Consider the following 55274-nt stretch of genomic DNA (forward strand, 5'->3'; position numbering starts at 1 on the left):
GTCGGGTCCGTGGCGCTCGTCGGGGCCGCCCTCGCCCTCGAGTGGTGCTGCCGGACGCCGGACGACCCGGAGACCCGGGCGTCCGACCCGCCGCGCTGACCTGGCCCGACGACCCGTCCGGGTCGGACCGCACCGTGGCCGCACGGTCGCGGTCGGTAGGCTCTCCGGCATGGCAGCCCCCGGGCCGGACCGGCGACGCGGGTCCCGTCCGTCCCCGGCCCCCGGCGGAGGACGCGCCGGGGACCCCGTGGTCCGCGTGCTGCTCACCGCCACCGCGGTGTTCGCGGGCGTCGCCGCCGTGACGGTCGTGTTCGCCGAGGACCCGCGGATGCTCCGGCTCGGGGTGGTCGCCGGGCTGTGGGCGGCGCTGCTCGCGGTCGCCGCGCTCGCCCGGCGCAGCGGTCAGGGAGGCGACGTGTCCGACCGCGAGATCGAGTCGATGCGCCGCACGTACGAGCTCGAGCTGAACGCCGAGATCGACGCCCGCCGCGAGCACGAACTGACCGTGGAGCAGACGGTGCGCCGCGAGGTCGCCGCCGAGGCCGGGCAGGAGATGGCCGGGCTGCGCGCCGAGATCGAACGGCTGCGCTCGCACCTGGAGAACGCCGAGACCCGGGCGGTCGCCCAACCGCCGCCCCTGCAGGTCGTCGCCTCCGAGGGCCACACCCGTCGCCCGACTCCACCGTCGCGGCCCGACGCCCCGGACCCGTCCCGACTGCCGCGCCAGCACGTCAACGAGGTCTCGCACCCGTCGGCGCCGGGGCGCGGGAACGGCGGCCGCACCGTGGCCGAGCTGCTCGCCGCGCACGCCGAGGACCGCAGGCGCCGGCCGCCGCGCTGATCCGTCCCGCCCTCGCGCCTGCCAGCCACTACCCTGCGGCAGGGTGATCGCCTCCCCCGTCCGGCTCGCTCCCCAACAGCGCCGCACGCTCGTCTGGCCCGTCGTCGGGCTGATCGTGCTCGGGGTGTGTGCGCTCGCGGCGGTGGGGCTCGCGAGCACCGAGATCGGGCCCGGCGGCGTCATCGTCGGCGCGATCTGCGCGATGCTGCCGGTGGGTCCGGTGCTGCTCGCCTTCGCCTGGATCGACCGCTGGGAGCCCGAACCGCCCCGGCTCCTGCTGACGGCGTTCCTCTGGGGCGCCGGGTTCGCCGCCCTCGTCGCGCTGATCATCAACTCCAGCGCGGTCCTGGCCGCGGAGCTCCTGCTCGGGCAGGGGCAGGGCGACGTCGTCGGTGCCGTGATCTCGGCGCCGTTGGTCGAGGAGTTCGTCAAGGGCGCGTTCGTCGTCGGGCTGCTGCTGTTCCGGCGCCGCGAGTTCGACGGCATCGTCGACGGGATCGTCTACGCGGGTTTCGTCGGCGCCGGCTTCGCGTTCACCGAGAACATCATCTACTTCGGGCGCGCCTTCACCGACGACGGTTCGGCGCCGGTCGCCGGGGTCATCGCGACCTTCATCCTGCGCGGCCTGCTCTCCCCGTTCGCGCACCCGCTGTTCACCGCGATGACCGGGATCGGCGTCGGCATCGCCGCGAGCGTGCGGTCGCGGGCGCTGGGGGCCGGGGCGATCCTGCTCGGCTACGTGCTCGCCGTCGTGCTGCACGCCCTGTGGAACTCCGCGACGCAGCTCGGCCCGGGCTTCTTCGGCATCTACATCCTGATCATGGTGCCGCTGTTCCTGGCGCTCATCGCCCTGGTGGTGTGGCAGCGGCGCCGGGAGAAGGAGGTCCTCGCCCGCCAGATGCCGGGCTTCGCCGCCGCCGGCTGGATCGCGGAGAGCGAGGTCCCGCTGCTGGGCAGCATGTCCGGCCGCCGTCGCTGGCTCACTGCCGTGCGGCGCACCGCCGGGAAACCCGCGGCCGCCGCCGTCGTGCACTACCAGCACGCGGTCTCCGAGCTCGCCTTCCTGCGAGCCCGCGCCGAGCGGGGCGCCATCCCGCCGGACCCGCGCTGGCACGCCGAGCTGCTCGACAACGTCGTCCGGACCCGGATGGCGGCGGTGAACGCCCCCGGCGTCCCGCAGCAGCCCCCGCCCGGTCCGCCGCGTCCCCCGACCGGCCCCTTCCCGACGGCCGGTCCTCCCGGACCGCCGCGGCCCCCGCAGCAGCAGCCGTACCCGCCGTCGGGACCCTGGCAGCAGCAGCCCCCGTCGGCACCGAACCCGGCGCAGTACCCGCCGTCCGGACCCTGGCAGCAGCCGCCGCCGCACTACTGAGCGGCCGACGCCGAGGTGGGCCGCATCGAGAAGCACCCCGAGGCACCTCCGACGGCTCGCCTGACGATGCGTCGACGCCGACACGGTCGTGTGGTGAGCTGCTGACGTTCCAGGTGCCGCTGCAGCGTGGATCGACCGGCTTGTCGCGGCTTCCCGGCGCCCGGGCTCCACCTTGTCGTTGCGATTCCCAACGACAAGGTGGGCGGTGAGCGGATGGAGACCGCGACAAGCCGACGCGGCGGGCCCTGTCGCTGGGATTCCCCGCGACAAGCTGACCTCCGGCGGCGAGCGTGGCGGATCCCTGACGTCGGGCGTCAGCCGTGTGCCACCGCTGACACGGCCCCACCCGGGTGTCGCGTCGATCACCGGCCCGCCACTCCCACGACCGCGCGCGTCTACCCTCGCGGGCGCATCGTCCGGTACCCGCGCACCCGCGGGACGGGAACGACGACCGTGGTGAAGGGGTGTCCTCGTGAACGCCTCCGGCAGAGACGCCGGCTCCCGCCAGGGGGACGCCGGGCCCAGGCCCGCGCGCCTCGACGTCGGCGTGGTCTCCGCCGGGCGGGTCGGCTCCGTGATGGGAGCGGCGCTCGCGGCCGCCGGCCACACGGTCGTCGCCGCCTCCGCGGTGTCCCGCGCCTCCCGCGCCCGCGCCGAGGCGCTGCTGCCGGGTGCCGAGATCCTGCCGCCCGACGAGGTGGTGCGGCGGGCCGACCTGGCGCTGCTCGCGGTCCCCGACGACGTGCTGCCAGGACTGGTCCGCGGGCTCGCGGCCTCGGGGTGCCTGCGTCCCGGGCAGATCCTCGTGCACACCTGCGGTTCGCACGGCGTGGGCGTGCTCGGCCCCGCCGCCGAGCACGACGTCCTGCCGATCGCCCTGCACCCCGCCATGACGATCACCGGGCGGGCGGAGGACGTCACCCGGCTCTCCGGCGCCTGCGTCGGGGTCACGGCGAACAGCGGCCCCAGCGAGGACGCGGAGGCCGCGTGGCTCGTGGGGGAGGCGCTCGTCGTGGAGATCGGCGCCGAGCCGGTGCGGATCCCCGAGGAGATGCGCCCGCTCTACCACGCGGCGCTCGCCCACGGCGCGAATCACCTCATCACACTCGTCCGCGAGGCCACCGACCTGCTGCGCGACGCCGGGATCGAGCCGGCCGAGCGGGTGCTCGCCCCGCTGCTGTCCGCGGCCCTCGACAACGCCCTGCGCCTCGGGGACCGCGCCCTGACCGGGCCGGTCGTCCGCGGGGACGCGGGCACCGTCGCCACCCATCTCCGCCACCTGGACGCCCGCGCCCCGGAGTCCGCCGAGCTCTACCGCGCCCTCGCCCGCCGCACCGCCGAGCGGGCCCACGCGGGCGGGCTGATCGGCGACGACGAGTTCACCGCGGTCGCCGACACCGTCGAGAGGCCCACGCCGTGACCCGCCCCTCCAGCCTGCGCACCCACGACCTGCTCGGGCGCCCGAAGCCGCGGTTCGCGAAGGACGGGCTCACCGTCCACGCCGACCCGAACACCCTGCGCCGCGTGACGAAGGCGCTGCGCGGCGGCGGCCGGCGGGTCACCCTCGTGCCGACCATGGGCGCCCTGCACGACGGGCACCGCGAGCTGATGCGCCGCGCCCGCTCGATCCCCGGCTCCACCACCGTGGTGTCGATCTTCGTCAACCCGCGCCAGTTCGGGCCGACCGAGGACTTCGACCGCTACCCCCGCGCCTTCGAGGCCGACCTCGAGATGTGCCGGGAGGAGGGGGTCGAGCTGGTGTTCGCGCCCGAGGTCGACACGATGTATCCGCCCGGGTTCGCCACGTCGATCGACCCCGGCCCGCTCGGGGACCAGCTCGAGGGCGCCGCCCGCCCCGGGCACTTCGACGGGATGCTGACGGTGGTCAACAAGCTGTTCGCCGTCTGCGTCCCCGACGTCGCGTTCTTCGGCGAGAAGGACTGGCAGCAGCTGGCGCTAATCCGCCGCATGGTGCGGGACCTGGACATCGACGTGCACGTCGTCGGCGTGCCCACCGTGCGCGAGACCGACGGGCTCGCCCGGTCGAGCCGCAACGCCTACCTCGACGCGACGCAGCGGCAGCAGGCGGTGACGATCTCCGCCGCGCTCTCGGCCGGGCAGTATGCCGGCGAGCAGGGCGCCGCCGCCGTCGTCGCGGCCGCGCGGGAGGTCCTCGCGAGCGAGCCCGCGCTCGAGGTCGACTACGTCGAGCTGCGCGACCCCGACCTCGGGCCGACCCCGGAGATCGGGGATGCCCGCCTGCTGATCGCCGCCCGCCTGGGCGGCACCCGCCTGATCGACAACGCCCACGTCTCGGTGACGGAGAGAGTCTGATGCTGCGCACGATGCTCAAGTCCAAGATCCACCGGGCGACGGTCACCGACGCGGACCTGCACTACGTCGGCTCGGTCACCGTCGACACCGACCTGATGGCGGCGGCGGACCTGCTCGAGGGGGAGCAGGTGGCGATCGTCGACGTCACCAACGGGGCCCGCCTGGAGACCTACGTGATCCCGGGCGAGGCCGGCTCCGGCGTCATCGGGATCAACGGCGCCGCGGCGCACCTGGTGCACCCCGGCGACCTCGTCATCCTCATCGCCTACGGGCAGATGGACGACGCCGAGGCGCGCACCTACGCCCCGCGCGTCGTGTTCGTCGACGACCGCAACCGCGTCCTCGACCAGGGGTCGGACCCGACGTTCGTGCCGGCCGACGCCCCGGAGGCGTCGCTGCTGGTGCCGGGCACGCGGGCCGCCGCGCTGAACTGACGGGGCGAGCGGAGCGACCGGGGGGAGCGGGCGTGCTGCTCTGCATCGACGTCGGCAACACGCAGACGGCCCTGGCGCTCTACCCGACGTCGGACGACGACGACCCGGCCGTCGCCCGCTGGGACGCGCGGATCCGCACCGAGCGCCGGGCCACCGCCGACGAGCTCGCGCTGACCGTGCGCGGGATGCTCGGTCCGCTGCTGGCCGAGGTCGACGGCGTGGCCGCGCTGTCGACCGTGCCCGCGCTGCTCCGCGAGCTGCGCGGCATGCTCGGCAAGCATTTCGCGGGCGTGCCGCACGTGCTGGTCGAGCCGGGCGTGCGCACCGGGGTGCCGCTGCTCGTGGACAACCCCAAGGAGGTCGGGGCGGACCGCGTCGTCCAGGCCCTGGCCGCCCACCAGCTCCTGGGCGGACCGTGCGTGGTCGTGACGTTCGGGACCTCGACGACCGTCGACGCCGTCTCGGCCGGCGGGGAGTTCCTCGGCGGGGCGATCGCGGCCGGCGTGGCGGTGTCTGCGGACGCGCTGGCCGCCCGGGCCGCGGGACTGCGCCCGGTGGAGCTGGTCGCGCCGCGTTCGGTGCTGGGCCGGTCGACGGTGGAGAGCATGCAGGTCGGGCTCGTGCTCGGGGCGGCCGCGATGGTCGACGGGCTCGTGCGCCGGCTCGGCGAGGAGGTCGTGGCCAAGGACGCGGCGGGCCGCGGCCCGGTGGCCGTGGTCGCGTGCGGCGGGCTGGCACCGGTCGTCGCCCCGGAGTGCACGACGGTGACCCACCACGTGCCGGACCTGACGCTCCAGGGCCTGCGTCTGGTCTTCGGGCGCGTGCAGGAGGCGGCCCGGGCCCGCGAGGAACGCCGTGCCCGGCGACCTCAGGACGCCCGCGGCGACGCCCGGTAGGTGCGGCGGTAGGCGACGGGCGAGAGCCCCACGTCGGCCGCGAGGTGGGCGCGCAGGGACGAGGTCGTGCCCAGACCCGCGTCGGCCGCGACCCGGTCGATCGGGAGGTCGGTGGACTCGAGCAGGTGCCGGGCGCGGGCGACCCGCTGAGCGAGGACCCAGGCGTGCGGGGAGGTGCCGGTCTCGGCGCGGAACCGGCGGGCGAACGTCCGCGTGCTCATGCGGGCGTGCCGGGCGAGGGCGGCGACGTCGAGCGGGTCGGCGAGGTGCTCCCGGGCCCAGACGCGGGTGGGCGCGGTCGACCCGCCGTCGTCGGCGGGCAGCGGGCGCTCGATGAACTGCGCCTGCCCGCCGCTGCGCCACGGGGCCACCACGAGGTGCCGGGCGACCTCGGTGGCCACCGCCGCGCCGTGGTCGCGCCGCAGCACGTGCAGGCACAGGTCGATGCCCGCCGCGAGACCGGCGGAGGTGGCGAGGTCGCCGTCGTCGACGAACAGCACGTCCTCGTCGACCTCGACGTCACGGTGCAGCCGCCGCAGCTCGTCGGCCCGCGCCCAGTGCGTGGCGGCCCGCCGCCCGTCGAGACGTCCTGCCGCGGCCAGCACGAACGCGCCGGTGCAGATCGACATCCAGCGGGCTCCGGGCCGCACGGTGGCGAGCGCGGAGTGCACCTCGGGCGGCAGCACGCCGTCGCGGCGGGCCGGGACGTAGTGGGTGCCCGGCACGATCACGGTGTCCGCCGCCGCGAGCGCCTCGCGCCCGTGGTCCAGGTGCAGCGCGTAGCCCGCCGTCGTCGCGACCGGTCCGGGCTCGAGGCCGCAGACCCGGACGTCGTAGAGCGGGCGCCCGTCGCGCTCGGCGGTGCCGAAGACCTGCGGCGGGATCGCCAGGTCGAACCCGACCACCGGTGGGAGGGCGAGCACCGCCACGACATGCGCCATGGCCGGATTCTGACACGCTCTGGCGTTCCTGCCACTGGTCGGCAGGGCGGGCGGCCGGGCATCGTGGTCGCTCGTGACCGAGATCGAGGCCGCGCCGAGAGGCCCGCGGACCCGCACCACCTGGTGGCCCTGGGCCGTCGCCGCGACCGCGTTCGTCGCCCTCATGGGCGCCGCGGGGTTCCGCTCCGCGCCCGGGGTGCTGATCGCCCCGCTGCACGACGAGTTCGGCTGGTCCACCGCCACGATCTCCACCGCCGTGTCGATCAACCTGGTGCTCTACGGCGTCATCTCGCCCTTCGCGGCCGCGCTCATGGAGCGCTTCGGGATGCGGCGGGTGGTCTCGTGGGCCCTGCTGCTCGTCGCGGCGGGCAGCGGGCTGACGGTGTTCATGGCGCAGGTCTGGCAGCTGATGCTGCTCTGGGGCGTGCTGGTCGGGGTCGGCACCGGGTCGATGGCGCTCGCGTTCGTGGCAACGGTGACCGGGCGCTGGTTCGTCGCGCGACGGGGCCTGGTCAGCGGGGTGCTGACGGCGGCGCAGGCCGCAGGCGGGCTGGTGTTCCTGCCGCTCATGGCGTCGCTGTCGGAGAGCGTGGGCTGGCGGGCCGCGTCGCTGGTGGTCGCGGCCGGCGCGCTCGTCGTCGTCCCGGTGGTGGTGCTGTTCCTCCGTGACCGGCCGCGCGACGTGGGCGCGGTGGCGCACGGCGCCGAGGGCCCGGACGAGGACGCACCCGTCACCGGTGGCGCCGCCCGGCGAGCCGTGACGGTCCTCGGGGAGGCGGCCCGGACCCGGACGTTCTGGCTGCTGGCGGGGGGCTTCGCGATCTGCGGGGCGACGACGGTCGGGCTGCTCGGCACGCACTTCGTCCCCGCCGCGCACGACCACGGCATGCCCGCGACGACGGCGGCCGGGCTGCTCGCGGTGGTCGGGGTCTTCGACGTCGTCGGGACCGTGCTGTCCGGCTGGCTCACCGACCGGTGGGACCCGCGACGGCTGCTCGCGGTCTACTACGTGCTGCGCGGCGCGTCGCTGCTGGTGCTCCCGCTGCTCCTCGCGCCGACGACGGTGCCGCCGATGTGGGCATTCATCGTCTTCTACGGCCTGGACTGGGTCGCGACGGTGCCGCCGACCGTGGCCCTGTGCCGGGAGCGGTTCGGGGCCCGCGGGCCGATCGTGTTCGGCTGGGTCTTCGCCTCGCACCAGATCGGCTCGGCGCTCGCGGCGTTCGGCGCCGGCGTCGTCCGGGACACCACCGGCAGCTACGACGGCGCCTGGTGGGGCGCGGGGGCGCTGTGCGCGGTCGCGGCGGTGCTGTCGCTCGCGATCACCCGTCGGACGAGTCCAGCTCCGCGCGCCGTGGATCACTGACCGGGAGGACGTGCAGCAGACGGTGCACGAGCTCCGCGTCCTCCCGCCCGGCCGGGGTGCGGGCGAGCGCCCACAGGGCGGCGGTGTCGCCGCCGCGCAGCACCGCGCGCCGGACGCCGACGTCGAGCTCGTCGCGCAGGGCCCGGACGCCGGGCGCGTCGGAGGTCGGGAGCAGCTCGCCGCGTCCGATCAGGGCGGTGTCCGGCACGGCGCCGGCGCGCAGGGTGTCGCGCAGGGTCAGGAAGTCCGCGTCGACCCGTGCGTCGATGCGGTAGGGCTGCGGCTTGACCACCCCGGTGCCGTTCGGGACGGCGTCGAGCAGCGTGCGCAGCCGGTGCATCTCGGCCCGCACCGTCACCGGGTTGCCGCGCTCGCCGTAGAGCTCGACCGCGAGGGCGTCCGCGGACAGCCCCTCGGGGTGCATCGCCAGCAGCGCGAGCAGCTCGGCGTGCCGGGCCCCGAGGCGGACCGGGCGGCCGTCGAGCCGGGCGACCGGGCGGGGGACGCCGAGGAAGGGCAGCGCGAGGGTCGACCGGACCCGGACCCCCGACGGGCGTTCGAGACGGAGCAGCCAGCCCTCCGCGAGGGGCTCGACGACGCCCTCGCCGTGGTCGCCGAGCGCCACGCGGTCCCCCGCGCCGGGCAGCGTCACGCGCTCGTCGATCCAGCCGTGCGGGGTGGCGGCGAGGACGCGGCCGGCGGGGCTGAGCAGGGCGCCGGGGGCGTCCAGGCCGGTGAGGTGGGGGAGGTTCAGGGTGCGCAGCCGCTCGTCCCGGATCGCCTGGCGCGTCGCGAGGTGGTGCTCGGCGAGCCGGGCGGCCGCGGTGACCAGGGCGAGGGTGCTCGGGTGGAAGGTGCGGATGGGGCCGGTGAGGTCCACCGCCCCGACCGCCTCCCCGGTCTCCGGGTCGTGGATCGGGGCGGCCGCGCAGGTGAAGCGGTGGTACTGCGCGACCAGGTGCTCGGACGAGTGGATCTGCACCGCTCCGTCGGCGGCGAGCGAGGTGCCCATCGCGTTGGTCCCCGCGGAGTCCTCGCTCCAGCGGAACCCCTCGGCGAGCTCGAGGTCGTCGGCGAGGTGCAGCATCCCGGCGGCGCCCTCGCGCCAGAGGATGTGCCCCTGGGCGTCGGTCACGATCATGACGTGCATCGCCTCGTCGGCGATCTCCAGCAGCGTGCTGCGCAGCACGGGCAGGACCGGCGAGAGCGGGTGGTTCTCGCGCACCGCGGCGAGCTCGCGGTCGTCGTAGACGTGGGTGGGTGCCCCGTGGTCCGGGTCGACGTGCGCGGCCAACGAGCGGCGCCACGAGTCGGAGACCACCGTCCGCGGGTCGATCTCGGCCCGCCCGCCGCCCAGCACCGCGTCGCGCACGCGCGCGAGCAGCGCGGCACGCTCGACCGGATCCCCCCAGGCGTCCGGGCCGGAGTACGTCGTCATCCACCACCTCGTGGACCTCGCCGGGCCAAGCCTCCATCCTGAGGCCCGAGGGGCAGTAAGGGAAGCCTTGCTTGACCGGTGCAGTGTTTCCGCACACGCGGAGCAGGAGCGGTGATCGGCCCGCAGGAGCGGTGCAACGTCGTTGCAACCCCTGCCTCCATAGCGTCCTGCGTCACAGAGGCGGCGCACGTCGTGCGCCACGGCCTCGTGTGGAGAACACGCACGCTCGACCCCTCCGGGAGGATCCACGATGGCCACGTACGCGGCCCCGGGCACCGACGGCTCCGTCGTCAGCTTCAAGCCCCGGTACGACCACTACATCGGCGGCGAGTACGTCGCCCCGGCCAAGGGGCAGTACTTCGAGAACCCGACCCCGGTGACCGGTCACACCTTCACCGAGGTCGCCCGCGGCACCGCCGACGACGTCGAGAAGGCCCTCGACGCCGCCCACGCCGCCGCTCCGGCCTGGGGCCGGACGTCGGTCGGCGAGCGCGCCAACATCCTGAACAGGATGGCCGACCGCATCGAGGCCAACCTCGAGAAGATCGCCATCGCCGAGAGTTGGGAGAACGGCAAGGCCTGCCGCGAGACGCTGGCCGCGGACATCCCGCTCGCGATCGACCACCTGCGCTACTTCGCCGGCGCCATCCGCGCCCAGGAGGGCTCGCTCTCCCAGATCGACGAGGACACGGTCGCCTACCACTTCCACGAGCCGCTGGGCGTGGTCGGGCAGATCATCCCCTGGAACTTCCCGATCCTCATGGCGATCTGGAAGCTGGCCCCGGCCCTGGCCGCCGGCAACGCCGTCGTCCTGAAGCCGGCCGAGCAGACCCCGGCCTCGATCCACGTCCTGATGGACGTCATCGGCGACCTCATCCCCGCCGGGGTGCTGAACATCGTCAACGGCTTCGGTGTCGAGGCGGGCAAGCCGCTCGCGTCCTCGCCGCGCATCCGCAAGATCGCCTTCACCGGCGAGACCACGACCGGGCGCCTGATCTCCCAGTACGCCTCGGAGAACCTGATCCCGGTGACGCTGGAGCTCGGCGGGAAGAGCCCGAACGTCTTCTTCGACGACGTCTCGGCGCAGAACGACGCGTTCTACGACAAGTGCCTCGAGGGCTTCACGATGTTCGCCCTCAACCAGGGCGAGGTCTGCACCTGCCCGTCGCGGGCGCTCATCCAGCAGGGCCACTACGACGAGTTCCTGGCCCAGGCGGTCAAGCGCACCGAGCAGGTCAAGCAGGGCAACCCGCTCGACACCGACACGATGATCGGCGCGCAGGCCTCGAACGACCAGTTCGAGAAGATCCTGTCCTACATCGACATCGGTCGCCAGGAGGGCGCGCGCATCCTCACCGGCGGTGAGAAGAACGACCTCGGGGGCGACCTCGCGGGCGGCTACTACATCCAGCCGACCATCTTCGAGGGCGACAACTCGATGCGGATCTTCCAGGAGGAGATCTTCGGTCCGGTGCTCTCGGTCGCGAAGTTCTCCGACTACGACGACGCCATGTCGATCGCCAACGACACGCTCTACGGGCTGGGTGCCGGCGTGTGGTCGCGCGACACCAACACCGCCTACCGCGCCGGCCGCGCGATCCAGGCCGGTCGGGTCTGGGTGAACAACTACCACCAGTACCCGGCGCACGCCGCGTTCGGCGGGTACAAGCAGTCGGGTATCGGTCGGGAGAACCACAAGATGATGCTCGACCACTACCAGCAGACCAAGAACCTGCTGGTGAGCTACTCGCAGAACGCGATGGGCTTCTTCTGATCGAGGCCCGTGCCGACGCCGAGGAGGAATGCGCCGATGAGTGAGATCAGCACGAGCACCGACGTCACCGAGCAGGTGCCGGAGGTGCCGGGTTCGGGGACGACCGCCCGCGTGGCGCTCTCCCCGGCGGCCGCCGAGCTCCTGGTGCAGCTCACCGACGTCCACGGCCCGCTGATGTTCCACCAGTCCGGCGGGTGCTGCGACGGCAGCGCCCCGATGTGCTATCCGGACGGGGACTTCAAGCTCGGCGGCCAGGACGTGCACCTCGGTGACCTGAGCGTGGAGGGGCTCGAGCGCCCGATCGGCTTCCACATGTCGGCGTCGCAGTTCGAGTACTGGAAGCACACCCACCTCACCGTCGACGTCGTCAAGGGACGCGGCAGCGGGTTCAGCGTCGAGGCGCCGGAGGGCGTCCGGTTCATCATCCGCTCACGGCTGTTCAGCGACGACGAATGGCGGGCCCTCGAGGGGGCGTAGCGCTTCCGCGCAGTGCCGCACGAGGGCACCCTGGCCACCGGCCGGGGTGCCCTTCGTTTGTCCCGAGACGATTCCCGACGAGGAGATCCGCCGTGACCGAGCCCAGCACCACCCTGCGCGAGCTGACCGGCATGCCCGACGCCCCGGCGTCGCTGGCCGGCTCCGCCCTGATCATGATCGACCTGCAGAACACCTACACGCGCGGCGTGATGGCGCTCGAGAAGGTCGAGCCGGCCATCGAGGAGGCCGCCCGCCTGCTCGAGCGCGCCCGCGCCGCCGGGTCGACGATCGTGCACGTCCAGCACGAGGCCGGCGCCGGGACGCCCTACGACACGAACGACGAGATCGGCGCGATCGTCGACGCGGTTACCCCGCGCGCCGGCGAGCACCGCGTGGTCAAGAACTACCCGAGCTCGTTCGCGCACACCGACCTCGAGGAGCACCTGCGCGGTGCCGGGGTTCAGAACCTCGTCCTCGCCGGGTTCATGACGCACATGTGCGTGAACTCCACCGCGCGCAGTGCGTTCACCCTCGGTTTCGCCCCGACCGTCGTGGCCGCCGCCACGGCCACCCGGGCGCTGCCCGGCCCCGACGGGGTCGTCGAGGCGGCGTCGCTGCAGTCCGCCAGCCTGGCGGCGCTCTCGGACATGTTCGCGGTCGTCGTTCCGGACGCGTCGGCCGTGCCCGATTGAGTCGTTCACATCGTTCACACGCTTTCTTTCTGCGCCGCCCGTCACCCGGGACCCGCCTCGACACGGCGACGTAGTCGCATTTACGCTGCGCCGCGAACCATTCCGGTTCGCGGCGCGCGGTGACGCGCGACCGGCCGTTCGGGGGTCGTGGAAGGAATTCAACGCGTGGCGCAGAAAGTGGTCGTGTCCCTCGTGGACGACCTGGACGAGTCCGAGGCCGACGAGACCGTCGAGTTCGGGATCGACGGGACCACCTACGAGATCGACCTGTCGGACGCGAATGCGTCGAAGCTCCGCGACGAGCTGGCCGACTACGTGGCCCACGCCCGCAAGGTCTCCGGTCGACGGCGTTCCGGCGGCGGGCGCGCGGCGTCCGCGCCGGCGGCTCCCGCCCGGAAGGGCGGCGGCCGGGCCTCGGTGGACCGGGAGCAGAACCAGGCCATCCGGGAGTGGGCGCGCAAGAACGAGTACACCGTCTCCGAGCGGGGCCGGATCCCCTCGGAGGTCAGCGAGGCCTACCACAAGGCGCACGGCTGACCCCGGACACCGGTTCCCGGACCTACCGGGGGCGCTCCGCCGAGCAGCGGCGGGCCGAACGACGGGCGCGCCTGCGCGACGCCTGCCTCGACGTGGTCGGCGAGGTGGGCGTCGTGGGCGTGACCGCGGAGGCGGTGTGCGCCCGCGCCGGATTGACCAAGCGCTACTTCTACGAGGCGTTCACCGACCGCGACGAGCTCCTCGGGGTGGTCGCCGACGACCTGTACGACGCCCTGCACGCCGCGATCGTGACGGCGCTCGACCCGATCGGCCCGGACTCGCGGGCCCGGGCGACCGCCACCGTCGACACCCTCGTCGGCACCCTCGACGCGGACGCCCGCGTGGCCCGGCTCTACGTCGAGTCCCCGGCGCTGCCGGTGCTGCTGGCGCGCCGGGACGAGCGCGTCGACGAGTTCGCCGACCTGCTCCTCACCCACGTCCTGCTCCTCGGCCCCGGGTCGGCGGACCGCCCGCGCCACCGGACCGCGGCGGTCCTCCTGGTCTCGGGGACCACACACCTCGTCACCCGCTGGCTCGCGGGCGCGGTCCCGCTCTCCCGCGCCGGACTCGTCGAGGAGATCACCCGCGCCGGGATGGCCGCCCTCGACGCTTGAGCGCCCCGGCGTCAGGCGACCCGGTCCGGGCCGTGCGGCGGCGGCCAGACGAGCCCGAGGGCGTCGACGAGCGCGGTGCGGCCGGTGTCGGTGACGGTCAGCGCGCGGCTGCGACGGGCCGGGCGCAACCATCCGCGGTCGGTCATCGTCGTCAGCAGGGCCCGGCCGAGCGGGCCCGCGACGTGGTGGCGCTGCTCGGTCCAGTCCACGCAGCACCGCACCGGCGCGGCGGCGTCGGGCACCGACACGTCCATCGCGGCGAGCGCCGACCGGCCGTCCGCCGAGAGCGCGTAGTCGACGACGTCCAGGCCGGGGAGGCGGTCGCCGTCGCGGCGCCCGGAGTCGGTGCCGTCGCCGCCGACGAGGTGTCCGGCGTCGAGCAGGGCGTCGGTGAGTGCCACCCCGAGGCGGCCCGCGACGTGGTCGTAGCAGGCGCGGGCGAGCCGCAGCGCGTGCGCGCGCGTGCCCTCCTTCAGCGACCGCACCGGCTGCGCCGGCGACACCCGGCCCAGCGCCTCGACGAGGTCCGCCACCTCCGGTCCGGCCAGCCGGTAGTAGCGGAAGCGGCCGTGCCGCTCCATCCGCAGGACCCCGGCGTCGACCAGCCGGCCTAGATGGGCGCTCGCGGTGGCGGGCGCGACCCCGGCCTCGGCGGCGAGCACCGACGCCGGCAGGGCCCGGCCGTCGGTCACGGCCAGCACCATCCGTGCCCGGCCGCGGTCGCCGAGGGCGGCGGCGACCACGGAGAGATCGGCGTCCCCGGTGGCGGTCATGGCAGGCACGGTAGGCGCGGCACGGTTCGTCGGGCGGCGAAGTCCCGGTTCCGGTGCCCCTGGGCCGGGCCCGTGTGCAGGATCTGCTCGCGGCCCGTCGAAACACCCGATCCGGCGTTTCTCCGGTAGCGAACGCCTTCCCGGAACAGCGGGTGAACGGGCATCGTTGGCACGAGCACGGTCACGAGTGGTGGCCGGGCGAGCAGGATCGGTCATCGGAGATCGACGTGGCTGGCGTCACGGTGCGGCAACCGCCGACACCGGGTCGTGTCGGTCACGGCGACTAGGATGGTCGTACGGTGCTCGGTCACGGTGTGGGCACCAGCCAGGGTCCGCGAGAGGTCCGCCGTCCTGCGGGGCGGCGGGGGAGTGCGCGGGAGTCCGCCGGCGCAGCAGTCAGGAGTGACGCATGTTCGAGAGGTTCACCGACCGCGCGAGGCGGGTGGTCGTCCTGGCCCAAGAAGAGGCCCGGATGCTCAACCACAACTACATCGGGACCGAGCACATCCTGCTCGGGCTGATCCACGAGGGCGAGGGCGTCGCCGCGAAGGCGCTCGAGTCGCTGGGCATCGCCCTGGAGGGCGTGCGCCAGCAGGTCGAGGAGATCATCGGCCAGGGCCAGCAGGCCCCTTCGGGTCACATCCCGTTCACCCCGCGCGCCAAGAAGGTGCTGGAGCTGTCGCTGCGCGAGGCGCTGCAGCTCGGCCACAACTACATCGGCACCGAGCACATCCTGCTCGGGCTGATCCGCGAGGGCGAGGGCGTCGCCGCCCAGGTCCTCGTCAAGCTCGGCGCGGACCTCAACCGCGTGCGCCAGCAGGTGCTGCAGCTGCTCTCGGGCTACCAGGGCAAGGAGCCCGCGGAGTCCGGCGGCCAGCGCGGCGAGGGCACGCCGTCGAGCTCGCTCGTGCTCGACCAGTTCGGTCGCAACCTCACCCAGTCCGCCCGCGAGGGCAAGCTGGACCCGGTCATCGGCCGGGAGAAGGAGATCGAGCGGGTCATGCAGGTCCTCTCCCGGAGGACCAAGAACAATCCGGTCCTCATCGGCGAGCCCGGCGTCGGCAAGACCGCCGTCGTCGAGGGCCTCGGCCAGGCCATCGTCAAGGGCGAGGTCCCCGAGACGCTGAAGGACAAGCAGCTCTACACGCTCGACCTCGGGTCGCTCGTGGCGGGCTCGCGCTACCGCGGTGACTTCGAGGAGCGCCTGAAGAAGGTCCTCAAGGAGATCCGCACCCGCGGCGACATCATCCTGTTCATCGACGAGCTCCACACCCTCGTGGGTGCCGGTGCCGCCGAGGGCGCGATCGACGCCGCCTCGATCCTCAAGCCGATGCTGGCCCGCGGCGAGCTGCAGACCATCGGGGCGACCACCCTCGACGAGTACCGCAAGCACGTCGAGAAGGACGCCGCGCTCGAGCGCCGCTTCCAGCCGATCCAGGTGGGGGAGCCCTCGGTGGCCCACTCCATCGAGATCCTCAAGGGCCTGCGCGACCGGTACGAGGCGCACCACCGCGTCTCGATCACCGACCCGGCGCTGGTCGCGGCGGCCACCCTGGCCGACCGCTACATCAACGACCGGTTCCTGCCGGACAAGGCGATCGACCTGATCGACGAGGCCGGCGCCCGCATGCGCATCCGCCGCATGACCGCGCCGCCGGACCTGCGCGAGTTCGACGAGAAGATCTCCGACGTGCGTCGTGAGAAGGAGTCGGCGATCGACGCGCAGGACTTCGAGAAGGCCGCGCGCCTGCGCGACGAGGAGAAGCAGCTCCTCGGCCAGAAGTCCGAGCGCGAGAAGCAGTGGAAGTCCGGTGACCTCGACGTCGTCGCCGAGGTGGACGACGAGCTGATCGCCGAGGTGCTGGCCAACTGGACCGGCATCCCCGTCTTCAAGCTCACCGAGGAGGAGACGACCCGTCTGCTCCGCATGGAGGACGAGCTCCACAAGCGGATCATCGGCCAGGAGGACGCCGTCAAGGCGGTCTCGCAGTCGATGCGCCGCACGCGGGCCGGCCTCAAGGACCCGAAGCGTCCGTCCGGGTCGTTCATCTTCGCGGGGCCCTCGGGCGTCGGGAAGACCGAGCTGACCAAGGCGCTCGCCGAGTTCCTGTTCGGTGACGACGACGCCCTCGTCCAGATCGACATGGGCGAGTTCCACGACCGGTACACCGCCTCGCGGCTCTTCGGTGCCCCTCCCGGGTACGTCGGCTACGAGGAGGGCGGCCAGCTCACCGAGAAGGTGCGCCGCAAGCCGTTCTCGGTGGTCCTGTTCGACGAGATCGAGAAGGCCCACTCCGAGGTCTACAACACCCTGCTGCAGGTGCTCGAGGACGGCCGTCTCACCGACGGTCAGGGTCGCGTCGTCGACTTCAAGAACACGGTCATCGTGTTCACCTCGAACCTCGGCACGCAGGACATCTCGAAGGCGGTCGGGCTGGGCTTCCAGTCCGGCGCGGACACGTCGTCGAACTACGAGCGGATGAAGAACAAGGTCACGGACGAGCTGAAGAAGCACTTCCGTCCCGAGTTCCTCAACCGCATCGACGACATCATCGTGTTCCACCAGCTGCGCGAGGAGGAGATCGTCCAGATGGTCGACCTGCTCATCGGGCGCACCGAGAAGCAGCTGCAGAACAAGGACATGTCGATCGAGCTCACCGACAACGCGAAGAAGCTGCTCGCGCAGCGCGGCTTCGACCCGGTGCTCGGCGCGCGTCCGCTGCGTCGCACGATCCAGCGCGAGATCGAGGACCAGCTGTCAGAGAAGATCCTGTTCGGGGAGATCGAGCCCGGCCAGATCGTGCTCGTGGACGTCGAGGGCTGGACCCCCGAGGTCGACGACAAGGGCGTCACCAAGGCCGCCCCGGAGTCGGCGAAGTTCACGTTCCGGGGCGAGGCCAAGCCCACCCCGGTGCCGGACACCCCCGAGGTCGCGACGGCCGGTACCTCCGGCCCGTCGGACCAGGCCGACGCCGGCTGATCCGCTCCTGACGCACGACGCCCCGGCCACCCTCGTGGTGGCTGGGGCGTTCGTGTGTCCGGGGTCGTGGGCACAGACGGGGCATGACCGCTCCCACGACCACCGAGGCGGAGGTCGTCGAGACCTTCCTCGCCGCCCTCGCCCGGCTCGACGTCGACGCGGTCGGGGCGCTGCTCGACCCCGACGTCGTCTACCAGAACGTGTCCCTGCCGGCCGCCCACGGACGCGCAGCGACGCTGCGCGTGCTCGGGTCGATGGCGCGGCCGCTCACCGGGTTCGAGATCCACACCCACCGGCTCGCGGCGAACGGCACCACGGTGCTGACCGAGCGGACCGACGTCGCGATCGCGGGCCGCGTCCGCATCGCCTTCTGGGTGTGCGGCACCTTCGAGGTCCGCGACGGGCGCATCACGCTGTGGCGGGACTACTTCGACTGGGCCGACGTCACCCGCGCCGCCGTGTCCGGGGTGGCCCGGGGCGTCTGGGCGGCGCTGCGCTCCCGCTGATTGGTCAGCTCTCCGGGGTGGCCGCGACCGCTGCCTGCTGCTTCTGCCGCTTGCTCTGGGCGCGGCCCGCGGAGATCGCGATGAACACCGCGATGGACAGGCTGATCCACAGCGCGTACCGGTCGATCAGCAGCACGACGTCCACCGCGGACTGCCCGAGCGCGTAGCCGAGCCCGGCGACGAGGCCGGTCATGATGCCGGCGCCGACGACGCTCGCGACGAGGAACGCCCCGAGGGACAGGCCGGCGAGTCCCGCCAGGAGGTAGGCCAGCACCGACGGGATGCCGGGGAGCGCGGCCACCACGACGACCAGGAACATCGCCCACATCGGCCACGCCCGGACGCGTTCCACGAAGCGGGCGGCCCGGTCGGAGGGGACGAAGAACCGGACTCCCTTCGCGCCCCAGCGTCGTCCGGCCCACCAGTACAGCCAGTCGAACTTGATCTTCCCGACGATGCCCGCGACGATCACCAGCCACAGGTCCGCCTGGCCGATCCGGGCGAACGCCGCCCCGGCGCCGACGGCCGACGAACTGCCGGTCACCGCGGCGAGGGCCGTGGGGTGCGAGGCGAGCAGGAACGGGCGCAGCGGCAGGGTGGTCATCGCCAGGACGAAGGCACCGACCATGCAGCCGATCAGCACCTTGTCGGCACGGGCCATCGGGCTGTCCCACGGCCGCATGTCGCGCCACTGCTGCTTCGCGGCCTCGATCTCCTCGGGGCTGTACTGCCGACGCCACCGGGACCGTGGTGGCGCCGCGGGCTCGGGCTGGGGCTGCTCCGGCTCCTGCGCGGTCGGCGTCTCGTCCCGTTCGGACACGTCGGCCCTCGTTCCCCCGGCGGCCCGTCCGCCGTCCCCGCCGACGGTAGCGGAGTGCGGTTCACACCCGTGTGTCGAGATCGTCGGTCGCGGGGCGCACAGCGTCTCCCGCCGAGTGCGACACCATGCAGCTTCTCTGGCATCAGAACCTGCGTCACGTCGCACTCGGCGTGCCGGTCGGGGCGATCGCCCGCGGCCGTGTCACCTTGTCGCGGGGAGCCGACGCCGGCCGGCCAGAGCATGAGCCGCCCGGACCGTGTGCGCGACGCACACCCGGCCCTACGACCCGTAGAGCGCCGCCAGTCCCTTCGCGGCCTCCGCCATCTGCTCGCGCAGCGGCGGCGGGGACACGACCTCGATCTCGGCGCCGAGCCCCAGGAGCTCCGACCGAGTGGCCGCGATCGACTCCATCGGGATCACCGCACAGGTCCACCCGTCGTCGTCCACCGGCCACGACCGCTCGGCCAGCGCCCGCGCGGTGTGCGGACGGAGCACCGCGGGCGCGAGCTCCATCGCGCACGGCGAGAGCCGTACGGCCGCCTCCGCCTGGTAGAGCGTGGCGGTCAGCGCCGCGGACGCCTCGTTCCAGTACCGGAACAGGTCGAAGCCCTCCGGGCGGTCGAAGCGGGCGTCCAGCGTCTCCAGCGCCAGCACCCGGGTGATCCGGTACGTGCGCGCCGGTCCACCTCCGGACGGCTGCGCCACGAGGTACCAGACACCGCCCTTGAGGACGACGCCGAGCGGCTCGAGCTCCCGCTCGACCTCCTCGGCGCCCCACCGCACGTACCGGACCCGCACCACCCGCTGGTTCCACACCGCGTCGGCGATGCCCGTGAGCGTGGGGACGTGGTCGGCCTCGCGGAACCACCCGGGGGCGTCGAGGTGGAAGCGCTCGGCGATGCGGCGGGAGCGCTCCGCGAGCTCGTCCGGCAGGGCGGCCTGGACCTTGAGCTGCGCCGTCGCGAGGACCCGCCCGAGCCCGAGTTCCGCCGCGGCCGCGGGCATCCCCGCGAGCGCCAGTGAGTCGGCCTCCTCGGCCGACATCCCGGTGAGCCGGGTGCGCCACCCCTCGAGCAGCGAGTACCCGCCGTCGGGACCGCGGTCGGCGTAGATCGGGACGCCGGACCCGGCGAGCGAGTCCATGTCGCGATAGATGGTGCGGATCGAGACCTCGAGCTCGTCGGCGAGCTCGCGCGCGGTCATGCGCCCGCGTGTCTGCAGGAGCATCAGCGCGGAGAGCAACCGACTGGCGCGCACGCCACAGTCCTACCCCATCACCTGACAGCTCATGTCAGCTACCCGTCACGGCGCGCTCGTCCGGGACCCCGTCGTCGTCGGCGTCGACGAGCAGCGGGTCGGTCACGCCCGCCCGGACCGCCTCCAGCTGCGCGGAGACCGCGAGCCCGGCGAGCAGGGCGACGCCGGTGACGAACGCCCAGAGCAGCAGCACCATGATCCCGGCGAGCGGGCCGTAGGTCGCCGAGAACTCCCCCGAGACCGACACGTAGAGCGCGATCGCGCCGGACGCCACCAGCCACACCGCCACCGTCAGCCCGGCCCCGAGCGCGAGCCAGGAGAGGGCCGGCTGGTTGCGCCGGGGCGCGAACCGGAACAGCGTCGTCACCGCGACGATCAGCGCTCCGAGGCCGACCGGCCAGCGCACGACGTCCCACACGGTCTCCGCCGCGTCGCCCCAGCGGTAGACCTCCTCGATGGCGTCGCCGAACGGCCCGCCCGCGACGATCAGGACCAGCCCGACCCCGAGCGCGGTCCCGGCGGTCGCGGTCAGCAGGGCGGCGCGGGAGTACTTGCGCAGCGCCGGCCGGTCCCGCTCCACGCCGTACACCCGGTTCGCACCGCGCTCGAGCTGCGCGAACGCGCTCGTCATCGCCACGAACGCCGTCACCAGCCCGAACGCGACCGCGAGCTCGCCCAGGTTCTCGCCCGGCCCGTCGTCGTCCTCGTCGCCTCCGGCGGCCGGTCCCTCCGCGCCCCGCGCGACCACGTCGGCCAGGAGCTGGTCACCCGAGCCGGGCGACACCGCCACGACGGTCCGGGCGACGACCTGCGCCACCGACTCCGCGCCGATCGCGGTGGCGAGGCCGCTGCCGGCGATGATCAGCGGCACGGTCGCGAGGGCGAGCTGCAGGGCGAAGGCGCGGGCGTGGCTGAAGCCGTCGCCGTAGCGGAACCGCAGGAACGAGGTGCGCAGCAGCGTCATCAGGCCGACCCGGCGGGTGGTGTGCCACGCGTCGTCGGCCGACAGGTCCTGCCCGTGCATGTCCGTGGTCTCGGGCACGGCACGCACGGAGCTCACGGGACACATCATCGCCCGACCTGACAGCAGGTGTCAGTCGGGACCCGGCAGGCTGACCCGATGGACGTCTCCCGCGACGCGGCGATCGCGTACCGCATCCACGCGCAGGGCCTGCACCGTCGCTCGGTGGCGGACGCCGCGGCGGTGCTCGACCTCGGCGTGCAGCACCACCAGTCGTCGGTCCCCGTCGCGCTCGCCGCCCGCCTGCCCGAGGGCGCCGCACTCGACGGCGAGCTCGCGTGGACCCATCGCGGCGCCCCCCACCGGCACACCTCGGACCTCGCCGCGTGGGCCCGCCGGCTGCGGCCGCTCTCCGAGACCGACGCCATGGCCCGGCTGATCTGGACCACGGAGCAGTCCGCCGCGTTCCCCGCCCTCGCCGGGATCGACCGGACGGCCGAGGTGCTGCAGGCCGTCGTCGCGGGCCCGATGACCAAGGGCGAGGTGTCGACGGCGGTCAGCCGCGAGCTGCCCCGCGAGCTCCAGCGCGACTGCCCGTCGTGCGGGGTGTGGCACGTGTTCGACCAGCTGCTGCGGCTGGCCGGCCTGCCCGCCGGGATCACGCTCGACGGCGGGCGGACGCTGCGCGCGCTCCCGGCGCCGCCGGGCTGGGTCCGCCCGTCCGGCGTCGGCGCCCCCGAGGACGTGGCCGAGCTCGTGACGGCGGCCGTGCGCGTGCTCGGACCCGCGACCACCGCGGACCTCGCCGCGTGGGCCGGGACGTCGGCCGGGGCCCTGGCCCCGGCGGTGGAGGCGGCGGGACTCGTGGCGGTGCGGGTCGAGGGCCGCCGCGCCTGGATGGCGCCCGACGCGGTCGACCGGCTGACCGACCCGCCGGTTCCGCCGGGTCTGCGCCTGCTCCCGCCGTTCGACCCCCTGCTCTCGGCCCGTGACCGCGCCCTGCTCGTCCCCGACGCCGGGCGACGCCGTGCGCTGTGGCCGGCGCTCGGGCACCCGGGCGCGGTGCTGGCGGGCACCGACGTCGTCGGGACCTGGCGACCGACGGCGTCGGGGAAGAAGCTGACCCTGGCCGTCACCGCGTCCGGGGCGCTGCCCCGCGACCTGCTCGACGAGGAGGCGGCGCGGGTCGCGGCGGCCCGGGGGCTGCGGCTGGGCGGCGTCTCGGTCTCGTGACGGGCTCAGGTCCAGGCGTCGCGCAGGAGGTCGTCCAGGGCGGGGAGTGTCTCCCGCGCGCCGGCGGCGAGCCCGACCCCGCGGCCGTGCCGCACGTCGGGCTCGCGCACGTTCACCCGGACCAGCCGTCCCGACGCCGCCGAGGCGAGCTCCGCGTGCCGCCGGACGGTCGGCACCGCGGTCCCGGCGCCGAGCTCGATCACGGCGAGCTCGTCCTGCCGCCGGAGCCACGCGCGGTGCTCCGCCGTCCGCTCCGCGTGCACGCCCGGCACCCACGAGCCGTCACCGAACATCAGGATGTTCGGGCGGGCGACCGCGCCGCACCGGGGACAGGTCGGCAGCGGCGGGCGGGCCCGCATCGTCTCCTCGTCGATCGCCACGTCGCGGCCCTCGGCGGACCACGTCGCCTCCGAGCACGGGCGGGTGCACTGCAGCGTGCCGATCGCGCCGTGGCACTCGACCACGGCCTCGTCGGGGAAGCCGGCCGCCTGGAACGCCCCGTCGACGTTCGACGTGAACACCCGCGTGGGCAGGCGGCGCGACCAGCGCAGGAGGACGTCGAACCCGGGGTGCGGCACCGTCGCGCGGTACAGCGCCAGCCGGTGGCCGTAGAAGCCCCAGGCGAGCTCGGGGTCGTCGTCGAAGTGCTCCGGGTCGGCCAGCTCCTCGAACCGCAGCCCGAGGCGGCGGTACGGCGGGTAGGCCCGCCAGAACCCCTCCGGGCCGCGGAAGTCCGGCAGCCCGGAGTCGACGCCCATGCCGGCGCCGGCGGCGACGACGAGGGCCGAGGCGCCGCGCAGGAGGTCCGCGGCGCGCTCGACGTCGGGGTGGCTCAGGACTCCCCGCCGGGCTTGCCGACGGACAGCACGACCTCGAACTCCATGAGGTCCGCACCGGAGGACACCGGCTGCTTACGCTCGCCGGCGTGCGCGGCCGCGGCGGCCCCGCCGTCGCGCCAGGCGGCGAACGCCTCCTCGGACTCCCAGCGGGTGTAGACGAAGTAGCGGTCGTCGCCCGCGCTCGGGCGCAGCAGCTCGTAGCCCAGGAAACCGGGCGTGTCCTTGATCGCCTCGCCGCGCGCGGCGAACCGACGCTCCAGCTCCGGGCCGTTGCCCTCGGGGACCTTGATGGCATTGATCTTCACGACGGCCATGCCCCGAGCCTACGTCTCGCCCGGGAGAGCGAACCGGCCGTCGGCCAGCTGCTCGACGAGCCCGTCGACGAGCAGGGAGTCCAGACAGCGGGCGCGCTGGGCGGGGTCGGTGAGCCACGCGGCCTCGAGGGCGGGTGCGTCGACGGGGCCGAAGGCGCCGCGGAGGACGTCGAGCAGCCGCCCGCGCACCTGGCGATCGGTGCCGGCCCAGCGCTGGCCCCTGCGCACGGGCCCGTCCCACGCGGGACGGCCCGCCTGCTGCCACGCACAGAGGTCGGTGACGGGGCAGTCCGCGCAGCGCGGGCCCCGGGCCACGCACACGCAGGCGCCCAGCTCCATGAGCGCGGCGGAGGTGCGGGCGGCCTCGGCCTCGTCGGCGGGCAGGAGCGCCTCGGTGTCGGGCAGGTCGCGGGCGGCGGCGTCACCGGCCTCGGCCCGGCCGTGCACGGCGCGCGCGACGACCCGGCGGACGTTGGTGTCGACCACCGGGCAGCGGCGGCCGTAGGCGAAGGCGGCGACCGCGCGGGCGGTGTAGGCGCCGATGCCGGGCAGGGCGAGGAGGGTGTCGACGTCGTCCGGGACGACGTCGCCGTGCTCGGCCGCGATGACGGCGGCCGCCGCCTGCAGACGCAGCGCCCGGCGCGGGTAGCCCAGCTTCCCCCACGCGCGCAGGACCTCTGCGGTCGGCGCGGCCGCGAGGTCCGAGGGCCGGGGCCAGCGCGCGAGCCACTCCCGCCAGATCGGGTCCACGCGGGCCACCGGCGTCTGCTGGAGCATGATCTCGCTGACCAGGACGCCCCAGCCGGTCACGCCGTCCTCCCGCCACGGGAGGTCGCGGGCGTGGGCGGCGAACCAGGGGAGGAGCCGGTCAGCGACGGCTGAGTGCGCGGGCACCGGCTGATCCTGCCCCTCGGGTGGGTGAGTTCGGGATCCGGCCCGGCGCGGGGCGATCGCGCTGCGCGACTCCACTTCTACGGTGCGTCACATGCTGGAGCCGGTGGGACCGCTCCCGCCGTCGGTGTACTGGCGGCGGCGGGCCGTCGCCGCGATCGTGTCCGTCCTCGTGCTCGCCCTCGTGACGTGGGTGCTCGGTGCGGCGCTGTCCGCGGACGACCCCGACGAGGTGGTCGCCGCGCCGACCCCGGCGGAGGCCCCGCCGTCCCCGGTCGCCTCCCGCAGCGCCCTGGCGGTGCCGCCCGGCGGCTCGGCCGCGCTCGGTCAGCTCGGCGCACCGCCGGCGGCGGCCGCCCCGTCGGGCACCGACCCGGCGCCGGCGCCGGTGCTGCCCGGGGCCGAGCCCGCGGGCCCGAGCGGCGGTGCGACCCCGCCGCTCCTCGGCGCGTCGTCGACCGATCCCCGGCTCGGGCGGGCCGCCACCCCCGCCCCTGCGGCGCCGCCGAGCAGCGCCCCCGCGCCGGCTCCGGGTCCGTGTGCCGACTCCGCGCTGGAGGTCGCCGCGCGGACCGACCGGTCGAGCTACGCCGCGGCGGACCGCCCGCTGTTCAGCCTCGTCGTCACGAACACCGGGACGGCACCCTGCACGCGGGACCTGGGCCCGGCGCGGACCGCGATGGCCGTGGTGCGCAGCGCCGGCGACGGCCTGTGGGGCAGCGACGACTGCGCGCCCGGCGGCGATCCGGACGTCCGCACCCTGGCCCCCGGCCAGGAGCAGGTCATCTCGCTGCGCTGGGCCGGTCGGACCTCCCTGCCGGGCTGCCCCGGGGACCGGGACGCCGTGCCCGCCGGGACCTACCAGCTGCTGACCCGGCTCGACGGGACGATCAGCGACCCCGCGAAGTTCACGATCGCGTCGTCGTAGCGGCCCCCAACCCGACGGCCGCGAGCGCTCCCGCGAGGTCGTCCACCTGCGTCAGCGTCATCCCGGGCGGCGCCACGGTGCCCGGCCCGAACGGGATGATCGCGTTCGGGACGCCCAGCCGCGCCGCCTCCGCGAGCCGCCGGTCGGTGGCCGGGACCCGGCGGATCTCCCCGGTGAGGCCCACCTCGCCCAGGACGACCGTGCCGTACGGCAGTGGCTTCTCCCGGACCGCCGACGCGATCGCGAGGGCGATCGCGAGGTCGGCCGACGGTTCGCGCAGCTTCATCCCGCCGACGGTCGCGGCGAAGACGTCGTACGTGGCGAGTGACACCCGGCAGCGCTGCTGGAGGACCGCGAGGACCTTGAGCACCCGGGACGACTCCAGGTCGGACACCGTGCGGCGGGGCTGGCCCTCCGGTCCGACCTTGGCGACGAGCCCCTGCACCTCGGCCATCAGCGGTCGCTTGCCCTCCATGGCGACGGTGACCGCCTGGCCCGGCACCGTCCCCGTCATCGTCCCGACGAACAGACCCGTCGGATCGGTCACCTCGCTGATGCCGCCGTCGAACATCTCGAAGCAGCCGACCTCGTCCGACGGGCCGAAGCGGTTTTTCAGCCCGCGGACCATGCGCAGCGTCGAGTGGCGCTCGCCCTCGAAGCTCAGCACCACGTCCACCAGGTGCTCCAGGGTGCGCGGGCCCGCGACGGCGCCGTCCTTGGTCACGTGACCGATCAGCACGACCGGCAGGTCCCGCTGCTTGGCCAGCGCGACCAGCGCCGAGGTGACCGCGCGGACCTGGGACACGCCGCCGGCCGTGCCCTCGACGTCGGCCGACCCGACCGTCTGCACCGAGTCGACCACCAGCAGCCCGGGATCGACGGCCTCGACGTGCGCGGCGACCTCCTCCAGGTCGGCCGTCGCGGACAGGAACAGGTGCGGCACGACGGCGTCGGTGCGCTCGGCGCGCAGGCGCACCTGGCCCGCGGACTCCTCACCGGTGACGTAGAGGACCGTGCCGCCCGCCCGGGCGCGCCGCGCGGCGACCTCGAGCAGCAGCGTGGACTTCCCCACCCCGGGCTCGCCCGCGAGCAGGACCACCGCGCCGGGCACCAGGCCGCCGCCCAGCACCCGGTCGAGCTCGCCGACCCCGGTGGGGCGGGACGCGACCGACTCCAGCCCCACCTCGCCGATGGCCCGGACGGGGCTCGACGGGCGCGCGGCCGCCTTCGGGGCCGCGCCGGGGGTGCCGACCGAGGCCGTCGCCGGGAGGCCCTCCTCGATCGTCCCCCAGCCGCCGCAGCCGGGGCAGCGGCCGAGCCACTTCGCCGCGGTCTGGCCGCAGGCGGTGCACTCGAAGGGGCGGGGGCGGGTCTTCGTGCTCACGGTTCGAACACTAGAGCGAACCCCCGACAGCCTCGCCGCGACCCGTCGTCGCGAACGGGTGTCAGCTGGCCGGGACGGTGGGCCCGGTCGAGCTCATGTACACCGGCAGCGTGATCGAGCCGGCCCGCGCGAACGTGAAGGTGACCGGGTAGGTCGGCCCCTCGTGCAGCACCTGGGCGACGGCCGGGAGCGTGATCCGCATCGTCCCGGTCGGCTGGGTCGGCGACGGCGGGCCGACGGGACCGGGCTGGGCGCCGATGATGAAGGTCGAGCTGTTGCCCGGGATCGTCGTGAAGCCCTCGGCGCGGGGCGGACCCGCGTACGGCGTGCTCACCGACACGAGCTGGTCGTCCGCGAGGTCCTGGTTGACGATCGACCCGCGCAGGGTGACCGCCGAACCGGCGGGGACGACCGGCGTCGCGCCCGGGTCGATCGTCACGTCGCGCAGCAGGACCTGCCCGACCGCGCCCTCGGTCCCGGAGACCGAGGAGATCGTGGTGTCGGTCTGCGTGACGGCGCCCGCGCTGCAGCCCGACAGGACCAGGGCGGCCGCGCCGAGCAGGGTGGCGGCGAGCAACGCGGTCCGCGGGCGGCCCGTCGGTCGGCGGGTCATGGCGCGTGGTCCTCCTCGGATTCTCTGCTCCCGGCTCCGCCGCGCGCCGCAGCGGGCGTCGCCTCGGATCGGCGTCACCCTAGCCCCCGCGCGCGCGGCGGGGCGCGTCCGACGGGCACCTCTCACGCCGCCGGACAACCCTCCCGACCTCGGGGAGCATGGCCCCGCGCCACTTGTCAACCCCCTGACCTGCGAAGACGGTGCAATCCCCCTCCGACGACGTGTCGCGGACGTGTTAACCTGGGGGCAGCGAAAGGGGCTAGAGGACACATGGTTTTCAAGGTCGGCGAGACCGTCGTCTACCCGCACCACGGTGCCGCTCTCATCGAGGCGATCGAGACCCGGACGATCAAGGGCGAGGAGAAGAAGTACCTCGTCCTGAAGGTTGCCCAGGGCGACCTCACGGTCCGGGTCCCCGCGGACAACGCCGAGATCGTCGGCGTCCGCGACGTGGTCGGCCAGGAGGGTCTGGACCGGGTGTTCGAGGTGCTGCGAGCCCCACACACCGAGGAGCCGACCAACTGGTCGCGCCGCTACAAGGCGAACCTCGAGAAGCTCGCGTCGGGTGACGTCAACAAGGTGGCCGAGGTCGTGCGCGACCTGTGGCGACGGGAGAAGGACCGCGGCCTGTCGGCCGGCGAGAAGCGGATGCTCGCCAAGGCCCGGCAGATCCTCGTGAGCGAGCTCGCGCTCGCCGAGGGCACCGACGAGGTGGCCGCCGAGTCCCTGCTGGACCAGGTGCTCGCCTCCTAGAGGTGGGCGTCGCTGCCGTCGTCCCGGCGGCCGGTTCCGGGCTGCGGCTCGGAGCCGGGATGCCGAAGGCGCTCGTGCGGGTCGCGGGGGTCGCGATGGTGGCCCGCGCGGTCGACGGACTCCTCGCGTCGGGCGTGGTCGACGACGTCGTCGTCGTCGCGCCCCCGGAACACCTCGACGCGATGGCCGAGGTGACGACGGCGGGTCGCGTCGTGCCCGGAGGGCCCGACCGCGTGGCCTCCGTGGCGCTCGGCCTGGCCGAGGTGCGGGACGCGAACGTCGTGCTGGTGCACGACGCCGCCCGATGCCTGTGTCCCGCCTCGGTGGTGGCGTCCGTGGTGGCTGCCGTCCGCGCCGGTCACGGTGCCGTCGTCCCGGCCATCCCGGTCGCCGACACGGTGCGGCGGGTCGACGCCGACGGACACGTGGTGGACCTCGTGGACCGCACCGGGCTGCTGGCCGTCCAGACGCCGCAGGGCTTCGACGCCGAGGTGCTGCGGCGTGCGCACGCCGCGGCCGGCGAGCTCCGGGCCACCGACGACGCCGGACTGGTCGAGGCGATCGGGGGCGAGGTCGTCACCGTGCCGGGTGATCCCCGGGCGTTCAAGATCACATCGGCGCTGGACCTGGCGATGGCGGAGGCGTTGGTGCGCACGGAGCTCGAGCCGTGAGGGTCGGGATCGGCACGGACGTACACCCGCTCTCGGTCGACGCGCCGTGCTGGGTGGCGGGTCTGCTCTGGGAGGGCGAAGCCGGCTGCGCGGGCCACTCCGACGGTGACGTCGCGGCCCACGCGCTCTGCGACGCGATGCTCTCGGCCGCGGGGCTCGGCGACGTCGGGGCGGTGTTCGGCACGGGCCGCCCGGAGTGGGCGGGGGCGTCCGGCGTGCGGTTGCTCGGTGAGGTGCGTCGGCTCGTCCACGACGACGGGTGGACCCTCGGCAACGCCGCGGTGCAGGTGATCGGCAACCGCCCGAAGATCGGGACCCGTCGTCGGGAGGCCGAGTCGGTGCTCTCCGAGGCGGTCGGCGGCCCGGTGTCGGTGTCCGGCACGACGTCCGACGGTCTCGGCCTGACGGGCCGCGGCGAGGGCCTGGCCGCCGTCGCGACGGCGTTGCTGCTGCCGCGCTGATCTCGCCCCGGACCGGTCCGTTGCGCCCCGCACATGGCGGCCCTGGAGCTCGACCCTCGGTGCACGGCTCGGTCCCGGTTCCACGGAACGGCCCCCACGCGGGCCGGTGGCGTGCTTGCCTCCTGGGGTGTTCGACGTGAACTGGGACGCGCGGTCGCACGCCGACATCCACGCCCAGCTGCAGGGTCGGGGCGGGGGCTTCACCGACGCGGGCGGGGCGTGGAACTCGCTGGCCTCGCGGCTGCGGGAGGTGGCGGGGTCCGTCGAGCGGGCGACGTCGGGCATCGCGGCCACCCGGACCGGGGTGGCGGCGCAGGCGGCGGGCGGGGCCGTCGGGCCGATGGGGCCGTGGGCGGAGCAGGCACGGACGTTCAGCGATGCGGTGGGGTCCGCGTCGCACGAGCAGAACCGGGCCCTCGCGGCGACGCGTTCGGCGGTGGGCCCGCCCGTGCCGAAGCCGCCGGTGGCCCTGCAGACCTGGGAGGGCGTCGGGGCGCTCGCCGCCCTGGACGTGGACTCCGCGGAGAACTCCTCGCTCGACGCCGAACGACGGGCGCGGGCCGCGATGGGGCGCTACCAGGAGTTCAGCTCGCTGCGGGCGTCGGAGCTGCCGCAGTTCTCCTCGCCGGTCCAGGAGGCGCCCCGGATCCAGCTGGTGGCAGGAGGCGGTGCCGCGACCCCGGGCGGACCCGGAGGCGGACCCGGAGCCGCCGGGCCGGGCGCTGTGTCTCCGGGAGCGGCGGTACCCGGGGCGGCGCCAGGAGCGGTGGTACCCGGGGCGGCGCCAGGAGCGGCGGTACCCGGGGCAGCCAGCCCGGGCGGACCGGGCGGCCCGGGAGCGGCCGCGCCCGGCCCGACGGTCCCCGGCGCCGGCGGGCCGCCGACAGCACCCAGAGCCACCACCCCTGCCGCCACCGGACCCGGCAGCGCGGCGCCCGCGGGAGCCGCGACGGGAAGCACCGCCCCGGGGAGCGCTCCGCCCACCGGCGCCACGCCGACGACCGCCGCGCCCGGAGGACCCACCCCCGGCGGCGTCACGCCCGCGCCGGGCGCGTCCGTCCCCGGCGCCCCCACGACCATTCCCCGCGCGCCGGGCGTGACCCCGCTCCCGACCGGGACGCCACCCCCGACCGTCGAGCGCATCCCGATCCGCCCGGCCCTGCCGTCGGCGGAACCACCGGTCCCGGGGACCTCGTTCGGTCCGAGTTCGAGTCCCAGCCCGTCCCCGAGCCCGAGCCCCGCCGGCAACCCGTCCACACCCGCCGTCCGGACCCCGCTCGACGCCACCGCCCGCAGCCCGATCCTCGAGCCCGCGGTCGCCGCGCGCCCCACGACCACGCCGGCGGGCGCCCTGCCCTTCGCGCCGATCGGCGGCGTCGCGGGCGGTGGGGGAGGGGACCAGCGCCTGCCCCGCGCGGCGTACCTGGTCGAGGACGACCCCGATGCCATCGCGGGCGATCTCCCCCGCGTCGCCCCGCCGGTGATCGGCGAGTGATCCCGGCGCGGCGGATGCACCTCGAGCGGGACGCGGTCGTCGCCGCCTGGCGCCACCTGGGCCTCGGCGACCGCCCGCCGCTGCTCGAGGTCCCCGACCACGGCACGACGCTCTCCGCCCGCGACGCCGCCGACCACGCCGCGCTCTGCGGTCTCCGCCGGCGCGGGCTGGCCCGGACCGGTCCCGACGGCGGGCCGGTGCCGGTCGCCGACCTCGCCGACGCCCTCCGCGTCCTCGCCCACCCCGAGGTCGACGTCGACCTGCGCTGCTGGGCCCCCGACCCGACCGGGTGGTTCGCCGCCGTCGCGGGCGAGCTCGCCGTCGTCGTGGAACCCGGCCCGGACCACCGCTGGACCCTCGACGTCACCGCCCGACCACCCGCCGCGACGTCCGCCGAGCTCGTCGCCGACCTCGCGCGGAGCCTCCTGGCCCGGCTCCCCGACGTCCGCCCGCTGCCCGGCACGGCCCTGACCGTCCCGGCCGACGTCCTCTTCGCCGGGGCGCCCACCCACCGCCTGCCACCCGCCGTCGGGAACCGTCTGGCGTCGTTGCGGGCCGAGCCGCCACGGCGGCGGATGCAGCTGGGCGCGCACGTCCGTTCCCGACGGCGGGTCGGGCCGGTCACCGCGGTCGACGCGGCCGAGGGCCGGATGCTCGTGGAGGTCGAGGGCGAGGTGGTCCGGGTCCGCCCCGCCGACCGGGCCGCGATCGCGCGTGCCCTGGCGTCGAGGACCTGACGGAGGGCAGCGCAGGGGCCGTGACCTGCCGTCCGTAGGATCCGACTGGTGAGCCTGCACCTGTACGACACCGCTGCACGCGCGCTGCGGGAGTTCCACCCGCAGCACGAGGGCCGGGCGTCGATCTACGTGTGTGGGGCCACCGTGCAGGGAGTACCGCACGTCGGGCACGTCCGGTCCAGTGTGAACTTCGACGTCCTGCGCCGGTGGCTGGTCCACCAGGGGCTCGACGTCGCCCTGGTGCGCAACGTCACCGACATCGACGACAAGATCCTGTCGAAGGCCGCCGAGGCCGGTCGGCCGTGGTCGGAGTGGGCCGCGACGCACGAGCGCGCCTTCACCGCCGCGTTCGACGCCCTGGGCTGCCTCCCGCCGTCGGTGGAGCCGCGGGCGACCGGGCACGTCACCGAGATGATCGAGCTGATCTCCCGGCTGATCGACTCCGGCCACGCCTACCCCTGCGACAACGGCTCCGGCGACGTGTACTTCGCCGTCGGGACGTGGCCGACCTACGGCTCGCTCTCCGGGCAGAAGCCGGACGAGATGGAGCAGGGCGAGGCGGCGTCGCGGGGCAAGCACGACCCGCGCGACTTCACGTTGTGGAAGGCCGCGAAGCCGGGTGAGCCGAGCTGGCCGACCCCCTGGGGACGCGGCCGTCCCGGCTGGCACCTGGAGTGCTCGGCGATGGCGACCCGGTACCTCGGGCCGTCGTTCGACATCCACGGCGGCGGGCTGGACCTGGTGTTCCCGCACCACGAGAACGAGCGGGCCCAGTCCAACGCCGCCGGCGACGGCTTCGCGAACTTCTGGCTGCACAACGCCTGGGTGACGATGTCCGGGGCGAAGATGTCGAAGTCGCTGGGCAACACGCTGACGATCCCGGCCGTGCTCGACCGGGTCCGCGCGGTGGAGCTGCGCTACTACCTGGTGGCGCCGCACTACCGTTCGACGGTCGAGTACTCCGAGGCCGCGCTGGCGGAGGCCGCGTCGGCCTACCGACGGATCGAGACGTTCGTGCGGCGCGTGGCCGAGCGCATCGGCCCGGTGCCCGCCACCGGGGGCGACCTCACCGCCTTCACCGCCGCCATGGACGACGACCTCGGGACGCCGTCCGCGCTCGCCGCCGTGCACGAGCAGGTGCGGCACGGCAACAGCGCGCTCGACGAGGGCGACCGCGCCGGTGCGCTGGCTGCCGCGACGGCCGTCCGGGAGATGACCGGGGTGCTCGGCCTCGACCCGCTCGACCCGCACTGGGCCGGAGCGGAGGCGGCCGGCGGGACGAGCGCCCGCTCGGCGCTCGGCGCCCTGGTCGACGACCTCCTGACCGAGCGGGCCACCGCCCGGAAGAGCCGGGACTTCGCCCGCGCGGACGCGATCCGTGACCAACTGACCGCCGCCGGCGTCGGGATCGAGGACACCCCCGACGGACCGGTCTGGACCCTGAAGGACGACGAGCAGTAGCGATGGCAGGAAACTCGCGCCGCCCCGGTGCGCGGCGCAACCCCGGCACGAAGAAGGGCCCGACGAAGGGCTCCGGCGGCAACCGCGCCAAGGGGCTCGAGGGCAAGGGCCCGACGCCCAAGGCGGAGAACCGTCCCAACCACAAGGCCTACGAGGGCGGCGGCAAGACCGGGAAGTCCGGTCAGGGGAACCCGACGGGCAGGGGCGGCCCGGCCCGGCGACCCACGGGCGCCGCGTCGCGGACCGGCGGCGGGGGCACGGGCGGCACCAACGCCGGTCGCGGGCGCGGCGCCCCGACCCGGCGGGAGAGCCCGGACGGCCCGCAGGTGGTCGTCGGTCGCAATCCCGTCGTCGAGAGCCTGCGGGCGAACGTCCCGGCGACGGCGCTGCACGTGGCGCAGGGCATCGACATCGACGACCGCGTCCGCGAGGCGCTGCGCACGGCCGGCGACCGCGGGATCAGCGTGCTCGAGGTGCCGCGCGCGGACGTCGAGCGGCTGGCCGACGGGTCGGTGCACCAGGGCCTCGCACTCTCCGTCCCCGCGTTCGAGTACCTGCACCCCGACGACCTGCTCGAGGAGGCCCGGCAGGCGGCGCACCTCGCGCGGGTCGAGCCGCTGCTGGTCGCGCTGGACGGCGTCACCGACCCGCGCAACCTCGGTGCGGTGATCCGCTCGGCGGCGGCGTTCGGGGCGCACGGGGTGCTGCTGCCGCTGCGGCGGTCGGTGGGGGTCACGCCGGTGGCGTGGCGGACGTCGGCGGGCGCCGCGGCGCGCCTGCCGATCGGCCGGGCGACCAACCTCTCCCGCACCCTGGGCGCCTGGAACGACGACGGGTTCGTGACGGTCGGGCTCGACGGCGAGGTCCGGACGACGATCGACGACCTGGATGCCGTCGCCGGCCCGGACGCCGCGCGCGGCCCCGTCGTGCTCGTCGTCGGTTCGGAGGGCAAGGGCCTGTCGCGCCTGGTCCGCGAGACGTGCACGGGCACCGTCGCGATCCCGATGGCGGGCGACGTCGAGTCGCTCAACGCCTCGGTCGCGGCGGGCGTCGCACTGGCCGAGGTGGCGCGGCGGCGGCGGGCGGCGTAGCCGGGTTCCGTACGAACGGGCCGTTCGTCACGGTAGAAGGTGACGAACGGGCCGCTCGTACGTTCCGGGTCAGCGCGCCAGCCATCCCTGCAGCTCGGCCACCGTCTCGGCCGGTGCCTCCTCGGGGATGAAGTGGCCGCTGGGCATCGACCGGCCCCGGACGTCGGTCGCGTACCGGCGCCACACGGCGAGCGGGTCGTAGGCCTTCCCGACGAAGCCGTGCTCGCCCCACAGCACGAGGGTGGGGCACTCGACGCGCCGCCCGGACTCCCAGGTCTCCTCGTCGTCGGCGAGGTCGACCGAGGCGCCCGCCTTGTAGTCGGCGGTGGTGGCGGCGATCGTGGCCGGGTCGGAGAACGCCGCGACGTAGTGGTCCATGACCTCCGGCGCGATCGTGACGCCGGGTGCGAGCAGCCGCTCGACCATCGTGCGGATCCAGAACTCCGGCGCCCCGGCGAGCAGGGTCTCCGGGACGTCGCCGCCGGTGGCCAGGAAGAACCAGTGGAAGTAGCCGAACGCCAGGGCCTTGTCGACGTTCGCGAACACGTGGCGGGTCGGGACGATGTCGAGCAGCGCGAGCCGGGCGACGGCGTCCGGGTGGTCGAGGGTCAGCCGGTGCGCGACCCGGGCGCCCCGGTCGTGGCCCACGAGGTCGAACCGGTCGAAGCCCAGCGTGCGCATGACGGCGAGCTGGTCGGCGGCCATGGCGCGCTTGCCGTAGTTCCGGGCGTCCGCGTCGGGAGCCGGCTTGTCCGAGGCCCCGTAGCCGCGCAGGTCGGTGACGACGACGGTGTGGTCGCGCGCGAGCTCGGGCGCCACGTCGCGCCACATCAGGTGGGTCTGCGGGTAGCCGTGCAGCAGCAGCACCGGGCTCCCGGACCCGCCGACCGCGACGTTGACCGACGTCCCCTCGGCGTCGATCTTCCGGTACGTGAACGGCTCGGGCAGCTGGGACATCGACGTCCTTCCCGACGACAGGGTGGGTCCGGCGCCGTTGGCGGTGGGCGCCCTCCGGCGAATCTATTGAGCGACGGGGCCCTTCGCTCAGGAGGGCGGCGGGGCACGGCGACCTGGCGGTGGGCGCCCACCGGCGGCTAGTTCGACTGGAGGGCGCCTTCGGTCGAATCGGCGGGCGACGCGCCGCTCGACTCCGCCACCTCGTCGTCGACCCCGGCCGTCGGGCGCCCGCCGCGCCGCGCCGGCACGTGCAGCTCCGTCTCCTCCGTCCGCCCGCGCAGCTGCCGCGTCCCGTGGGTGCACCAGCGGGAGGCCTCGTCGCCCGCCCGGGACACCGCCGCCCCGGAGGCCACCACGGCGCCCTCGACGTCCTTGGCCAGGTCGCAGAGCCGGGCGGCCTCGTTCACCGGGTCGCCGATGACGGTGTACTCGTAGCGGCGGCGGTCGCCGATGTTCCCGGCGACCGCCTCGCCCGCCGAGATCCCGATGCCGGCACCCAGCGAGTCCGACGACGCGAACACCTCCTCGGCCAGCCGTGCCCCCATGACCCGGCCCGCGGCGAGGGCCGATCCGGCGGCGTCGTCCAGTGCCGTCGGCGCGCCGAAGACGGCCAGGGCCGCGTCGCCCTCGAACTTGTTGATCCACCCGCCGTGGCGCTCCACGACGTCGATGACGACCGCGAAGAACTCGTTGAGCAGCTCCACCACCTCGTTCGGCGGGCGGATGGCGGCGAGGGTGGTCGAGCCGACCAGGTCGACGAACAGCACCGCGACCTCGCGGACCTCCCCGCCCAGCTCGACGTCGTTCTCCAGGGCGTGCCGGGCGACGTCCTCGCCGACCTGGCGGCCGAACAGGTCGCGGACCCGCTCACGTTCGCGCAACCCGTCGACCATGCGGTTGAAGCCCGCCTGGAGCAGGCCGAGCTCGGTGGTGTCGAAGACCGGGACGTCGGCGTCGAGGTCGCCGCTCTCGACCTTCTTGAGGGCCCGCCGCACCGCGAGCACGGGGGCGTGGGTGGACATCGCGGTCAGCGTGATCACCGTGCCGCCGAGCACCAGCGCGACCCCGGCCAGCACGACCACCACGATCGCGAGCCGCTCGAGGGTGTACCCGCCGATCGTCAGCGCCGCGATCCCGGCGAGCAGGACCCCGAGCAGCGGCGTCGCGGTCCCGAACAGCCAGCCGCCCACGGTGCGCATGAGCACGCCCGGCAACATCGATCCCGACGGCGGGCGCTCGGTGAGCACCCGGCGCGCCGACGAGCGCAGCACGACCTCGACGAGCCGGTAGGTGATCGACACGGTCGCGATGCCGCCGAGCACCACCGTCGCACCGACCTGGAAACCGATCCGGCCGGACGAGAACACGTTGAGCAGCACGAACAGCGCGGCCGCGACGACCCACAGGACCGTCTGCACGAGGGCGAGCCGCAGCGGGCCGCGCAGCACCACCCGGCGGACGCGCAGGAACTGCTTCTCCCGCGCCCGGTCGTCGGCGTCCTCGGGCAGGGCGGGCACCCGCATCCGGCGGTGGCCCCACAGCGCCCCGACGACGACCGCGACGAACAGGTAGGGCCCGAAGACGACGAGGTTGCGGGTCAGGGCGCCCGGGTCCTGCGAGAGCGTCTCGGTCGGCAGCACCCAGGCGGCGAGCACGAGGACGACGCCGGCGCCGATCACGTTCGGCAGCACCACGACGAGGACCAGTGCCACCCGGGTGAACGGGCCCAGGCCCGCGGACCGGCGGGCGCGCGCCGCCGTGCGTGTCATGGAGGGACCCTAGCGATCCGATCGCCGCATCGATGCGCGGACGATCGGCCGAACGGGAACCCGGCCGGGTGATCGCTACCATGCGAGACATGCCGGTGCCCGCACTCGTGCACCGCGGGATCGCCTACACCGACTCCGCGGCGCTCGGCGCGGCCCTGACCCCGGCCGTGGCGGCCGCCCTGGACGAGGGCCGCGCGGTGACGGTGGCCCTCGAGCCGGCCACCGCCGAGTCCCTGCGCCAGGGGCTGGGGGGCGCCGGGCTCTCGGTGGAGTTCCTCGACATCACCCGGCCCGCCCGCCAGGACGCGTTCCAGCTCGCCGCCCGGCGGGCGACCGCCGTCGCGCAGGCCGCGCGGCTCGGCGTCGGGAGCCTGCTGATCACCGAGCACGCCGACCACCGGGGCCGCCCGGACGCCTACTGGCTGCGCCTCGAGGCGGCGCTCGACGCCGCCCTGGCCCGGCTCCCGGTGACCCTGTGGTGCGCCTACCTCGCGGACGAGCCGGCCTACGTGCAGTGCCATCCCGAGCTCGGTCCGCTGAGCGAGCAGCACCGCAACCCGGACTACCGGACCCCGCCCGACGTCGTGCACGACCTCCCCGGCGTCACGGTGCCCCCGCCGCCGGCGCACGCGACGCACTGGGACTTCGGGGCGGCGGACCTCGGTCCGCTGCGCCGGCAGCTCGCGGCCGCCGTCGGGGCGTCGGGTCTCGACGACGAGGCGGGCGAGGACCTCGTGTACTCGTGCAGCGAGGTCGCGACGAACGCGGTCGAGCACGGCGGCGGGACCGGCACCGTCTGGACCTGGGCCGACGGCGACGACGTCGTCTGCCAGGTCGCCGACACCGGCCGCGTCACCGACCCGTTCCCCGGCGTGGTGCCGCCGGCGCTGGACCAGGACCGCGGGCGCGGGCTCTGGCTGGCCCGGGCGCTCTGCGACGACGTCGACGTGGCGTCGGGGCCGGGGGGCACGGTCGTGCGGCTGGCGCGGCGGCGGGTGCGCAGCGAGCCGATCAGTCGACAGGTCGGCTGACCTGCCACGTCGGGCGAGCACGAGTGGCGGTCGCGACACGGAGGAGGGCACGAACCGGACGCGAGCGGTGGCCCTAGATCGAAACAGTCGCTACGTTGCGCAGGTGGCAGAGGCACTCGAGGGGCGGAGATCCACGCGTCGCACCGCGACGCTGGCCTCGCTGGCCGCTGAGCTCGGGGTGTCCCGGACGACGGTCTCCAACGCCTACAACCGCCCCGACCAGCTCTCCCCGGCGCTGCGCCGCCGCGTGCTCGACACGGCGCGCCGCCTGGGCTACCCCGGCCCCGACCCGGTCGCTCGCTCCCTGCGGACCCGCAAGGCAGGCGCCGTCGGACTGCTGCTCACCGAGGCGCTGTCCTACGCCTTCCGCGACCCGGTGGCCATCCAGTTCCTCGAGGGCCTGGCGCTCGCGTGCGAGGACAACGGGTCGGGCCTGCTGCTGGTGCCGGTGAGCCCGGAGGCCGAGGACGTCGGGGCGGTCGCGCGGGCCGGTGTCGACGGCTTCGTCGTCTACTCCATGCCCGACGACGACGAGCACTTCGCGGCGGTCCTCGAGCGGCCCGTCCCGGTGGTGGTGTGCGACCAGCCGACCGACGTCCCGGACGTCGACCGCGTGGGCATCGACGACCAGGCCGCCATGGTCGAGCTCGCCGAGCACCTCGCGGCCCTGGGCCACCGCCGGGTCGGCGTGCTGTGCATGCGGCTGTCGACCGACCGCAACGACGGGTTCGCGTCGGTGGGACGGCAGGACTCGGCGCGCTACGAGGTCCAGCGGCGCCGGCTCGCCGGGCTGCGGGACGGGTTCACGGCCGCCGGGGTGGACTGGTCGACCGTGCCCGTGGTGGAGCGCTTCGACCACACCGAGGCCGCCGGCGGGTCCGCGTTCGACCAGCTCGTCGAGCGCAACCCCGAGGTGACCGCGGTCGTCTGTACCTCGGACATCCTGGGCCTCGGCGCGCTCCGGGCAGCGCGTGCCGCGGGCCGCGACGTGCCCGGCGACCTGACGATCACCGGCTTCGACGGCGTCCCCGCGGCCGAGCGCGCGGGCCTGACGACGGTGCGCCAGCCGTCGTTGGACAAGGGCCGCGCCGCGGGTGAGCTGCTGCTCGACCGCGGTGACCGGCAGCGCTCGCGCACGCTGTTGCTGCCGACGGAGCTGATGGTCCGCGCGACGTCGGGCCCGCCGCCGTCGCGCTGAGCGGGTGTCCCGCGCCGGTGTCAGCAGTGCGGCCATGCTGACACTGGACGTCACAAGAGCCGCATTCTCGACGACGGGAGCCGCGCCGGCTCCCGTCGTCGGGGACCCGCTAGAAGATCCGGGGGCGCTGGCGACGGACGGTCGGCGTCAGCGGGCGGCGCCAGAGGCGGGAGACCGGCCAGCCGATCTGCTCGCCGAACGACACCCCCGCGGCGATCCCGAGGCTGACGGTGAGGGCGAGCAGGATCGTGACGGCGCCGGTCGCGAGGCTGCCGTTGCTGAGCTGGGCGTTCGAGCTCTCGCCGACCGTCGCGAGCTGCGCGAAGCCGGTGTAGAGCAGGAGGCCCGGGAGCAGCGGCGTGATCCCGGCGATGACGAGCACGAGCGGCGGCATGTTCGCCCGCGCCGGCATGAGCATCGCGATCAGCCCGAGCGCGCCGGCCGCAGCAGCGCTGGCGACCACCTGCCCCAGGCCCACGATGCCGAACGCGTACGCGTAGAGCGCCCAGGCGACCGCTCCCGAGAGGCCGGCCACCGGGAGCGACAGCAGCGGCGCGTACGCGGACAGGGCGAACAGGACCCCGGCGGCGGCCGCCGCGATCAGGGACCGGACGTCGGCCTGCGGGGTGAGCTCGGGGAGGTCCTGGGCGAGGGAGAACACCGCCGCGCCGCCGATCTGCCCGAGCACCTTGATGGAGACGACGACGCCGACCAGCAGCCCCGCCGATGCGAGCACGACCTCCACCGCCCGGCCCGCCGCGGTGAGCGGGAACCCGGTGATGGCGTCCTGCACGAGCCCGACCAGCGACAGCCCGGAGAGCAGGACGATGAGGCCGGTCGCGACGACGAGGCTGGGGGAGTCGAGCAGGAGGCCCGAGGAGGCGAGCCCCAGGGCCGACGTCGTCACGAGGACCCCGCCCAGCACCTGCTGGAAGAACATCGGCACGCCGTGGCGCCCGAGCCAGCGCGCGAGGCCCCACACGACACCGGTGAGCAGGAAGGCCGCGAGGGCCACCCCGAACCCGCCGCCGATGAGCACCGCGACCGCGCTGGCGAAGAACGACCGCGAGAGCCCGGCGACCCACCGCGGGTAGGGGTGGTTCGCGGCGACGGCGGCCGAGAGCCGGGTGAGCGCCTCGCTCGACGAGATCGGCGAGTCCGTGTCGACGATGTCCTTGATCAGGGCGTCGACCGTGGCGAGTCGGGTGTAGTCCTGGGTGCGGTAGCGGACGTTGCGCATCGTCGTGACCGGCCCGGCCTCGACGCCGCGGTGGCAGCACATCGTGATCGTCGAGAACGCGATGTCGACGTCGCAGGTCGGGAGGCCGTACGCGCCGGCGATGGCGAGCATCGTGTCGTGCGCGGCGGCCGCGCCGGCCCCCGTCGCGAGCTGGACCTCGCCGATGCGCAGGGCGAGGTCGAGCACCCGCAGCACCAGCGCGTCGTCGGCGACCTGCGGGCCGGTGACGGCGGGTAGGAGGTTGTCGCGCACGGTCGGCGCGTCGAGCGCCGCCCGGCGGCGGAGATCCTCCGCGGTCGGGATGGGCACGTGACGACGGAGCCCGCCACGGGCTCGCTGGGTCACCCCCACGGGCTGACTCTCCACTTCTTCGACGTCCGGGTCGGGCGCGTGGTGGTCACGCGGTCCGAGGCCGGGAATCTTCATCTCGCTGGCACCTCGTGGGACGCAGGCGGGCAGGCGTCGTTGTCGACCGACCGGGCGACCGGCGATGTGAGCCGGCCCTCGCCTACGATGGTGCCTCAGTGCCGGCGTAGCTCAATCGGCAGAGCACTCGCCTTGTAAGCGAAAGGTCCGGGGTTCGATTCCCCGCGCCGGCTCCAGCTCAACAGGCCCTTCCCGACGACGGTGAACGCGGGTCGCGGTCGGCTGCTCCAGCAAGATCAGCACTTCAGTGACGACACGCCGCAGATCGTCGGCGTGTCGCCACTGAAGTTCCGATCATGGTCGGCGGCCTCGTCCACGAGGGCCGACACGCCCCGCTTCCTGGACCGAGTCGTTGCACCCGAACGGCCGCTAACGACGACCGCGAACCGAGCGACAACCCGGACGACTCCGGCGACGACGGAGCCACCACTCTGACCGTCGGGGGAACCACGAGATGACTGCTGCGCCTGACTCCGCACCTCGCCAGGGCGGTCGCCACGCGACTCCGCCTCGGGGGCAGGGTCGGCCCGCGGTCGCGCCGCCGGCCCAAGAGGGTCCCGGCGCCTCGGACGTCACCGACCGGCTGTACGTCCCACCGCAGTACCAGCAGCCTCGGCACGTCCCGATCCGCGCCGAGGTCGCGCACCGTCCGTACGGACTCGTCGCCCCGCAGGCGCCCACCGGGCTCGCCATGAAGCGCCGCAACCCGGTCGGGGTCTGGCTGGGCCTGCCGCTGATCACCTTCGGCATCTACACCTACGTCTGGTACTACAAGATCCACCGCGAGATGGCCGAGTTCGACCGCCGCCGCGACATCCCGGTCGCCGGCCCGATGCTGGTCCTGCTCTTCCTCAGCTGGACGATCGTCGCGCCGCTCGTCTCGCTCTACAACACCGGCAACCGGATCGCGGACGCGCAGCGCGCCGCCGGCCTCCGTCCCAGCTGCAGCGCCGGGATCGGCCTGCTGCTGTGCTTCGTCTTCGGGCTGGTCTCCCTCTACTACCAGAGCGAGCTCAACAAGGTCGTCGACGCCTACAACGGCGCTCCCGCCGGCGCCGAGATCGCCCTGCGCGCCTGACCCATCGGGAACCTCGACGACCTCACAGACAGCGGAGCTCGACCGACCCGAGGCGGTCGATCGTGGCCCGCACGACGTCGCCCGGGCCGACTGGGGTGGCAGCGGTGAGACCGCCGGAGAACACCACCTGACCCGCGGTCAACCCCTCGCCCTCGACCGCCAGGGTGCGCACGAGCCACGCGACGGCGGCGGCAGGATGTCCGAGGGATGCGGCGCCGGCCGCGGTGGCGACCACCTCGCCGTCGTGCTCCCACACGACGCCCACGAGCCGGAGGTCGATGCCGGCGGGCGACACCGGGGTTCCGACGACGAACCGGCTCGCCGAGGTGTTGTCGGCGACGACGTCGGCGGTGTCGAAGTCGTAGTCGAGGAACCGCGAGTCGAGGACCTCGATGCCGACGGCGACCCCGGAGCACGCGGCGAGGACGTCGTCCGTGGTCACGTGGGGACCGCGGAGGTCGCGACCGAGGACGAAGACGATCTCCGGCTCGCAGCGCGGCTGGATGTGCGCCGCGGTGTCCAACGGCGCACCCGGATCGAGCGCACCCGCCGCGGGGAGGAAGCCGCAGATCGGGGCGGTGACGCCGACCTGGGACTGCTTGGCGCGGGAGGTCAGTCCGAGCTTCCACCCGGCGAGGGGCCCCGCACCGGCCCGCGACTCACGTTGGACGCGGTAGCCGGTGGCGATGTCGAGCCCGGGGAACTCGTCGGTGAGCCTCGGGATGGCCCGGCGGTCCGCCCGCGCCGTCGCGAGGCGGGCCGCGAGGTCGGAGACGGTCACGGAACCGTCAGGAAGTCGTGGACCAGCGCACCGAGCCTCGTCGGGACCTCGAACTGCAGGAGGTGGCCGCAGTCGGCGAACAGGTGCAGGTCCGACCGCCTCAGGTGCTCGGCGAGGAAGAGCGACGCATCGACGGTGATGGTCGCGTCGTCCTTCCCGTGCACGGCGAGGACCCGGTGCGGGACGCCCGGGAGCACGGTCTCGTCGTAGATCGGCATGGGGTCGCCGGCTCCGGTCGCGGCCTGGAAGGACCGCCGGACCTCCGGGCGGAGCGCGACGGCGAGACGCTGCACGACGACGTCCTCGATGTCGGGCACGTCGCGCGAGAGCTGCACCTCGACCAGGGTGCGCATGCCGGCCTCGTCCGGGGTCCGGTAGAAGTCGGTCAAGGTCGTGAGGTTCGGCTTCACCGGGGTGCCACCGGCCGCCATCAGCACGACCCGCCCGACGCGCTCGGGCACGCGGAGGGCGAGTTCCAGCGCGAGCCGGGCGCCGTAGGAGTGCCCGACCAGATGGACCCGGTGCAGGCCGAGCACGTCCAGCAGTGCGAGCACCGCGTCGACCCGCCGCGCGAACCACGGGCCCGGACCGATCGCCACGTCCTCGGGGTGGCTGCTCCGCCCGAACCCGACCAGGTCGGGGACGAGGCACCGGAACCCGTCGAGCGCGGGCAGGATCGGCCGGAACGCCTGTGAGCCGGTGGCGCCCGGCCCGGTGCCGTGCAGGAACAGGAGCGGTTCACCGTCGTCGTCGCCGCAGGTCGACAGGTGCGTCGTGTCCGAACCCGTGGTCAGCTCGTCGATCCTCACGCCAACGCCCGCGCGAACAGGCCGAAGGTGCGCTGCCACGACACGGCGGCTCCGTGCTCGTGGTACGCGGGCATCCCCGGGAACATGAACCCGTGGTCGGCTCCCTCGAAGACCTCCACGGTGGCGGTCACCGAGGGGCGGGTCAACTCGTCGCGCAACGGCTTGTTGTGTTCCAGGGACGCGAGGGTGTCCGCTGCCCCGAAGGCGACGTACAGCTCGGCCGACAGCGCGCCGACGCTCCGGTGCGGGGAGTCCTCCTCCTCGGTGACGCAGAAGGACGGGTGCATCGTCGAGCCGGCCGTGAACTCGTCCGGGCGGGCGGCGAGCAGGCGGAAGGCGAGCCGCGCACCCACGCAGAACCCCACCACCCCCTTCGTGTCGGAGCGTGCCGCCGGGTCCGCGCCGACGACGTCGAGCAGTGCGGCGGTGTCGGCGAGCACCTCGTCGTCGGACAGGGAGCCGACCGCGGCCATCAGCCGTTCGAACTCCGGCGATCCCGGGCCCGCGCCGATGCCCGCCAGATCGAACGAGATCTTCGGGCCGATCCGGTGGTACAGGTCGGGCATGACGGCGTAGTAGCCGCCGCCCGCCACCGTCGTCAGGATGTCGTAGATGTCCGGCCGCAGCCCGGGCCCGTCGTGGAAGACGACCACCACGGGGAAGGGGCCCGCGCCGTCGGGGTGGCGTACGGCGACGGCCATGGGACCGTCCGCGGTCGGCACCTCGAGTTCCTTCTCGATCACTGTCCTGCCTCTCCTCGGGGTAGCGCCGTGGTGATCCCGAAAGCGACGATCCACTCCGGGACCGGTTGGTAGAACGACGACCCGGTCCGGTACGGCCCGACGGTCCCGAGCGCGGCGTGCGCCGCGACCCAGGTGCGCACCTCGTGGATCGAGCTGCCGCCCAGCTCGCCGAGCCGGTCCACGCTCAGCGAGTCGAAGTAGTCGAGATCCCCGGCCTCAAGCCTGTCGAGGATCTCCCGGTCCAGGTCGGGATTCAGGTCCATCAGCGCGGTCTCACCGCGGGCGAACTGCCGGCCCGTCTGGTGGACCGCGTCCTCGCGGGCATGCTGCTCGGCCGGGGTGCGTCGCCGGCGCACCAGGAATTCCACGTCCTCCGGGCGGGCCTCCCGCAGGCGCGGCACCGGGACGTCGTGGGACAGGCCGCCGGAGCCGACGAACAGGACCTTGCGGTCCAGCTGCTGCGCCCACTGTCCGACGGCGTGCCCGAGCCGCCGGATCCGTCTCATCGGGCCCAGGGGCGCGGCGACCGAGTTGACGAAGACCGGGATGACGGGGGTCGCGAGACACGGGCCGAACAGGATGTCCAGCGGCTGCGCGACGCCGTGGTCCACCACCATCGTCTCGGACACGGCGACGTCGAGGTCCGCCTCAAGGAGGTAGGCGATGAGATCGTCGGCCAGCGCCTGCGGGACGTCGAGGTCGCCCGCGGTGGTCCCGTAGTCGCCGATCGCCGCGGCCGCCGTCCCGACGCAGAACGGCGGCATGAGGTCGTACCGGAAGCCCTGGTAGTGGTCCGGGCCGAAGACGACGACGAGGTCCGGGTCGAAGGCCGTGACGAACTCCCGGGCCTCGCGCAATGCCTCGTCGACGCGACGCCGCACGTCGTCCCCCGGGTCCGCGATCCGCAACAACGGTGTGTGCGACAGGCAACAGAGGGCGAGGTCCGCGCCCACGGTCACACCGTCAACGACTGCAGGGCGGGCACCACGTGCTCGCCGTAGAGCTGGTACGAGCGCATCGTCTGGTCCTTGGTGAGGTTCCCGAAGGAGCCCCAGAGCAGGAAGTTCCCGCAGCCGATCGTCTCCACCTGGCTGACGATCTGGTCCCGCACCGTCTGCGGGGTACCCACGCAGATCGCCCCGATCTCGACGAGGGCGTCGAAGGAGACACTGTCGCCGGCGAACGGCCGGAAGAACGACTGGTAGTGCTCGTAGCCCGCGGGGACGTTGTCGAGATCCGAGAAGACCGCGGCCTCCTTGAACGTCGCGAACAGGTTGTCGAAGGCGGGCTCGGCGAGATCGCGCGCCTCCTGCTCGGAATCGGCGATGAACACGTTGCGGCACACACCCATCTCGGTGGGCTCCGCCTCGCGGCCCGCCTCGGCCGCGGCCTTCTTGTAGCCCTCGAAGATCGTGCGCATCTCGTCCGTCGGCGAGAAGACCGACGTGAACTTGAAGTTCTGCTGTGCCGCCCAGCTCACGGTCTTCGGGCTGAGCGCGGTCACCCAGATCGGCAGTTCCGGCCGCAGCGGCCGGGGCCAGATACCTACCTGGTCGTAGTGGTAGTACTCGCCGTGATAGGACCAGACCGGTTCCTTCCACGCGGTCTGGATCAGCGCCACGGACTCCTCGAACCGCCCGCGGGTCTCCTCCATCTTGACGCCTTCGCGCAGGAACTCCGGCTCGTCGACGCCGCGCCCCATGCCGACCTCGAGCCGGCCGCCGGTGAGGTGGTCGAGCATCGCGCCCTCCTCTGCGAGGCGGCGCGGGTTGTGGAAGGCGGTGATGTTGGCCATCACGCCGAGCTGCATCCGGGAGGTCCGCTGCGCGAGCGTCGCGACGAGCAGGTTCGGCGACGGGCTGATGCTGTACGGCGTGAAATGGTGCTCCGAGAAGAACACCCCGTCGAACCCCAGGTCCTCGGCGGCGACCCACGAATCGAGCTTCCAGTCGTACAGTTCCTTGCAGAGCTGGGGGTCGAATTTCGCCGGATCCGGGTCGTAGGGGTAGCTGAAGATTTCGAAGAGCCACGACTTCACCACGGGAAGAACTCCGTTCATCGTCGACCGGCTGAGGCGCGGATCACGCTAGGAGCGGCCCGACGGGCCCACCAAGCCGTTCCTCGCTCGATGACGTCCGCTTCTCGCGCGACGGCTCGAGCGGCTGGGCGTCCGCGCACATCGGCTGCTCGACGGCGAGAACCGGCTTATCGTCGAGCGCGCGCGCCCTAGAATCGACGGACTCCGATCGCCGACGTCGAGCCGGCTCGGTGGCCGACGAGCGAGGAGGGGTTCGCGGCGATGGAGCCGGGCGAATCAGCCGAGCACGAGATCCTGGCCGAGGTCCGTCCGCCGGCCGGAACCCTCGTCCGCACGAGCGATGTCGACGAGGCCAGTGCGGCGATCTCGCGGGCCTACGCCCCGCATAAGCTGCAGGTGGCCGACCGCTCGCAGCGCCTCGACCTGCAGTTGTGGACCAACGGCATGCCCGGACTGGACTTCGGCTACTGCCAGATGGGCACGGACGTCCGGCTCTACGCACCGCCGCCCGGCTACCACGTGGTGGTCTTCGCCGGCGTGGGGCACCTCCGGGTCGGGTCCGAGCAGGACTCCGTCGTCGTGTCACGTGGCCGCGGCGTCGTCGTCTCGCCGCGTGAGCCCGTCTTCTTCGAGGACTGGAGCGAGGACTGTCGTCTCGTCACCGCCCGCTTCGAACCCGCCGCGCTCGAGGGCGTGCTGTCCACCCTGCTCGGGGCGGCGCCGGTCGACCCGTTGCGCTTCGACTTCCCCATCGACCTCGAGGCACCGCGGGGCGGATCGTTCCTGCGCACCCTCCAGCTGCTGCGCTCCGAGCTGGACCGGCCGGACGGGATGACGGCCGACCCGGTGATGGCGGGCGGTCTCGCGAACCTGGCGATGACCGGCCTGCTGCGAGCGCAACCGCACAACTACACCGACCGGCTCACCGACTCCCGGCGCGCCGAGAAGCCCGCGAACATCCGCAACGTCATCGACCTCATCGAGAGCCGGGCGACGGACATCGTCTCGGTCACCGACCTCGCCGACGCGGTCGGGCTGAGTGTGCGCGCCCTCGAGGAGGGGTTCCGCCGTCACGTCGGGACGTCGCCCATGGCCTATCTCCGCGGCCACCGGCTCGCGCGGGCGCACGGCGACCTCCAGGAGGGCGACCCGGACCACACCACGGCGTCGCGGATCGCCCGCCGCTGGGGCTTCAACCACTACGGGCGGTTCACGGCGACCTACCAGGCGCGCTACGGGGTCAGTCCGGTGGAGACGTTGCGGGCGCCGTCGCGATCACCGAGGTAGCGCCGGGAGCGGACGACGGGTAGTCCTCCAGCTCGATGTCGGTCGCGAAGCGGTCCATCAACGCCATGACACGGGTGAACAGCGGCGCGACCGAGAAGAGCTTGTTCCGCAACCAGATGCGCGACCGGCTCGACGGGGCCAGCAGCGCACCGGCGTTGACCTTCTCGGCGACCTTCGCGTAGCCGCGGAACTTCCGGTCGTAGGCCGCGAACGCCCGTTCACGGTCACCACCCGCCGTCATGAGCTCGCCCGCGAGGACACACACGCCCACGATCGTCAGGCCGGTGCCGAACCCGCCGAGCGCGTTGCCGTAGGCCGCGTCGCCGACGAGCACGACCCGCCCGCGCGAGTAGCGGTCGACGTGGACGCGGCTGATGGAGTCGAGGTGGAAGTCCCGGGCGTCCGGGAGGGCCGCGAGCAGCTGCGGCACCTTCCACTCGGCGCCGCGGTACGCCTCGCGCAGCGCCTGCTTCTGAGCCTCGACGTCACCACGCTCGGCTCGCGCAGTCCCGCCTCCCTGCTAGTGCTACACGAAAGTTCGAGTCACTACAACATTCCCCCGTGCCCGTCGACCTGCGGGAAGGCGGCGCGGGGGATGTGGCTACCGGTCCCGATATCGATCAGAGGCGGAGGAGGTCGACGGCGCTCAGGTCACGAGGCCGAAATCGCGAGCGATCGTCGCGTTGGTCTCGGCGGAGTCCCAGCCGGCGGACAGGTCGATCCGACCGGCCAGCGAACCGCGGGCGGTCCGTCGAGTACGCGGCTCGAGCGGGACGACCTTCGCCACTGGGGTCCCGGCGCGGCTGATGACGACCTCCTCGCCCCGTTCGACCCGTTCGATGATCCGGGAGAGGTTGGTCTTCGCCTCGTGGATGTCGAACGCTTCCCAATTTCGCTCCATCGACACGGGCCACCTCCTTGGTCAGGACCTTAGGCCAGCCGGCCTCCGCCCCAGCTGCAGCGCAGGGATCGGGCTGCTGCAGTGGGTCGTCTTCGAGGCGGCGCCGAGGGGCTGGCGACGGAGCTCCCGCCGTCGACTCTCGCGCAGTGGCGACGGGCAAGGTGGGCCCTTGGCCGTTCTGCGGACCCCCGACGGCGTCCCGTACAACGGGGACCGATGGCTGTTGAAGAAGGAACGAACCCCGCCCAGGGCGCGGTGGACGCGCTCGAGCAGCTCACCCGGCACGGGCGCGACCTGTGCCCTACTGACCAGGACCCGCAGGACTGGGCCGGCAGCGTCCTGGAGGACCTCGCACGGGTCGCCGAACTGCTCGACGGCGCCGTGGAGCAGGTCTCCGGGAAGCGCAACGACACCGTCTCCGAGGGCTCCCGCGCGCTCGGCACCGTGATCGCGGCGCACCGCAACCTCGAGGTCGGCGCGAGCGACCGGAGTTGAGGTCCTGACCGATCCCGGCCACCGTGGGGACATGGCAGCGACCCGGCTCAGCACGGTCGCGGTGGCCGTCGATGCGCGCGATCCCGAGCGACTGGCCTCCTTCTGGGCGGCCGCGCTCGGGTCGGAGATCGTGCGACGGTGGGACGACGCCGAGGGGACGCCGTACGTGGAGGTCGCCCTCGTCGGCGACACCGTTCTCCTGTTCCAGGCGGTCGAGGCGCCGACCGAGGGCAAGAACCGGATGCACCTCGACCTGCGCGTTCCCGACGACGGCGACCAGCGGGCCGAGTGCGACCGGATCGTCGGCCTCGGGGCGACCGTGATCGACGAGGCGCCGCAGCATCCGTGGGTCGTGCTGGCCGACCCCGAGGGCAACGAGTTCTGCGTGTTGCCCGCCGCGTGACGCCGAGCAAGATCAGGACTTCGGGGGCGAGTCGCAGCAGATCTTGCGCGTGTCGCTCCCGAACTCGTGATCGTGGTCAGGCGGCGCCACGGTAGGTGCCGAACGTGAGCAGGTTGCCCTCCGTGTCGCGGTCCGAGCAGGCGTAGGTCGGGCCCCCGGCGCCGAATTCCGTCCCGTGCGGCGCCGCGACCACGTCGGCCCCACCCGCCACGAGCCGCGCATGGACGCCGTCCACGTCCTCGGTCACCAGGTACACCGCGCCCGCCCGCAGGCCGGAGTGCGCGCCCCCCACGTGCTTCGTCCCGCCGAACAGCACCGTCCCGCCGCCCGGCCACGCCAGCTCCGCGTGCACCACGTCGCCGACGTCGTCGCGCACCACGACCGACTGGTCGAACCCCACGACGTCGACCAGGAACCGCAGCGCCGCCTCGGTGTCGTCGTAGTGCAGGACCGGCCAGACCGTTGACACGCCCGACAGCGTCTCAGGTCCAGTAGAGGAGCCGGGCCTGCGGCAGGTGTTCGTCGATCTGGTCGGTGATCGTGGAGCGCAACCGACCCATGACGTCGTCGGGATAGATGTGCTTCACCGACCCGAACTTGCCGCGCTTCTCCTTGCGCTGGTCGGGATCCATCTCCAGCTTCGACGCCGGGTACCAGCCCTCGAGCGTCTCGCGGCTGCCCGGCGTGAAGCGGTGGGTGATGCACTCGATCGTCAGGTCGGCGTCGGCGGGCACCACCGCGGCGACGCCCGTGAGCAGCGACGAGTACGCCGTCTCCCACCCGCCGTCGGGAATGATCGGCGCGAGCGTGATGCCGACCGGCCAGCCCGCCGACGCCAGCGTGCCCAGCGCGGCGATCCGCGCGGCGACCGGATCGGTGCCGCCCTCGTAGCGCGGCCACGGCGAGAGCGAGAAGCGCAGGCGGGTGCGGCCGTGGTGGGGGAGGTCGAGGAGCGGCTCGACGTCCGCGAACTTCGTCGTCGCGCGGAGCTGGACGGGTCCGGACCAGTCGTGCGTCCCCACGTGCGAGATGGCGGCGGCGAGTGATCCGGTCGCCGGCTCGATCCCGAGCGGGTCGGTGTAGCAGGAGGCCTCGAAGGTGGTGCCCTCGTGCGCACGCTGCAGGTTCGTCGAAGTCACGTGCCCCTGTCCGACGTAGCCGTCGAGGTTGGCCAGGATGCGGTCGAGGTCGGCGTAGACGCGGGTGATCGGCGGGCCGGTCAGCGACCCCGCGAGGTAGCAGTACTGGCAGTGCGCCGGGCAACCACGGGCGAGGTCGACGCGCCAGTCCGCCGACGGCGGGATCGGGTCGAGTTTGCGGGCGGAGTCCGGGCTCACGACGACGGCGAGCGTCGCCTTCGCCCGGGCGTAGGTCTCGCGCTCGGTCGCGCCCTTCACCCCGGTGACCCGGTCGGTGTTGAGCAGCTCGATGTCGTCGCAGCCCAGCGTCTCGCAACGCCGCACGATCTCGTCGGCGTGCGGGTGTTCCTGCGCGGCCCGGGTGACGCGGACGTGCTTCGGCACCCACGCCTTGTGCGGACGGGCGGTGGGACGTGCGGGCGCGGTCATCGACGCGGATACCCGGCGGAGGGTCGCTCGCTCCGGAAACCCGGTGACGACGACGGGTGCCGCTGATTACGGTGTTGCACGTGACGCCGACGTTGTACGAGTGGGCCGGAGGGATGCTCGCCCACCACCGCGGCCTGGGCATCACCCCGGAGCAGCGCCGCCGCTTCGCCGAGACCATGAGCCGGGCGGCGGACGACGCCGGGCTCCCCGACGATCCCGAGTTCCGCGCGGCCTTCGTCGGCTACGTGGAGTGGGGCACGCGGTTGGCGATGCACAACTCGCAGCCGGACGCGGAGGTCGTCGAGCAGGCCCCGGTCCCGCGCTGGGGCTGGGGCGTCGCGCCGCCGTACCAGCCGTCGTGAGCGCCCTGCACGTGTTCGACATGGACGGCACGCTGCTGCGCGGCACGTCCGCGGCGCTGCAGATCAGTCGGCGTCTCGACTGCGAGCCGGCCCTCCAGGACCTGGAACGACGGTTCGACGACGGCGAGCTCGAGCCCTGGGAGTTCGCTGTGGCGGTGCGGGAGGCGTGGGGCGAGCTCGACCCGGCGCTGGTCGCCGAGGTCGTGGCGGACGCCCCGTGGATGGACGGCATCGACGAGGTGTGCGCCGACATCTCGGCGCGCGGCGAGAGGTCGATGCTCGTGACCCTGTCGCCGACGTTCTTCGCGCGGCACCTGCTCGAGCGGGGCATCGACGTCGTCCACGGCTCCGTCTGGTCCGACCCGATCGACCCCGCAGCCATCCTGACGCCGGCCGACAAGGTCCGGCTGGCCGACGCGGAGCGCGAGAGCCTCGGCCTGACGACGGGTCGGTGCGTGGCCTACGGCGACTCGGGCACGGACGTCCCGCTCTTCGCGCACCTGACGCACACCGTCGCGGTGAACGCGCGTCCCGCCCTGGAGGCCGCCGCGGACTACCGCGGCAACGACCTGCGCGAGGCGTACGCGCTCGGGCGGGCGATGCTCGACCGGTGAACCGCGTCCGGCGTCGCAGGCGTGCGCCGACCGGCCGTCGGGAAGCCGGGGACGTGGCGATCATGGAGAACGGGGACGTCCGCATCCACCACGAGGAGCGCGGCGAGGGGTTCCCGGTGCTGGCGTTCGCGCCGGGCGGGCTGCGCTCGGCGATCGAGTGGTGGTCCGCGGCGCCGTGGGACGTCCCGGAGGCGCTGGCCGGCGACCACCGGGTGGTGCTGATGGACCAGCGCAACGCCGGGGAGTCGTGGGCGCCGGTCACCGCCGACGACGGCTGGGACAGCTACACCGACGACCACCTCGCCCTGCTCGACCACCTCGGCATCGAGCGGTGCCACCTCGTCGGGATGTGCATCGGCGGGTCGTTCATCGCGAACCTGGTCCGGCGCGCACCCGACCGCGTGGCCGCCGCCGTCGTGCTGCAGCCCATCGGCCTGGACGGCAACCGCGAGCTCTTCCACGGCACCTTCGACGACTTCGCGAAGGACCGGGCCGCCGACCACCCCGAGGCCTCCGACGCCGACTGGGACGCGTTCCGGCAGAACCTCTACGGCGCCGACCACACCCTCTTCAGCGTTCCCGACGAGGCCGTGGCGCGGCTCGACGTCCCGCTGCTGGTGTTCGCGGGCGGGGACGAGCCGCACCCGGCGTCGGCCTCGGCGATGCTCGCGGAGGTGGCACCGCAGGCCACGCTGGTCGAGCGGTGGAAGGCCCCGGAGTACAACGAGGCGGCGCGGGAGTCGATCGCGAGCTTCCTCGAGGTGCACACGCCGTCCTGACCGGGTGAACGCCGGCGCCAATCACTCTGAGTCGTTCTATCGTCACTCGACGTGAGTGTGATGTCCGACGCGACCCGCATCCGCATGGTCGCCCGCACGGCCCTGGTCCAGCTCGACACCCTCGTCGACGAGGGACTGCGCGGGGCGGCGCTGGAGGTGCTGATCGACCACGCCGAGGCGCTGGCGGTCGCCCCCTTCGCCCGCGTGCACCGGGACCCGTTCCCGCACCTCTGCCGGCTGCGTGACGTGCTCGAGGGCCTGGTGGGCCGGACCGCGCAGACGCTCGTCACGACGCTGGACGACCTCATCGCCCGCTCCGTGAAGCAGCCCCTCGACGTGCGTTGACGGTCACGCCAGACTGTTTGTCATGACCGCCGTCGAGGACTTCCCGACCCTGCTCGCCCGGACCCCCGTCACCACCGACCAGGCCCTGGCGCTGTTCGACTCGCTCGACCCGGTGACGGTCGAGGAGATGCTCGGGCAGTGGTGGGGGTCGGAGTTCCCGACCGGCCACCCCATGGACGGCCTCCTCGCCGCCACCGGGTGGGCCGGCAAGCGCTTCGACTCGGCCGACGAGGTCCACCCGCTGCTGTTCTGGAACGCCGACCGCAGCGACGTGTTCGCCGTCGACCCCGCGCTCGTCCCGATGAACCTGCCGCTGCCGGAGGCCGCCCGGAAGCCGTGGCTGCACAAGGTGATCACGCTCGGGCGCCCGGTGATGGGGACGACGAAGTACACCGCGCGGCTGCGCATGACGGAGTACCGCGGGACGACCAGCGCGACGATGATCTACGACGCGCGGCCGATCAACGACGTCTTCCACCGCGTCGACGCCACGACGCTGCTCGGCTGCATGGACCTGCGGGACTCGCTGCCGTACTTCTTCGTGCTCCGTCGCTGAGAGATCAGCGCGCAGCCCACACCTCCGCCAGCCGCGCCGCCCAGCACGGCGCCGCGTAGGCCTCGGCGTCGACCCGCGCCCGGGCCCCCAGGGCGTGGCGCCGCTCGTCGTCGTCCAGCAGGTCGGCGAGCGCCCGGGCCAGCGCCTCCGGGTCGCCGACCGGCACGACCGCCCCGTTGACGCCGTCGTGCACGAGCTCGGGCAGCGCGCCCACCGGCGTGACCACGGGCGCCACGCCGAACGCCATCGCCTCCAGGACCGCCATCGGCAGCCCCTCGTGCGAGCTCGGCAGGACCAGCAGCTGGGCGCGGCGCAGGAGGTCGTCACGCTCGGCGCGGTCCAGCCACTCCGCGACCTCGACGACGTCGTCGACCCCGGCCGCGGCGACCGCGTCGCGCACCTGCGCCACCTCGCCGTCCCCGGCCGCGACGAGGTGCAGCCGGCGGCGCTGCTCGGGGGACAGGCGGGCGCAGGCGTTCACCAGGTCGTAGATGCCCTTGCGGACGCCGAACCGCCCGAGGAACACCGCGAGCACCGGTCCGTCGGCACGGGTCCGGACGGCAGCCGGCCACTCCACCGGGTTCGGGAGGGCGACGACCCGGTCGGCGGGCATGCCCAGCCGCTCGCGGTAGGGCGCGCGGAGGGTCTCGGAGAGGACGACGATCCGGTGCGGGCGCAGCAGGGTCCGGACGACGGAGCGGGCCGGGCGGGGCAGCCCGTCGAACCAGTCCAGGAACTGCGAGCCGTGCAGGTGCATCACCACCGGCACCCCCCGCCGCCGGGCCACCATCCCGAGCACGCCCTTGCGGAGCACCGACGCGCGCTGGGAGACGTGCAGGTGCACGACGTCGGGTCGGGTCGTCCGGATCCGTCGGGCGGCGGTCAGCGTGCCGCGCACCATCGTGCGCACGCGGTCGGAGCCGTCGCGGTGGGTGGTGACGAGGTCGAGCTCGGCCAGCGCGGAGGCATGGCGCACCAGGACGTGCTGGACGCTCCCGATGCCGCCCCGCGCGGACGCCTCGGGTCCGACCACCAGCACCCGGGGTCGGACGCGGACCGGGATCTCCGGGAGAGCCACCTGCACGTCGGTCACCGTTCGATCTCCTCCGCCTGGTCATACCCCCGGTGCCGTGCAGGTGATCGTCTCCCCGTGTCGCGGGCGTGTCCTCCGTGTTCGGACCGGGTGTCGCGCGGTGACCGGCGAGCGCCGCACGCCGACCGGTTGTGCACCCGGCGTCGAGCACGCAAGATCGGTGGACGTGACGACCCTCCTCGACTCCGGTGGACCCACCGGCGAGGTGGGCACGGGCCGTCCCCGTGCCACCCCCGCCATCGACCTCCTCGAGGGCCGGCGCCGGCTGCGCCTGCCGGGTGACGGGCCGGAGCACTGTTACTCGGGTTTCGACGTCACGCCCGTGGGAGTGGTCCTGGGCGCCGAGGTCACCGGGATCGACCTCGCGCAGCCGCTCGACCTGGAGACGCGCCTCGAGCTGCACCGCGCGCTGCTGAACTGGAAGGTGCTGTTCTTCCCCGAGCAGCACCTCTCCTCGGTCGAGCAGCGCGCCTTCGCGCAGCAGTGGGGCGAGCTGGAGACCAACCCGCTGCTCGAGGCGGGCGAGGACCCGAGCGTCGTGCGGTTCGCCAAGGGCGGCGACGGCCCGCAGAGCTACGAGAACATCTGGCACGTCGACACGTCGTTCCGCCGCGCGCCCGCGATGGGGGCGGTGCTGCGGATGATCACGACGCCGCCGTTCGGTGGCGACACGATGTGGGCCGACATGGGCGCCGCGTACGACAACCTCTCCGACGAGGTGCGGGCGCGGATCGACGACGCGGTCGCGGTGCACGACATGGTGCCCGGGTTCGCGCGGTTCCTGGACGCGGACAAGCTGCAGAAGCTGGAGGACACGTTCCCGCCGGTCACGCACCCCGTCGTCCGGATCCACCCGGAGACCGGCCGGCGGACGCTGTTCGTCAACGCCGCCTTCACGACGAGGATCGTGGGGATGG

General features: G+C 74.0%; 60 protein-coding genes and 1 tRNA gene (2 of these 61 running past the window's edge). 37 read left to right on the forward strand and 24 right to left on the reverse strand.

Translation table 11 applies throughout. The annotated features are described in order from the left end of the window. From WCD74_RS05625 to WCD74_RS05655, 7 genes are all read left to right on the forward strand, one after another. Positions 1–99, forward strand: partial view of a DUF3180 domain-containing protein gene (locus WCD74_RS05625; RefSeq protein ID WP_337693855.1) — the 3' end only. 372 nt of this gene lie to the left of the window's left edge; the window shows 99 of its 471 coding nt (coding positions 373–471); its start codon lies beyond the left edge, outside the window; it ends in the stop codon at positions 97–99. A gap of 70 nt (positions 100–169) precedes the next feature. Further along, positions 170–841, forward strand: a complete 672-nt coding sequence (locus tag WCD74_RS05630) for a DUF6779 domain-containing protein (RefSeq protein ID WP_337693856.1) — start codon at positions 170–172, stop codon at positions 839–841. A gap of 43 nt (positions 842–884) precedes the next feature. Beyond that, a complete protein-coding gene (locus tag WCD74_RS05635; RefSeq protein ID WP_337693857.1) occupies positions 885–2213 on the forward strand; it encodes a PrsW family intramembrane metalloprotease in 1329 nt (442 codons plus the stop codon). Positions 2214–2685: 472 nt separating this feature from the next. Then, positions 2686–3633 (forward strand): Rossmann-like and DUF2520 domain-containing protein, encoded by a 948-nt coding sequence (locus tag WCD74_RS05640; protein ID WP_337693858.1) that lies wholly within the window; start codon positions 2686–2688, stop codon positions 3631–3633. Then, the gene (panC, locus tag WCD74_RS05645; RefSeq protein WP_373696035.1) at positions 3630–4547 is read left to right on the forward strand and encodes a pantoate--beta-alanine ligase; all 918 of its coding nucleotides are present in this window, start codon (positions 3630–3632) and stop codon (positions 4545–4547) included. The genes WCD74_RS05640 and panC overlap by 4 nt, the downstream gene beginning before the upstream one ends. Next, the gene (gene panD / locus WCD74_RS05650) at positions 4547–4981 is read left to right on the forward strand and encodes an aspartate 1-decarboxylase (protein ID WP_337693859.1); all 435 of its coding nucleotides are present in this window, start codon (positions 4547–4549) and stop codon (positions 4979–4981) included. Before panC ends, panD begins: the two co-directional genes overlap by 1 nt. A 32-nt stretch (positions 4982–5013) precedes the next feature. Next, on the forward strand, positions 5014–5877 hold the full coding sequence (locus WCD74_RS05655; RefSeq protein WP_337693860.1) for a type III pantothenate kinase: 864 nt from the start codon (positions 5014–5016) through the stop codon (positions 5875–5877). Here WCD74_RS05655 and WCD74_RS05660 read toward each other — a convergent pair. After that, a complete protein-coding gene (locus WCD74_RS05660) occupies positions 5850–6818 on the reverse strand; it encodes a GlxA family transcriptional regulator (RefSeq protein WP_337693861.1) in 969 nt (322 codons plus the stop codon). The genes WCD74_RS05655 and WCD74_RS05660 overlap by 28 nt on opposite strands. 163 nt (positions 6819–6981) lie before the next feature. Here WCD74_RS05660 and WCD74_RS05665 point away from each other — a divergent pair, with 163 nt between their 5' ends. Beyond that, the gene (locus WCD74_RS05665) at positions 6982–8184 is read left to right on the forward strand and encodes an MFS transporter (protein ID WP_337694259.1); all 1203 of its coding nucleotides are present in this window, start codon (positions 6982–6984) and stop codon (positions 8182–8184) included. On the opposite strand, the gene WCD74_RS05670 is transcribed toward WCD74_RS05665, so the two are convergent. Further along, entirely contained in the window at positions 8141–9622 is a 1482-nt protein-coding gene (locus tag WCD74_RS05670; RefSeq protein ID WP_337693862.1) for a helix-turn-helix domain-containing protein, read from the reverse strand. The genes WCD74_RS05665 and WCD74_RS05670 overlap by 44 nt on opposite strands. 250 nt (positions 9623–9872) lie before the next feature. On the opposite strand from WCD74_RS05670, the gene exaC reads away from it, so the two are divergent. The 5 genes from exaC (at position 9873) to WCD74_RS05695 (ending at position 13716) form a co-directional block, all read left to right on the forward strand. Then, positions 9873–11396, forward strand: coding sequence for an acetaldehyde dehydrogenase ExaC (exaC, locus tag WCD74_RS05675; protein ID WP_337693863.1), 1524 nt, complete (start codon positions 9873–9875; stop codon positions 11394–11396). 36 nt (positions 11397–11432) lie between these two features. Beyond that, the gene (locus WCD74_RS05680; RefSeq protein ID WP_337693864.1) at positions 11433–11873 is read left to right on the forward strand and encodes a DUF779 domain-containing protein; all 441 of its coding nucleotides are present in this window, start codon (positions 11433–11435) and stop codon (positions 11871–11873) included. Between the two features lie 92 nt (positions 11874–11965). Beyond that, complete coding sequence (locus WCD74_RS05685; protein WP_337693865.1) at positions 11966–12565, forward strand: cysteine hydrolase family protein; 600 nt, start codon at positions 11966–11968, stop codon at positions 12563–12565. 165 nt (positions 12566–12730) lie between these two features. Beyond that, on the forward strand, positions 12731–13102 hold the full coding sequence (locus WCD74_RS05690; protein WP_337693866.1) for a histone-like nucleoid-structuring protein Lsr2: 372 nt from the start codon (positions 12731–12733) through the stop codon (positions 13100–13102). A 113-nt stretch (positions 13103–13215) separates the two neighbouring features. After that, on the forward strand, positions 13216–13716 hold the full coding sequence (locus WCD74_RS05695; RefSeq protein ID WP_337693867.1) for a TetR/AcrR family transcriptional regulator: 501 nt from the start codon (positions 13216–13218) through the stop codon (positions 13714–13716). A gap of 11 nt (positions 13717–13727) precedes the next feature. Here the strand turns inward: WCD74_RS05695 and WCD74_RS05700 are convergent, their stop codons facing one another. Continuing rightward, entirely contained in the window at positions 13728–14489 is a 762-nt protein-coding gene (locus WCD74_RS05700; RefSeq protein ID WP_337693868.1) for an ArsR/SmtB family transcription factor, read from the reverse strand. A 409-nt stretch (positions 14490–14898) separates the two neighbouring features. Between WCD74_RS05700 and WCD74_RS05705 the strand changes: the two genes are divergently transcribed. Together WCD74_RS05705 and WCD74_RS05710 are read left to right on the forward strand one after the other, a co-directional pair. Then, a complete protein-coding gene (locus tag WCD74_RS05705; protein WP_337693869.1) occupies positions 14899–17469 on the forward strand; it encodes an ATP-dependent Clp protease ATP-binding subunit in 2571 nt (856 codons plus the stop codon). A gap of 83 nt (positions 17470–17552) precedes the next feature. Beyond that, on the forward strand, positions 17553–17975 hold the full coding sequence (locus WCD74_RS05710) for a limonene-1,2-epoxide hydrolase family protein (protein ID WP_337693870.1): 423 nt from the start codon (positions 17553–17555) through the stop codon (positions 17973–17975). 4 nt (positions 17976–17979) lie between these two features. Here the strand turns inward: WCD74_RS05710 and WCD74_RS05715 are convergent, their stop codons facing one another. From WCD74_RS05715 to WCD74_RS05725, 3 genes are all read right to left on the reverse strand, one after another. After that, on the reverse strand, positions 17980–18795 hold the full coding sequence (locus WCD74_RS05715; RefSeq protein ID WP_337693871.1) for a DedA family protein: 816 nt from the start codon (positions 18793–18795) through the stop codon (positions 17980–17982). A gap of 279 nt (positions 18796–19074) precedes the next feature. Continuing rightward, positions 19075–20052 (reverse strand): helix-turn-helix transcriptional regulator, encoded by a 978-nt coding sequence (locus WCD74_RS05720; RefSeq protein WP_337693872.1) that lies wholly within the window; start codon positions 20050–20052, stop codon positions 19075–19077. A gap of 34 nt (positions 20053–20086) precedes the next feature. Then, positions 20087–21112, reverse strand: a complete 1026-nt coding sequence (locus tag WCD74_RS05725; RefSeq protein WP_337693873.1) for a YihY/virulence factor BrkB family protein — start codon at positions 21110–21112, stop codon at positions 20087–20089. A gap of 60 nt (positions 21113–21172) precedes the next feature. On the opposite strand from WCD74_RS05725, the gene WCD74_RS05730 reads away from it, so the two are divergent. Next, positions 21173–22246, forward strand: a complete 1074-nt coding sequence (locus WCD74_RS05730; protein WP_337693874.1) for a DNA glycosylase AlkZ-like family protein — start codon at positions 21173–21175, stop codon at positions 22244–22246. A 5-nt stretch (positions 22247–22251) separates the two neighbouring features. On the opposite strand, the gene WCD74_RS05735 is transcribed toward WCD74_RS05730, so the two are convergent. The 3 genes from WCD74_RS05735 to WCD74_RS05745 all read right to left on the reverse strand — a co-directional run bounded on the left by WCD74_RS05735 (position 22252) and on the right by WCD74_RS05745 (position 24293). After that, entirely contained in the window at positions 22252–23004 is a 753-nt protein-coding gene (locus tag WCD74_RS05735) for an SIR2 family NAD-dependent protein deacylase (protein WP_337693875.1), read from the reverse strand. A gap of 74 nt (positions 23005–23078) precedes the next feature. Then, entirely contained in the window at positions 23079–23399 is a 321-nt protein-coding gene (locus tag WCD74_RS05740) for an antibiotic biosynthesis monooxygenase family protein (protein ID WP_018333214.1), read from the reverse strand. A gap of 9 nt (positions 23400–23408) precedes the next feature. Further along, on the reverse strand, positions 23409–24293 hold the full coding sequence (locus tag WCD74_RS05745; RefSeq protein WP_337693876.1) for an HhH-GPD family protein: 885 nt from the start codon (positions 24291–24293) through the stop codon (positions 23409–23411). A 91-nt stretch (positions 24294–24384) separates the two neighbouring features. Between WCD74_RS05745 and WCD74_RS05750 the strand changes: the two genes are divergently transcribed. Further along, positions 24385–25218, forward strand: coding sequence for a hypothetical protein (locus WCD74_RS05750; protein ID WP_337693877.1), 834 nt, complete (start codon positions 24385–24387; stop codon positions 25216–25218). Here WCD74_RS05750 and radA read toward each other — a convergent pair. Together radA and WCD74_RS05760 are read right to left on the reverse strand one after the other, a co-directional pair. Then, positions 25199–26602, reverse strand: coding sequence for a DNA repair protein RadA (gene radA / locus WCD74_RS05755; RefSeq protein WP_337693878.1), 1404 nt, complete (start codon positions 26600–26602; stop codon positions 25199–25201). The genes WCD74_RS05750 and radA overlap by 20 nt on opposite strands. Before the next feature lie 61 nt (positions 26603–26663). Beyond that, positions 26664–27215, reverse strand: coding sequence for a copper chaperone PCu(A)C domain-containing protein (locus tag WCD74_RS05760; protein WP_337693879.1), 552 nt, complete (start codon positions 27213–27215; stop codon positions 26664–26666). Positions 27216–27485: 270 nt separating this feature from the next. On the opposite strand from WCD74_RS05760, the gene WCD74_RS05765 reads away from it, so the two are divergent. From WCD74_RS05765 to rlmB, 7 genes are all read left to right on the forward strand, one after another. Next, positions 27486–27968 carry a CarD family transcriptional regulator gene (locus WCD74_RS05765; RefSeq protein ID WP_116707106.1) on the forward strand — a complete coding sequence of 161 codons (483 nt, stop codon included), beginning with the start codon at positions 27486–27488 and terminating at the stop codon, positions 27966–27968. 2 nt (positions 27969–27970) lie between these two features. Next, positions 27971–28639: a 2-C-methyl-D-erythritol 4-phosphate cytidylyltransferase gene (gene ispD / locus WCD74_RS05770; protein WP_337693880.1), complete on the forward strand. Its 669-nt coding sequence runs from the start codon at positions 27971–27973 to the stop codon at positions 28637–28639. After that, on the forward strand, positions 28636–29100 hold the full coding sequence (gene ispF, locus WCD74_RS05775) for a 2-C-methyl-D-erythritol 2,4-cyclodiphosphate synthase (RefSeq protein WP_337693881.1): 465 nt from the start codon (positions 28636–28638) through the stop codon (positions 29098–29100). The genes ispD and ispF overlap by 4 nt, the downstream gene beginning before the upstream one ends. 136 nt (positions 29101–29236) lie before the next feature. Further along, positions 29237–30595 carry a hypothetical protein gene (locus WCD74_RS05780; protein ID WP_337693882.1) on the forward strand — a complete coding sequence of 453 codons (1359 nt, stop codon included), beginning with the start codon at positions 29237–29239 and terminating at the stop codon, positions 30593–30595. Beyond that, positions 30592–31332 carry an ESX secretion-associated protein EspG gene (locus WCD74_RS05785; protein ID WP_337693883.1) on the forward strand — a complete coding sequence of 247 codons (741 nt, stop codon included), beginning with the start codon at positions 30592–30594 and terminating at the stop codon, positions 31330–31332. The genes WCD74_RS05780 and WCD74_RS05785 overlap by 4 nt, the downstream gene beginning before the upstream one ends. 48 nt (positions 31333–31380) lie before the next feature. Then, positions 31381–32793: a cysteine--tRNA ligase gene (cysS, locus tag WCD74_RS05790; protein ID WP_337693884.1), complete on the forward strand. Its 1413-nt coding sequence runs from the start codon at positions 31381–31383 to the stop codon at positions 32791–32793. A 2-nt stretch (positions 32794–32795) separates the two neighbouring features. Then, the gene (gene rlmB / locus WCD74_RS05795; RefSeq protein WP_337693885.1) at positions 32796–33884 is read left to right on the forward strand and encodes a 23S rRNA (guanosine(2251)-2'-O)-methyltransferase RlmB; all 1089 of its coding nucleotides are present in this window, start codon (positions 32796–32798) and stop codon (positions 33882–33884) included. Between the two features lie 69 nt (positions 33885–33953). Here rlmB and WCD74_RS05800 read toward each other — a convergent pair whose 3' ends face one another. Next, positions 33954–34841, reverse strand: a complete 888-nt coding sequence (locus tag WCD74_RS05800; RefSeq protein WP_337693886.1) for an alpha/beta fold hydrolase — start codon at positions 34839–34841, stop codon at positions 33954–33956. Positions 34842–34978: 137 nt separating this feature from the next. After that, on the reverse strand, positions 34979–36610 hold the full coding sequence (locus tag WCD74_RS05805; RefSeq protein WP_337693887.1) for an adenylate/guanylate cyclase domain-containing protein: 1632 nt from the start codon (positions 36608–36610) through the stop codon (positions 34979–34981). 89 nt (positions 36611–36699) lie between these two features. On the opposite strand from WCD74_RS05805, the gene WCD74_RS05810 reads away from it, so the two are divergent. Both WCD74_RS05810 and WCD74_RS05815 read left to right on the forward strand, forming a co-directional pair. Next, entirely contained in the window at positions 36700–37641 is a 942-nt protein-coding gene (locus WCD74_RS05810; protein WP_337693888.1) for an ATP-binding protein, read from the forward strand. A gap of 103 nt (positions 37642–37744) precedes the next feature. Next, positions 37745–38839, forward strand: a complete 1095-nt coding sequence (locus WCD74_RS05815; protein ID WP_337693889.1) for a LacI family DNA-binding transcriptional regulator — start codon at positions 37745–37747, stop codon at positions 38837–38839. 109 nt (positions 38840–38948) lie between these two features. Here the strand turns inward: WCD74_RS05815 and WCD74_RS05820 are convergent, their stop codons facing one another. Further along, complete coding sequence (locus WCD74_RS05820) at positions 38949–40388, reverse strand: threonine/serine exporter family protein (protein WP_337693890.1); 1440 nt, start codon at positions 40386–40388, stop codon at positions 38949–38951. 217 nt (positions 40389–40605) lie between these two features. Here WCD74_RS05820 and WCD74_RS05825 point away from each other — a divergent pair. Further along, a tRNA-Thr gene (locus WCD74_RS05825) sits at positions 40606–40681 on the forward strand. Positions 40682–41196: 515 nt separating this feature from the next. Then, a complete protein-coding gene (locus WCD74_RS05830; protein WP_337693891.1) occupies positions 41197–41583 on the forward strand; it encodes a DUF4234 domain-containing protein in 387 nt (128 codons plus the stop codon). Between the two features lie 22 nt (positions 41584–41605). Here the strand turns inward: WCD74_RS05830 and WCD74_RS05835 are convergent, their stop codons facing one another. The 5 genes from WCD74_RS05835 to WCD74_RS05855 are packed head-to-tail and all read right to left on the reverse strand — an operon-like array spanning position 41606 to position 45957. Then, positions 41606–42364, reverse strand: a complete 759-nt coding sequence (locus WCD74_RS05835) for a 2-keto-4-pentenoate hydratase (protein ID WP_337693892.1) — start codon at positions 42362–42364, stop codon at positions 41606–41608. After that, positions 42361–43173 (reverse strand): alpha/beta fold hydrolase, encoded by an 813-nt coding sequence (locus WCD74_RS05840; RefSeq protein ID WP_337693893.1) that lies wholly within the window; start codon positions 43171–43173, stop codon positions 42361–42363. Before WCD74_RS05840 ends, WCD74_RS05835 begins: the two co-directional genes overlap by 4 nt. Beyond that, the gene (locus WCD74_RS05845; RefSeq protein ID WP_337693894.1) at positions 43170–43916 is read right to left on the reverse strand and encodes a dienelactone hydrolase family protein; all 747 of its coding nucleotides are present in this window, start codon (positions 43914–43916) and stop codon (positions 43170–43172) included. The genes WCD74_RS05840 and WCD74_RS05845 overlap by 4 nt, the downstream gene beginning before the upstream one ends. After that, positions 43913–44869, reverse strand: coding sequence for a 3-carboxyethylcatechol 2,3-dioxygenase (locus tag WCD74_RS05850; RefSeq protein ID WP_337693895.1), 957 nt, complete (start codon positions 44867–44869; stop codon positions 43913–43915). The genes WCD74_RS05845 and WCD74_RS05850 overlap by 4 nt, the downstream gene beginning before the upstream one ends. A 2-nt stretch (positions 44870–44871) precedes the next feature. Then, positions 44872–45957 carry an LLM class flavin-dependent oxidoreductase gene (locus WCD74_RS05855; RefSeq protein ID WP_337693896.1) on the reverse strand — a complete coding sequence of 362 codons (1086 nt, stop codon included), beginning with the start codon at positions 45955–45957 and terminating at the stop codon, positions 44872–44874. A 258-nt stretch (positions 45958–46215) separates the two neighbouring features. Here WCD74_RS05855 and WCD74_RS05860 point away from each other — a divergent pair, with 258 nt between their 5' ends. Further along, positions 46216–47241 (forward strand): helix-turn-helix transcriptional regulator, encoded by a 1026-nt coding sequence (locus WCD74_RS05860; RefSeq protein WP_337693897.1) that lies wholly within the window; start codon positions 46216–46218, stop codon positions 47239–47241. Here the strand turns inward: WCD74_RS05860 and WCD74_RS05865 are convergent. Together WCD74_RS05865 and WCD74_RS05870 are read right to left on the reverse strand one after the other, a co-directional pair. Then, positions 47195–47671, reverse strand: a complete 477-nt coding sequence (locus WCD74_RS05865) for a Rossmann-fold NAD(P)-binding domain-containing protein (RefSeq protein ID WP_337693898.1) — start codon at positions 47669–47671, stop codon at positions 47195–47197. The genes WCD74_RS05860 and WCD74_RS05865 overlap by 47 nt on opposite strands. A gap of 216 nt (positions 47672–47887) precedes the next feature. Further along, positions 47888–48142 (reverse strand): type II toxin-antitoxin system Phd/YefM family antitoxin, encoded by a 255-nt coding sequence (locus WCD74_RS05870; RefSeq protein WP_337694260.1) that lies wholly within the window; start codon positions 48140–48142, stop codon positions 47888–47890. A 216-nt stretch (positions 48143–48358) separates the two neighbouring features. Between WCD74_RS05870 and WCD74_RS05875 the strand changes: the two genes are divergently transcribed. Further along, on the forward strand, positions 48359–48637 hold the full coding sequence (locus tag WCD74_RS05875) for a hypothetical protein (protein WP_337693899.1): 279 nt from the start codon (positions 48359–48361) through the stop codon (positions 48635–48637). Between the two features lie 31 nt (positions 48638–48668). Continuing rightward, positions 48669–49040, forward strand: a complete 372-nt coding sequence (locus tag WCD74_RS05880) for a VOC family protein (RefSeq protein WP_337693900.1) — start codon at positions 48669–48671, stop codon at positions 49038–49040. A gap of 76 nt (positions 49041–49116) precedes the next feature. Here the strand turns inward: WCD74_RS05880 and WCD74_RS05885 are convergent, their stop codons facing one another. After that, the gene (locus WCD74_RS05885) at positions 49117–49509 is read right to left on the reverse strand and encodes a VOC family protein (RefSeq protein ID WP_337693901.1); all 393 of its coding nucleotides are present in this window, start codon (positions 49507–49509) and stop codon (positions 49117–49119) included. 13 nt (positions 49510–49522) lie between these two features. Next, the gene (locus WCD74_RS05890) at positions 49523–50608 is read right to left on the reverse strand and encodes an SPL family radical SAM protein (protein ID WP_337693902.1); all 1086 of its coding nucleotides are present in this window, start codon (positions 50606–50608) and stop codon (positions 49523–49525) included. Between the two features lie 80 nt (positions 50609–50688). Between WCD74_RS05890 and WCD74_RS05895 the strand changes: the two genes are divergently transcribed. The 5 genes from WCD74_RS05895 to WCD74_RS05915 all read left to right on the forward strand — a co-directional run bounded on the left by WCD74_RS05895 (position 50689) and on the right by WCD74_RS05915 (position 53264). Further along, entirely contained in the window at positions 50689–50970 is a 282-nt protein-coding gene (locus tag WCD74_RS05895; protein ID WP_337693903.1) for a globin family protein, read from the forward strand. Continuing rightward, entirely contained in the window at positions 50967–51584 is a 618-nt protein-coding gene (locus WCD74_RS05900) for an HAD family hydrolase (RefSeq protein ID WP_337693904.1), read from the forward strand. Before WCD74_RS05895 ends, WCD74_RS05900 begins: the two co-directional genes overlap by 4 nt. A gap of 62 nt (positions 51585–51646) precedes the next feature. Next, positions 51647–52363 (forward strand): alpha/beta fold hydrolase, encoded by a 717-nt coding sequence (locus tag WCD74_RS05905; RefSeq protein ID WP_337693905.1) that lies wholly within the window; start codon positions 51647–51649, stop codon positions 52361–52363. Between the two features lie 51 nt (positions 52364–52414). Further along, positions 52415–52708, forward strand: a complete 294-nt coding sequence (locus WCD74_RS05910) for a hypothetical protein (RefSeq protein ID WP_337693906.1) — start codon at positions 52415–52417, stop codon at positions 52706–52708. Positions 52709–52730: 22 nt separating this feature from the next. After that, positions 52731–53264, forward strand: a complete 534-nt coding sequence (locus WCD74_RS05915) for a DUF4334 domain-containing protein (protein ID WP_337693907.1) — start codon at positions 52731–52733, stop codon at positions 53262–53264. A 4-nt stretch (positions 53265–53268) separates the two neighbouring features. On the opposite strand, the gene WCD74_RS05920 is transcribed toward WCD74_RS05915, so the two are convergent. After that, positions 53269–54357 (reverse strand): glycosyltransferase family 4 protein, encoded by a 1089-nt coding sequence (locus WCD74_RS05920; protein ID WP_337693908.1) that lies wholly within the window; start codon positions 54355–54357, stop codon positions 53269–53271. Positions 54358–54517: 160 nt separating this feature from the next. Between WCD74_RS05920 and WCD74_RS05925 the strand changes: the two genes are divergently transcribed. Next, positions 54518–55274 carry the 5' portion of a TauD/TfdA dioxygenase family protein gene (locus WCD74_RS05925; protein WP_373696036.1) on the forward strand. Its footprint extends 200 nt past the window's final position, so the window shows 757 of its 957 coding nt (coding positions 1–757); it begins with the start codon at positions 54518–54520; its stop codon lies beyond the right edge, outside the window.

Origin of the sequence: Actinomycetospora aurantiaca, assembly GCF_037401875.1 — a bacterium.
In the GTDB taxonomy this organism is placed as follows: domain Bacteria; phylum Actinomycetota; class Actinomycetes; order Mycobacteriales; family Pseudonocardiaceae; genus Actinomycetospora; species Actinomycetospora aurantiaca.

Bases quoted from the DNA above. Each gene is read 5' to 3' on its own strand.
- WCD74_RS05765 (WP_116707106.1), top strand. From the start codon at position 27,486: ATGGTTTTCAAGGTCGGCGAGACCGTCGTCTACCCGCACCACGGTGCC.
- WCD74_RS05915 (WP_337693907.1), top strand. From the start codon at position 52,731: ATGACCGCCGTCGAGGACTTCCCGACCCTGCTCGCCCGGACCCCCGTC.
- WCD74_RS05680 (WP_337693864.1), top strand. From the start codon at position 11,433: ATGAGTGAGATCAGCACGAGCACCGACGTCACCGAGCAGGTGCCGGAG.
- WCD74_RS05810 (WP_337693888.1), top strand. From the start codon at position 36,700: ATGCCGGTGCCCGCACTCGTGCACCGCGGGATCGCCTACACCGACTCC.
- WCD74_RS05630 (WP_337693856.1), top strand. From the start codon at position 170: ATGGCAGCCCCCGGGCCGGACCGGCGACGCGGGTCCCGTCCGTCCCCG.
- WCD74_RS05890 (WP_337693902.1), bottom strand. From the start codon at position 50,608: ATGACCGCGCCCGCACGTCCCACCGCCCGTCCGCACAAGGCGTGGGTG.
- WCD74_RS05730 (WP_337693874.1), top strand. From the start codon at position 21,173: ATGGACGTCTCCCGCGACGCGGCGATCGCGTACCGCATCCACGCGCAG.
- panD (WP_337693859.1), top strand. From the start codon at position 4,547: ATGCTGCGCACGATGCTCAAGTCCAAGATCCACCGGGCGACGGTCACC.
- rlmB (WP_337693885.1), top strand. From the start codon at position 32,796: ATGGCAGGAAACTCGCGCCGCCCCGGTGCGCGGCGCAACCCCGGCACG.
- WCD74_RS05750 (WP_337693877.1), top strand. From the start codon at position 24,385: ATGCTGGAGCCGGTGGGACCGCTCCCGCCGTCGGTGTACTGGCGGCGG.
- WCD74_RS05705 (WP_337693869.1), top strand. From the start codon at position 14,899: ATGTTCGAGAGGTTCACCGACCGCGCGAGGCGGGTGGTCGTCCTGGCC.
- WCD74_RS05710 (WP_337693870.1), top strand. From the start codon at position 17,553: ATGACCGCTCCCACGACCACCGAGGCGGAGGTCGTCGAGACCTTCCTC.
- WCD74_RS05740 (WP_018333214.1), bottom strand. From the start codon at position 23,399: ATGGCCGTCGTGAAGATCAATGCCATCAAGGTCCCCGAGGGCAACGGC.
- WCD74_RS05805 (WP_337693887.1), bottom strand. From the start codon at position 36,610: ATGACACGCACGGCGGCGCGCGCCCGCCGGTCCGCGGGCCTGGGCCCG.
- WCD74_RS05700 (WP_337693868.1), bottom strand. From the start codon at position 14,489: ATGACCGCCACCGGGGACGCCGATCTCTCCGTGGTCGCCGCCGCCCTC.
- WCD74_RS05760 (WP_337693879.1), bottom strand. From the start codon at position 27,215: ATGACCCGCCGACCGACGGGCCGCCCGCGGACCGCGTTGCTCGCCGCC.
- WCD74_RS05905 (WP_337693905.1), top strand. From the start codon at position 51,647: ATGGAGAACGGGGACGTCCGCATCCACCACGAGGAGCGCGGCGAGGGG.
- WCD74_RS05830 (WP_337693891.1), top strand. From the start codon at position 41,197: ATGAAGCGCCGCAACCCGGTCGGGGTCTGGCTGGGCCTGCCGCTGATC.
- WCD74_RS05800 (WP_337693886.1), bottom strand. From the start codon at position 34,841: ATGTCCCAGCTGCCCGAGCCGTTCACGTACCGGAAGATCGACGCCGAG.
- WCD74_RS05670 (WP_337693862.1), bottom strand. From the start codon at position 9,622: ATGACGACGTACTCCGGCCCGGACGCCTGGGGGGATCCGGTCGAGCGT.
- WCD74_RS05660 (WP_337693861.1), bottom strand. From the start codon at position 6,818: ATGGCGCATGTCGTGGCGGTGCTCGCCCTCCCACCGGTGGTCGGGTTC.
- WCD74_RS05735 (WP_337693875.1), bottom strand. From the start codon at position 23,004: ATGGGCGTCGACTCCGGGCTGCCGGACTTCCGCGGCCCGGAGGGGTTC.
- WCD74_RS05875 (WP_337693899.1), top strand. From the start codon at position 48,359: ATGGCTGTTGAAGAAGGAACGAACCCCGCCCAGGGCGCGGTGGACGCG.
- WCD74_RS05860 (WP_337693897.1), top strand. From the start codon at position 46,216: ATGGAGCCGGGCGAATCAGCCGAGCACGAGATCCTGGCCGAGGTCCGT.
- exaC (WP_337693863.1), top strand. From the start codon at position 9,873: ATGGCCACGTACGCGGCCCCGGGCACCGACGGCTCCGTCGTCAGCTTC.
- WCD74_RS05870 (WP_337694260.1), bottom strand. From the start codon at position 48,142: ATGGAGCGAAATTGGGAAGCGTTCGACATCCACGAGGCGAAGACCAAC.
- WCD74_RS05880 (WP_337693900.1), top strand. From the start codon at position 48,669: ATGGCAGCGACCCGGCTCAGCACGGTCGCGGTGGCCGTCGATGCGCGC.
- WCD74_RS05665 (WP_337694259.1), top strand. From the start codon at position 6,982: ATGGGCGCCGCGGGGTTCCGCTCCGCGCCCGGGGTGCTGATCGCCCCG.